This window comes from Bacteroidales bacterium, from assembly GCA_035342335.1.
Classification (GTDB): Bacteria; Bacteroidota; Bacteroidia; order Bacteroidales; family JAGONC01; genus JAGONC01.
This window is the reverse complement of sequence record DAOQWY010000018.1, coordinates 1-57,671: the sequence shown is the minus strand read 5'-3', so window position 1 is coordinate 57,671 and position 57,671 is coordinate 1. Positions and strand designations below refer to the sequence as shown.

The 57,671-nt window shown below is 48.5% G+C and carries 48 protein-coding genes (1 of these 48 running past the window's edge); 31 read left to right on the top strand and 17 right to left on the bottom strand.

Going from position 1 to position 57,671, the window contains the following annotated elements; genetic code table 11:
- The 4 genes from PKI34_09795 to xseB form a co-directional block, all read left to right on the top strand.
- Positions 1-972: the 3' portion of a S8 family serine peptidase gene (locus PKI34_09795; GenBank protein ID HNS18099.1), read on the top strand. 729 nt of this gene lie to the left of the window's left edge; the window shows 972 of its 1,701 coding nt (coding positions 730-1,701); its start codon lies off the left edge, out of view; its stop codon occupies positions 970-972.
- A 139-nt stretch (positions 973-1,111) separates the two neighbouring features.
- A complete protein-coding gene (gene mscL, locus PKI34_09790; protein HNS18098.1) occupies positions 1,112-1,510 on the top strand; it encodes a large-conductance mechanosensitive channel protein MscL in 399 nt (132 codons plus the stop codon).
- Between the two features lie 121 nt (positions 1,511-1,631).
- On the top strand, positions 1,632-2,891 hold the full coding sequence (gene xseA / locus PKI34_09785; GenBank protein HNS18097.1) for an exodeoxyribonuclease VII large subunit: 1,260 nt from the start codon (positions 1,632-1,634) through the stop codon (positions 2,889-2,891).
- A 39-nt stretch (positions 2,892-2,930) separates the two neighbouring features.
- Positions 2,931-3,134 carry an exodeoxyribonuclease VII small subunit gene (gene xseB / locus PKI34_09780; protein HNS18096.1) on the top strand — a complete coding sequence of 68 codons (204 nt, stop codon included), beginning with the start codon at positions 2,931-2,933 and terminating at the stop codon, positions 3,132-3,134.
- 9 nt (positions 3,135-3,143) lie between these two features.
- Here xseB and PKI34_09775 read toward each other — a convergent pair whose 3' ends face one another.
- Entirely contained in the window at positions 3,144-3,938 is a 795-nt protein-coding gene (locus tag PKI34_09775) for a hypothetical protein (GenBank protein ID HNS18095.1), read from the bottom strand.
- Positions 3,939-4,161: 223 nt separating this feature from the next.
- Here PKI34_09775 and PKI34_09770 point away from each other — a divergent pair, with 223 nt between their 5' ends.
- The 5 genes from PKI34_09770 to PKI34_09750 all read left to right on the top strand — a co-directional run bounded on the left by PKI34_09770 (position 4,162) and on the right by PKI34_09750 (position 9,226).
- Complete coding sequence (locus PKI34_09770) at positions 4,162-5,379, top strand: serpin family protein (protein HNS18094.1); 1,218 nt, start codon at positions 4,162-4,164, stop codon at positions 5,377-5,379.
- Between the two features lie 219 nt (positions 5,380-5,598).
- Positions 5,599-7,251: a glycosyltransferase family 39 protein gene (locus PKI34_09765; protein ID HNS18093.1), complete on the top strand. Its 1,653-nt coding sequence runs from the start codon at positions 5,599-5,601 to the stop codon at positions 7,249-7,251.
- A 17-nt stretch (positions 7,252-7,268) separates the two neighbouring features.
- Positions 7,269-7,685: a secondary thiamine-phosphate synthase enzyme YjbQ gene (locus tag PKI34_09760; protein ID HNS18092.1), complete on the top strand. Its 417-nt coding sequence runs from the start codon at positions 7,269-7,271 to the stop codon at positions 7,683-7,685.
- 163 nt (positions 7,686-7,848) lie between these two features.
- A complete protein-coding gene (locus PKI34_09755) occupies positions 7,849-8,442 on the top strand; it encodes a sigma-70 family RNA polymerase sigma factor (GenBank protein HNS18091.1) in 594 nt (197 codons plus the stop codon).
- The gene (locus tag PKI34_09750) at positions 8,426-9,226 is read left to right on the top strand and encodes a hypothetical protein (GenBank protein HNS18090.1); all 801 of its coding nucleotides are present in this window, start codon (positions 8,426-8,428) and stop codon (positions 9,224-9,226) included. The genes PKI34_09755 and PKI34_09750 overlap by 17 nt, the downstream gene beginning before the upstream one ends.
- A 30-nt stretch (positions 9,227-9,256) precedes the next feature.
- On the opposite strand, the gene PKI34_09745 is transcribed toward PKI34_09750, so the two are convergent.
- On the bottom strand, positions 9,257-10,036 hold the full coding sequence (locus PKI34_09745) for a PhzF family phenazine biosynthesis protein (protein ID HNS18089.1): 780 nt from the start codon (positions 10,034-10,036) through the stop codon (positions 9,257-9,259).
- Positions 10,037-10,070: 34 nt separating this feature from the next.
- Positions 10,071-11,060 carry a methyltransferase gene (locus PKI34_09740; protein HNS18088.1) on the bottom strand — a complete coding sequence of 330 codons (990 nt, stop codon included), beginning with the start codon at positions 11,058-11,060 and terminating at the stop codon, positions 10,071-10,073.
- Between the two features lie 177 nt (positions 11,061-11,237).
- On the opposite strand from PKI34_09740, the gene PKI34_09735 reads away from it, so the two are divergent.
- The 5 genes from PKI34_09735 (at position 11,238) to PKI34_09715 (ending at position 17,824) form a co-directional block, all read left to right on the top strand.
- On the top strand, positions 11,238-11,774 hold the full coding sequence (locus PKI34_09735) for a sigma-70 family RNA polymerase sigma factor (GenBank protein HNS18087.1): 537 nt from the start codon (positions 11,238-11,240) through the stop codon (positions 11,772-11,774).
- A gap of 5 nt (positions 11,775-11,779) precedes the next feature.
- A complete protein-coding gene (locus PKI34_09730) occupies positions 11,780-12,574 on the top strand; it encodes a hypothetical protein (protein HNS18086.1) in 795 nt (264 codons plus the stop codon).
- 34 nt (positions 12,575-12,608) lie between these two features.
- Entirely contained in the window at positions 12,609-13,718 is a 1,110-nt protein-coding gene (locus PKI34_09725) for a hypothetical protein (protein ID HNS18085.1), read from the top strand.
- A 224-nt stretch (positions 13,719-13,942) separates the two neighbouring features.
- Positions 13,943-16,771, top strand: coding sequence for a hypothetical protein (locus PKI34_09720; GenBank protein HNS18084.1), 2,829 nt, complete (start codon positions 13,943-13,945; stop codon positions 16,769-16,771).
- A gap of 63 nt (positions 16,772-16,834) precedes the next feature.
- A complete protein-coding gene (locus tag PKI34_09715; GenBank protein HNS18083.1) occupies positions 16,835-17,824 on the top strand; it encodes a PrsW family glutamic-type intramembrane protease in 990 nt (329 codons plus the stop codon).
- Between the two features lie 17 nt (positions 17,825-17,841).
- On the opposite strand, the gene PKI34_09710 is transcribed toward PKI34_09715, so the two are convergent.
- The 3 genes from PKI34_09710 to PKI34_09700 form a co-directional block, all read right to left on the bottom strand.
- The gene (locus PKI34_09710; protein HNS18082.1) at positions 17,842-18,198 is read right to left on the bottom strand and encodes a DoxX family membrane protein; all 357 of its coding nucleotides are present in this window, start codon (positions 18,196-18,198) and stop codon (positions 17,842-17,844) included.
- Between the two features lie 51 nt (positions 18,199-18,249).
- Positions 18,250-18,849: a hypothetical protein gene (locus PKI34_09705; protein ID HNS18081.1), complete on the bottom strand. Its 600-nt coding sequence runs from the start codon at positions 18,847-18,849 to the stop codon at positions 18,250-18,252.
- A gap of 96 nt (positions 18,850-18,945) precedes the next feature.
- Positions 18,946-19,665, bottom strand: a complete 720-nt coding sequence (locus tag PKI34_09700; GenBank protein ID HNS18080.1) for a ubiquinone/menaquinone biosynthesis methyltransferase — start codon at positions 19,663-19,665, stop codon at positions 18,946-18,948.
- A 45-nt stretch (positions 19,666-19,710) separates the two neighbouring features.
- Between PKI34_09700 and PKI34_09695 the strand changes: the two genes are divergently transcribed.
- A complete protein-coding gene (locus PKI34_09695; protein HNS18079.1) occupies positions 19,711-21,351 on the top strand; it encodes a glycosyltransferase family 39 protein in 1,641 nt (546 codons plus the stop codon).
- On the opposite strand, the gene PKI34_09690 is transcribed toward PKI34_09695, so the two are convergent.
- Positions 21,348-23,483 (bottom strand): M3 family metallopeptidase, encoded by a 2,136-nt coding sequence (locus PKI34_09690; GenBank protein HNS18078.1) that lies wholly within the window; start codon positions 23,481-23,483, stop codon positions 21,348-21,350. The two genes, PKI34_09695 and PKI34_09690, sit on opposite strands and share 4 nt — an antisense overlap.
- Before the next feature lie 218 nt (positions 23,484-23,701).
- On the opposite strand from PKI34_09690, the gene PKI34_09685 reads away from it, so the two are divergent.
- The 3 genes from PKI34_09685 to PKI34_09675 are packed head-to-tail and all read left to right on the top strand — an operon-like array spanning position 23,702 to position 29,176.
- Positions 23,702-24,757, top strand: coding sequence for an efflux RND transporter periplasmic adaptor subunit (locus tag PKI34_09685; GenBank protein ID HNS18077.1), 1,056 nt, complete (start codon positions 23,702-23,704; stop codon positions 24,755-24,757).
- 1 nt (position 24,758) lies between these two features.
- Entirely contained in the window at positions 24,759-27,818 is a 3,060-nt protein-coding gene (locus PKI34_09680) for an efflux RND transporter permease subunit (protein ID HNS18076.1), read from the top strand.
- The gene (locus PKI34_09675) at positions 27,818-29,176 is read left to right on the top strand and encodes a TolC family protein (protein HNS18075.1); all 1,359 of its coding nucleotides are present in this window, start codon (positions 27,818-27,820) and stop codon (positions 29,174-29,176) included. Before PKI34_09680 ends, PKI34_09675 begins: the two co-directional genes overlap by 1 nt.
- A 91-nt stretch (positions 29,177-29,267) precedes the next feature.
- Here PKI34_09675 and PKI34_09670 read toward each other — a convergent pair whose 3' ends face one another.
- Complete coding sequence (locus PKI34_09670) at positions 29,268-29,558, bottom strand: hypothetical protein (GenBank protein HNS18074.1); 291 nt, start codon at positions 29,556-29,558, stop codon at positions 29,268-29,270.
- Between the two features lie 180 nt (positions 29,559-29,738).
- On the opposite strand from PKI34_09670, the gene PKI34_09665 reads away from it, so the two are divergent.
- The 4 genes from PKI34_09665 (at position 29,739) to PKI34_09650 (ending at position 34,252) form a co-directional block, all read left to right on the top strand.
- A complete protein-coding gene (locus tag PKI34_09665; protein ID HNS18073.1) occupies positions 29,739-30,131 on the top strand; it encodes a DUF3127 domain-containing protein in 393 nt (130 codons plus the stop codon).
- A 250-nt stretch (positions 30,132-30,381) separates the two neighbouring features.
- The gene (locus PKI34_09660; protein HNS18072.1) at positions 30,382-31,707 is read left to right on the top strand and encodes a T9SS type A sorting domain-containing protein; all 1,326 of its coding nucleotides are present in this window, start codon (positions 30,382-30,384) and stop codon (positions 31,705-31,707) included.
- A complete protein-coding gene (locus tag PKI34_09655) occupies positions 31,704-33,272 on the top strand; it encodes a hypothetical protein (protein ID HNS18071.1) in 1,569 nt (522 codons plus the stop codon). Before PKI34_09660 ends, PKI34_09655 begins: the two co-directional genes overlap by 4 nt.
- A gap of 14 nt (positions 33,273-33,286) precedes the next feature.
- Positions 33,287-34,252, top strand: a complete 966-nt coding sequence (locus PKI34_09650) for an AEC family transporter (protein HNS18070.1) — start codon at positions 33,287-33,289, stop codon at positions 34,250-34,252.
- Between the two features lie 44 nt (positions 34,253-34,296).
- Here the strand turns inward: PKI34_09650 and PKI34_09645 are convergent, their stop codons facing one another.
- Complete coding sequence (locus PKI34_09645; protein HNS18069.1) at positions 34,297-35,130, bottom strand: phytoene/squalene synthase family protein; 834 nt, start codon at positions 35,128-35,130, stop codon at positions 34,297-34,299.
- On the bottom strand, positions 35,114-36,592 hold the full coding sequence (gene crtI, locus PKI34_09640) for a phytoene desaturase family protein (protein ID HNS18068.1): 1,479 nt from the start codon (positions 36,590-36,592) through the stop codon (positions 35,114-35,116). The genes PKI34_09645 and crtI (PKI34_09640) overlap by 17 nt, the downstream gene beginning before the upstream one ends.
- 75 nt (positions 36,593-36,667) lie before the next feature.
- Here crtI (PKI34_09640) and crtI (PKI34_09635) point away from each other — a divergent pair, with 75 nt between their 5' ends.
- From crtI (PKI34_09635) to PKI34_09615, 5 genes are read left to right on the top strand one after another with little or no spacing between them, the layout of a single operon-like run.
- Positions 36,668-38,149: a phytoene desaturase family protein gene (crtI, locus tag PKI34_09635; protein ID HNS18067.1), complete on the top strand. Its 1,482-nt coding sequence runs from the start codon at positions 36,668-36,670 to the stop codon at positions 38,147-38,149.
- 5 nt (positions 38,150-38,154) lie between these two features.
- A complete protein-coding gene (locus PKI34_09630) occupies positions 38,155-38,796 on the top strand; it encodes a carotenoid biosynthesis protein (GenBank protein HNS18066.1) in 642 nt (213 codons plus the stop codon).
- A 9-nt stretch (positions 38,797-38,805) separates the two neighbouring features.
- The gene (locus tag PKI34_09625; GenBank protein HNS18065.1) at positions 38,806-39,429 is read left to right on the top strand and encodes a lysophospholipid acyltransferase family protein; all 624 of its coding nucleotides are present in this window, start codon (positions 38,806-38,808) and stop codon (positions 39,427-39,429) included.
- The gene (locus PKI34_09620) at positions 39,426-40,520 is read left to right on the top strand and encodes a glycosyltransferase (GenBank protein HNS18064.1); all 1,095 of its coding nucleotides are present in this window, start codon (positions 39,426-39,428) and stop codon (positions 40,518-40,520) included. Before PKI34_09625 ends, PKI34_09620 begins: the two co-directional genes overlap by 4 nt.
- Before the next feature lie 15 nt (positions 40,521-40,535).
- Positions 40,536-40,751: a hypothetical protein gene (locus PKI34_09615; GenBank protein HNS18063.1), complete on the top strand. Its 216-nt coding sequence runs from the start codon at positions 40,536-40,538 to the stop codon at positions 40,749-40,751.
- Here the strand turns inward: PKI34_09615 and PKI34_09610 are convergent.
- Both PKI34_09610 and PKI34_09605 read right to left on the bottom strand, forming a co-directional pair.
- Positions 40,739-41,665, bottom strand: a complete 927-nt coding sequence (locus PKI34_09610; protein HNS18062.1) for a lysylphosphatidylglycerol synthase transmembrane domain-containing protein — start codon at positions 41,663-41,665, stop codon at positions 40,739-40,741. The two genes, PKI34_09615 and PKI34_09610, sit on opposite strands and share 13 nt — an antisense overlap.
- Positions 41,601-42,545, bottom strand: coding sequence for a glycosyltransferase family 2 protein (locus tag PKI34_09605; GenBank protein ID HNS18061.1), 945 nt, complete (start codon positions 42,543-42,545; stop codon positions 41,601-41,603). Before PKI34_09605 ends, PKI34_09610 begins: the two co-directional genes overlap by 65 nt.
- Positions 42,546-42,740: 195 nt before the next feature.
- Between PKI34_09605 and PKI34_09600 the strand changes: the two genes are divergently transcribed.
- Together PKI34_09600 and PKI34_09595 are read left to right on the top strand one after the other, a co-directional pair.
- A complete protein-coding gene (locus PKI34_09600; GenBank protein ID HNS18060.1) occupies positions 42,741-43,760 on the top strand; it encodes an NAD-dependent epimerase/dehydratase family protein in 1,020 nt (339 codons plus the stop codon).
- Positions 43,744-45,399, top strand: coding sequence for a glycosyltransferase family 39 protein (locus PKI34_09595; GenBank protein HNS18059.1), 1,656 nt, complete (start codon positions 43,744-43,746; stop codon positions 45,397-45,399). The genes PKI34_09600 and PKI34_09595 overlap by 17 nt, the downstream gene beginning before the upstream one ends.
- Positions 45,400-45,412: 13 nt before the next feature.
- On the opposite strand, the gene PKI34_09590 is transcribed toward PKI34_09595, so the two are convergent.
- Positions 45,413-46,714, bottom strand: a complete 1,302-nt coding sequence (locus PKI34_09590) for a deoxyribodipyrimidine photo-lyase (GenBank protein HNS18058.1) — start codon at positions 46,712-46,714, stop codon at positions 45,413-45,415.
- A gap of 24 nt (positions 46,715-46,738) precedes the next feature.
- The gene (locus tag PKI34_09585) at positions 46,739-46,981 is read right to left on the bottom strand and encodes a DUF2007 domain-containing protein (GenBank protein HNS18057.1); all 243 of its coding nucleotides are present in this window, start codon (positions 46,979-46,981) and stop codon (positions 46,739-46,741) included.
- A 120-nt stretch (positions 46,982-47,101) separates the two neighbouring features.
- Between PKI34_09585 and PKI34_09580 the strand changes: the two genes are divergently transcribed.
- Positions 47,102-48,532: a T9SS type A sorting domain-containing protein gene (locus PKI34_09580; protein HNS18056.1), complete on the top strand. Its 1,431-nt coding sequence runs from the start codon at positions 47,102-47,104 to the stop codon at positions 48,530-48,532.
- Positions 48,533-48,545: 13 nt separating this feature from the next.
- Positions 48,546-49,202, top strand: coding sequence for a dockerin type I repeat-containing protein (locus tag PKI34_09575; GenBank protein ID HNS18055.1), 657 nt, complete (start codon positions 48,546-48,548; stop codon positions 49,200-49,202).
- Between the two features lie 411 nt (positions 49,203-49,613).
- On the opposite strand, the gene PKI34_09570 is transcribed toward PKI34_09575, so the two are convergent.
- From PKI34_09570 to PKI34_09560, 3 genes are all read right to left on the bottom strand, one after another.
- Positions 49,614-52,124: a peptide-N-glycosidase F-related protein gene (locus PKI34_09570; GenBank protein ID HNS18054.1), complete on the bottom strand. Its 2,511-nt coding sequence runs from the start codon at positions 52,122-52,124 to the stop codon at positions 49,614-49,616.
- 65 nt (positions 52,125-52,189) lie between these two features.
- Positions 52,190-53,806 (bottom strand): SusD/RagB family nutrient-binding outer membrane lipoprotein, encoded by a 1,617-nt coding sequence (locus PKI34_09565; GenBank protein HNS18053.1) that lies wholly within the window; start codon positions 53,804-53,806, stop codon positions 52,190-52,192.
- Between the two features lie 52 nt (positions 53,807-53,858).
- Positions 53,859-57,179, bottom strand: coding sequence for a SusC/RagA family TonB-linked outer membrane protein (locus PKI34_09560; protein HNS18052.1), 3,321 nt, complete (start codon positions 57,177-57,179; stop codon positions 53,859-53,861).
- Positions 57,180-57,671: the final 492 nt, after the last annotated feature.

Below are 57,671 nucleotides of genomic sequence, written 5' to 3'. Positions count from 1 at the left end.
ATGGTGTTATCTATCATGGGCGGTAATTTACCCGGGCAGCTGGTAGGCACCGCCCCTCATTCGGGATATTATCTTTTACGGACCGAAGATGGCAGATCTGAATACCTTATGGAGGAATATTACTGGATCATGGGTGCTGAATATGCTGACAGCGTCGGAGCTGACATCATCAATTCTTCGCTTGGTTATACCGTGTTTGATGACCCGGCCGATAACCATACCTACCAGGATATGGATGGGAACACCACTCCGGTTACCGTTGGCGCCGACATAGCCGCGGGCAAGGGTATGCTGGTGTGCAACAGTGCAGGCAACAGCGGAAGTTCCCAATGGAAGTACATCGGAGCACCGGCTGACGGCGACAGCGTTTTCACCGTTGGCGCGGTCGATTCCGAACGGAACTGGGCAAACTTCAGCTCGCTGGGACCGGCTTACGACGGACGTATCAAGCCAAATATCGCTGCCCAGGGGCAACAGACGATCCTTGCCTCTCCCTGGGGTGGCATCAGCGGGGGCAATGGAACATCGTTCTCGTCACCCGTGATCGCAGGTATGACGGCCTGCCTCTGGCAGGCCAAACGCGATTTCAGTAACCTGCAACTTATAGAAGCCATCCAGAAAAGCGCTCACCAGGCCGCGAATCCTGATGACACCCTTGGATTTGGAATACCGGATTACCTCCTGGCAAAAAACATCCTTGACAGTATCAACGTTAAAATTGATGAAATAAAGATCTTCCCGAATCCCTTTGATCAAATCCTTCAGTTCTGGATCAATCTCCCTTCCGCTCAAAGAGCCGAAGTGCGGATGTATGATGTTTCCGGAAAAATGGTCCTTGTTAGATCAATGGAGCTTTTTAAAGGCATTTCTAAGATTTCCATCCAGACTGAACTCGACAAAACAGGTATCTATGTCGTCCAGTTGGTGACCAGGGAAAAGGTCTACGCCGCCAAAGCCCTTCGAAGTCCCTGACGTCAAATGGGCTTCTTTGACATCATTTCCTGGAAATATTTTTTGTTTTATGTTAATTCCTGTATTTTTGAACAAAATTATCCTATTTAGAGAGCTGTGTATTTTTTGTCTAACCTAAACTATTAAAGGAGAACAACTTATGGGAATGATGAAAGAATTCAAGGAATTTGCCATGAAAGGAAACGTAATGGACATGGCAATCGGTATCATTATCGGCGCTGCATTTGGCAAGATCGTATCTTCTTTTGTAGGGGACATCCTCATGCCCCCCATCGGCCTGCTTTTTGGGAACATGGACTTCGCCGATATCGCCGTCACCTTAAAACAGGCTGTTGGCGATACTCCTGCCGTTACAATGAAGATAGGCCAATTTATTAACTATCTTATTGATTTTCTGATTGTCGCTCTTGCTATCTTCATGGTTGTGAAGGGTTTGAATTCAATGAAAAAGAAACAGGAAGCCGCACCGGCTCCACCACCAGAACCAACGAAAGAAGAAACGCTTTTGAAGGAGATCAGGGACCTTCTGAAAAAATAGGAATTTTACACCAAAACCAGGTTTATCAGGCCCTCTCCTGTACTGCACATAAACGCGGGGAGGGCCTGTATTTTTATGCATCTGAAGGCTGCCTTGCGAGTAAAATGGCTAAATTTGTCCTATGATGAACGATCAATACAGCCTTTTCCAGGACCGGCAAATTTATTCGCTGCATGAGGTGGCCGAACATATCAGGGAAGCCCTTGAAGCTGCTTTTCCTGACTTTTACTGGATCAGAGCTGAAATTGCCAAACTGAATTTCTATCCCAAAAGCGGCCATTGTTATGTTGATCTGGTCGAAAAACGGGATAAAGCGACCAGGGCTGAAATGCGGGCAACCATCTGGGCTTCAAATTACCAGATGATCACCACCAAGTTCAGGCAACAAACCCGTGAGAATCTAAGGGATGGCATGATGATCCTGTTTCTTGCCTCCGTCAGTTTTCATGAAGTTTACGGACTGTCATTGAATATCATTGATGTTGAACCTTCCTTTACCGTAGGAGAAATGGCCAGGGAAAAGCGGATGGCCATTGAGATACTGAAAAAGGAAGGAATTTTTGATCATAACCGTAAATTAACCCTGCCGCTCTTGCCGGGAAGAATTGCTCTGATCTCTGTGGAAACCAGCAAGGGCTATCATGATTTTGTCACTTCGATTGAAAATAATCCTTACGGTTATGGGTTCCATTATCAGCTTTTCCCTTCACTCTTGCAGGGTGAGAAAGCCATAGTGACGATGACCGAACAGTTGAAGAACATCTCCCGCCGCCTGGCAGATTTTGATGCTGTGGCCATTATTCGGGGCGGGGGAGGTGAGGTGGGATTGAGCGCCTACGACAATTACGAACTGGCCAGGCAGGTTGCCGCATTTCCCCTGCCGGTGATCACAGGCATAGGCCATTCCACCAATGAAACCGTCGTGGAAATGGTAGCGCACACCAATATGATCACACCGACGGCAGTTGCCGGTTTTTTTATACAGCAGTTCTTCGATTTTGAAGGCCGGTTGAATGCACTCGAATTTCGCCTGTCAACAGAGATAAAGAATGTGCTTGAGTCCTCGGCTTTGTACCTTGCGCAGTGCATCCAGCGTTTCCGGGCGTCCACCGGGCGGTTGCTTGAGCGTCACAGGAGCACGCTGGCCAGCAACAAGGAACGGATCAGGATTTTTTCGAGGCATTATCTTGCCGAACAAAACCACCTTATGGAGGTCTATGAACAAAAATTAGCACTGCTCGACCCCGGGAACATTTTAAAAAGAGGCTACAGCATCACGTATCTTGATGATGTGCCCATTAAGGATGCTTCGATGGTGACCAAAGGACAACGGATAAAAACGCAGCTCTATGAAGGCAGTATTGATAGTGTAGTAGATTGATCCTTAATTTGTTAAATTGAATTTAACCCGTAAGGAACTATGAAAAGCTATACGAATGCACTGAAGGAAATTGAAAAGATCGTGGATGAACTGGAAAGGGGCGATGTTCCCGTGGACGTGCTTGTGGCCAAAGTGAAAAGAGCTTCTGAATTGATCAGGATCTGCAAGGCCATGCTCAGAGACACCGGCAAAGATGTTGAGGGAGTCCTTGGTGAAATGAACGAAGAATCGCTGAAGGAATGAAATGAACATTTATCTGTAAACCTTTCTGCGGAAGATCTGGATCACTACAGAAATGGTGACGATCGCCAGGGCGGCCATGGCAGCAATCACCGTGATCCTGTCCTGCACGGATCCTCCCGGCGACCTTTTGATGATGATACCCGCCAGGGCCCAGACGATGGCAAGAGCGTAGAAAATGTCTTTTTTCAAGAAGACCACGATAAGCGCCAGTGCGGTTACAACAGCCAGCACAACGACCAGCCAGGCAACTTCGCTGACGCCCCATCGCCCCCAATTTACCGAAACAAGCAACGCAGCCGCGTTGGCTACGGTTGCAACACTGATCCATCCAAGATAAAGACTGAACGGAACGAAAACGAAGATTTTCTCGTTGAGTCCGGAGCAGCAACTACCGATATCCAGCCGCCGGTAAATGATGATCATCGTACCCAGCAACATCAGCATGATGAGCATGGAAAGCCAGATGACTTCATAATGCCATGCAAAGATCCATAGGACGTTGAGAAGACAGGAAATGACAAACCACCAGCCGATCTTTATGATGTAAAGCCCAGAGGCAACCTCATGCCGGAACAGGGTATACAATTGATAGAACATCAGAATGGCCAGTAACAGATAGATCAATCCCCAGATTGAAAATGTAATGCCTGCTGGCACAAATAAATTGGGGTATGCATCGGATAATTCACCTGTTGTTTTGCCGTTTATGGGCAGGAGGTTCGCCAATCCGTTAATGATCAGCATAACAAGGTATCCACCAATATTCGAAAAAACTAAAAGCTGCTTTTTAAAATAAGTGGACATGAGGAGGAGGTTTCGAAGGCTAAAATAAATATTATTTTTAATTAGAGGTAAATTTTTCTAAATGTATTTAAAATATGACAATGATCATCTGAACAAGCCAGGATCAATGCATGATCGAATCATCTGCGTTCCGACATTAAATTATTTCGCTGAACAGGCAACCTGAGATCAATTTGACCGTCTGCATTTTGAGTAACTTTGAACTTGTTAAATCTTAATTATAATGCGATCAATCATCTTTCTGCTGGCTTTTCTGGTTATCGGCCAGGGATGCGGGAAGGAACCAGAAGGTCCCAAAAATCCCAGACAGTTGCAACTGCCTTTAAAATCTTCCGAGGTCATTTACCGGAACAACCGCTTTGGCATTGATCTTTTCACTGTCACGGCTGAAACTGAAAATAAAAACCTGATGCTGTCGCCCCTGAGCGCCAGCACTGCGCTCTCGATGCTTCTGAATGGATGCAGCGACGATACGTATGACCAGATCCGTGACATGCTCGGCTACGAAGGGCTGACCCCCGGAGAGATCAACGCCACCTATAAAAGTCTTCTTGGCCAGCTTCTGGATCTGGACCCTGAAATTGATCTTGCACTGGCCAATGCAGTCTGGTACAGGAATACATTTGATGTTCATCAATCGTTCCTGGATACGATGAACAAGGCTTTTGATGCTCGCATCGAAGCCCTGGATTTTAACAGCCCTTCTGCCATCACCACGATCAACGGATGGGCAAGTGATAACACCAAGGGGAAGATTCAGAAGGTCATACAGGAAATCTCTGCTGAAACCGTGATGTTTTTAATGAATGCTCTCTATTTCAAGGGAACGTGGACGTACCAGTTCGACAAGCAGCTTACCGCACCTGCTTCCTTTTATCTTCCGGATGGTACGACAATTGAGGTGGAGACCATGAAAAGCGAAATTCCCCTTCGTCTTTGTTCCACTCCGGATTATACAGCTGCTGAACTTACTTATGGACAGCAGAATTTTTCAATGGTACTCATTGAACCTACCGAGACGCTTGATGAATTCCTGTCAGAGTTCGATCCAGAGGATTGGGAAGAGCTGACCTTAAAACTCGATGATATCGTTGAACCTTCGGATTGCGAATTATCGCTCCCCAAATTCAGGTTTGACTATGAAAGGATCCTGAACGACCAGCTTGCCAGTCTTGGGATGATCGATGCTTTTATGCCTTTTGTCGCTGATCTGAGTGGAATTTCAGATGAGAGCCTTTTCGTAAGTTTTGTCAAACAGAATACCTTTATCGATGTCAATGAAGAGGGGACCGAAGCTGCTGCCGTAACGACCATCGGTATTGATTACACCAGTGCAGGCCCCGATCCATTCATCGTCGACAAGCCTTTTGTTTTTGCTATCCGGGAGCGGACTACAGGAATCTTGCTTTTCATCGGCAAAGTCATCATGCCAGGGTACTGAGATCAATCCGGGGTAGTATCACTCTTTTTCCGGCAACCCGGCAGGGGCTTGATGCTGCAGTTTTCAGGAATGATCCGGCGGGCAGATTCAACAGCCTCAGACCGGTCTCAACGGTCGTTTCAGTGGACAGCATTGTGAGCTTTGTTTGATTTTTGCCGTAGTGCGATGATCTGTTCCCGGGATTTTCATACCTTCACAGGCCAAATAATCTCGATTGAAATGGCAGATTCCCCCCGCTCCCGGATTGTCTGGCTCATTACTGTCCTGGCAGGGTCCATCTTATTTTTTCCTTTTCTGGGTTCAGTGTCGCTTTTCGACTGGGATGAGATCAACTTTGCGGAAGTGGCCCGGGAAATGATCGTAACAGGGGATTACCTGAATGTACAGATCAATTTCCAGCCTTTCTGGGAAAAGCCTCCCCTGTTTTTCTGGCTTCAGGTGATCTCGATGAAGCTTTTCGGGATCAATGAATTCGCTGCCCGTTTTCCCAACGCACTCTGTGGCATTTGCACCCTGATCATCCTGTACCACATCGGAAAGAGAATGTATGATCACAGGATGGGGGTCATCTGGATGCTTGTTTATGCAGGTTCCATTCTGCCTTTTTTTTATTTTAAATCCGGTATCATCGATCCCTGGTTTAACCTGCTCATTACGCTGGGCATCTATTTCGGAGCCGGTTACCTGCTCCTGGATGCGAACCGGTCGTTGAATGCATTGCTTTCAGGCGCATTCATTGGACTGGCTGTGTTGACAAAAGGGCCTGTTGCTTTGCTTTTATTCGGGCTGACCGGGCTTGTCTACCTGATCATCACCAGGTTCAGAATGCGACTCCGGCTTCAGCACATCGCCCTTTTCTTTGCCGGGTTGATGATTACAGGCGGATGCTGGTTCATCATCCAGCTTTTAACCGGTCACGCAGACGTGGTCGGTGATTTCATCCGTTACCAGGTTCGGCTGTTCAATACCAGGGATGCAGGGCACGGAGGATTCCCGCTGTATCATGTGGTGGTTCTCTTCGCTGGCGTTTTTCCGGCCTCCGTTTTTGTTTTGAGCAGTATCAGGAAAATAAATCAGGGGTCTTCTTTCAGGAAGGCCTGGAGCCAGATCTGCCTGATCCTGCTGCTGGTCGTACTTGTTGTGTTTTCGATCGTCAGGACCAAGATCGTCCATTACTCATCGCTGGCCTATTTCCCGTTGACCTGGATGGCATCGGAGTATATTTATCACGTGGTCACTCAAAAGGCGGAAGTGAACCGCCTGACACGGATCTCCCTTGGGATCCTGGGATCCATCTGGATTGTCGTGCTTATTTTGCTTGTGATAGCACTGATGAATAAAGACAGTCTGTTATCCTCAGGAATGATCAGGGATGCATTTGCCGCTGCGAATCTGCAGGCGAATGTCACTTGGACCGGATGGGAGGCTTTGGTCGTTCTTCCGTTGATCCTATCCATGATCTTGTTCTACGTTCTGAAGGAAAATCGCACACGGGTAATTGTGATCTTTGCCGGGACCCTGTTGTTTTCTTTCATTTCAATGAGCGTGATCCTGCCGAAGGCTGAAGGATACACGCAACGGGCGGCCATCGAATTTTACAGGGAGAAGGGACCGGAAGACTGTTACATCCATACCCTTGGATTTAAAAGCTATGCGCATTTTTTCTATGGCCAAAAGAAACCACCGGAAAATCCATTATCCTATGATCAGGAATGGCTGTTGAAGGGCAGGATTGATAAACCAGTCTACTTTGTTTATAAAATCACACGCAAACAACGCTATCAGGATGAATACCCCCAGTTGAAGATCCTTTACGAGCGGAATGGTTTTGTCTTTGCCAGACGGGAAATGCCTGATCTTTCAAATCATTAAAAGCATAAATAAAATTCATGAAATCGTATCGCAAGGAATTGTGGTTTCATACAGCCACGCGGCGTCAATTGATCAACATCACCCCGCAGGTGGAGCAGTGCCTGCGCGAAAGCGGCATTCGGGAGGGTCTGTGCCTTGTCAATGCCATGCACATAACCTCCAGTGTCTTCATCAACGATGACGAAGGCGGCCTTCATAACGATTTTGAGTCCTGGCTGGAAAGACTGGCTCCGGAGAAACCCTATTCACAGTACCAGCACAACGGATATGAAGACAATGCGGATGCTCATCTGAAACGAACCATCATGGGGCGTGAAACCGTGGTGGCCATCACTGACGGGAGTCTTGACTTCGGCCCCTGGGAACAGATATTTTACGGAGAATTCGATGGCAAACGCAACAAGCGGGTACTGGTCAAGATCATCGGAGAATAGTGGCCATCAGCTACTTAATTGAATGCATTCTGATAAAAAGAACTGACCAGCCGGGGAATCCAGTATTTTGATTTTTTGCATCTCCGCTCATCTTACTAACAAATTGTTAATAACTTTTTCCTAATAGCAGGGTCACATTTTCGGTCTTACCGGATTAACCTGTATGAACGACAACTTTTCCGAAGCCAGAATTGTTGAAGGATTTCAGAGCTCCGAAAACGACGTGCTGGAGTATATTTACCGTGAGTATTTGCCCTCGGTCTTGCACATGGTCAAAGCCAACAACGGGGCAGTCATTGATGCGGAAGATCTTTTCCAGGATGCACTGGTCGTTGCATTTGAAAAGATACAATCACCTGACTTCGCATTATCGTGCACTTTTAAAACCTATCTCTATTCCATTTGCCGGAATTTATGGATGCACCGGCTGGAAAAAATGAACAAGGAATTCATTCCTTACGAAATGATGGAAAATACCCTGACAGGGTACAATGATCAGGATAAATCCTTCCTTGAAGCGGAAAAGGAAAAGCTGTTCCACGATCATTTTTTACGCCTCGGTGAAAATTGCCAGAAAATCCTTTTTCTGGTATTTCAACGGTTCTCTTCCCGGGAAATAGCCAAAAAACTTGGTTTGAAGAGCGAGCTCTATGTACGAAAACGTAAGTCACAATGCAGGAAAATATTGTCCAGGAATATTAAACGAGATCCAATGTATAGTAAAATTAAGAACATACGGTATGAAGAGCGACCTTGACCTGATTTGGGGTTACTTTGACGGGGAGTTGGAGGAGCAAGAGATGAAGGTGATGGAGCAGCGTTTGGACAGTGATCCTGAATTTCAAGATTTATTTAATGAACAAAAGGAGATTCATCAATCCTTACTTAAAACCGATATTATTGCTTTTAGGAAGAAAGTCAGGAAGATAGGCGATAAATTAAGGAAAAGTAAACCTACCGGGGGCATGATCATCCTGAGTTATCCCTGGCTCATTGCAGCAGCCACTGGCCTTCTGTGTCTGACAACCGGCTATTTCCTGCTTCGCTTAACAGCAGGAGAAACGGTTTCCCCTCCGGTCATCAGCTCGTCTCAACCATTCAGGGACAGTGCAAATACCCTTATGGAGGATACGCTGTATTCCAACCAGGATGCCATGACCGAAGGTGGATTGCAGGAAACGATCACTGACACAGAGCCTGATCGTGAATCGTCCAATAATCTGTTGGCGGAATCTTTTCGAATACATTCCACTCTGGAGAAATTGACCGGCATTCATTACCGAAACGGAATTTTGAAAAGTGCCTGGCCTGAGAATGGGCAAACCTTCACTTCCGGTTCAGTGATCGTATTCACCTGCCTGACAGAACCATCCGACAGTGTTTTCCTTACGATCCTGAACAACAAAGCTCAGGTCATTCTCGGGAAGCCTATGCCCTCCGGTACCTTTGTCTGGGAACCTGACCGTCCGGTTGGATTGTACTATTTTCAAATGAGCAGCGGGAAGGAACTGTTATGCACCAGAAAGATCTATGTCAGGTAGTACAGGGATGACAGGCACGGTGGTTTACGCTTAAATCTTTATTTCTCCTTCGAGGAAAGTGACCGACCTGCCCGAGATCAGCACCCTGTCTCCGTTCAATTCACAGAATAACTCACCACCGCGTTTGGACAGCTGAAGTGCGTGCATGGTGTTCTTGCCCAAACGGTTTGCCCAGTAGGGGATAAGGTCGGTGTGGACCGAGCCGGTAACGGGATCTTCGTTAACTCCTACCGCCGGGGCAAAGAACCTTGATACGAAATCCGATTTACGGCCGGGAGCCGTGACGCACACGCCCATTTTGTCGAGTTTGCTGAAAAGATTGAAATTGGGTTTAATGGCAAGGATCTCTTCCTGTGTTTCAAAAACAGCCAGATAATCCCTGGTGGCATAGAGCTCCGATGGTAACCGCCCCAGTGCCAGGATCAGCTGATCAGGGACAGGGACCTTTTGAGGTTTACCCGCCGGAAAATCAAGTGAAATAAGATCGTTGGCCTTGCGCGCGTAAAGCGGGCCATGGCTTTTGGTGTCGAACATGATCACATCATACGGATAATCAAGGTGGTTGAAGATGACATGTGCTGAAGCCAGTGTGGCGTGACCGCACAGATCGACCTCTGCCGCAGGAGTGAACCAGGTGATCTCAAACCACTCACCCCTGTCGACGAAGAACGCAGTTTCAGAAAGGTTGTTCTCGGTGGCTATGCGTTGCATCAGGGCATCATCTATCCACTCCACCAGCGGACAAACACCTGCGGGATTGCCGCCAAATAATTTTCTGGTAAAGGCATCCACCTGATAAAAAGGGATCATACGTTCGATATTTAAATGCTTGATTGATAAATTGTCAACTGTCAACTGTCTTCCTGCCCGCCAGCTGTATCGTCCGGTTTGAAACAGCTATCCGCTCAATATCCCCAAATCCAGCTTCCTCAAGCCAACCGGTCACTTCTGACCCGGTATAGGTGGAGCCGGAAACGGTATTGACCAGCATGTTGATGGCAAACAGAGCCCCCTCCACGGGATGAATCCTGTCCTCATCCATAATAAAGTCCTGTATGACGATCATGCCGTTCCTGTTCAATGCATCCGCGCACTTTTTGAGGAGGAACCTGTTCTCGTCGGGCGAGTAGGAATGGATGATCGCCGACAGGAAGATCAAGTCATAATCCTTACCGATGTCATCCTGCATGAAATCTCCCGCAATGGTACGGACACTTCCCGTGAGCCCGGCATTCGCTATGTAATTTTCCGTAAGTGCAACGACTTCAGGGAGATCACAGACAAAGGCATTGATCTCCGGATTTTGCCTGACCATCTCCATGGCATAGGTGCCGGGCCCTCCTCCCAGATCAAGTACCTTATGCATTCCTTCCAGCCGGAGATGGGCAACAACTGAGGGGGCATTCATACGGGCCCTGTCGTGCATGGCCGCGATGAATGGCCCCAGCCATTTCTGGTTGTCTTTTTCCCCATCCTTCCAAACCACCGTCTTGCCTTCCTTCACTGATTCAGTGAGAGATGTCCAAGAATGCCAAAGTGATGTGTTGTGATGCAGTCCTGATAAATAATCCGGTGAATTCCTGTCAAGCCACTGATGAGAAGCGGCTGTGTTATGGAACACGTTTTCTTTTTTTTCGAGAAACGTCAGTGCACACAAGGCATGCAGCAACATTTCCGTTGACCGCAGCGCCGTCCCGCAAGAGTTGGCAACCTGCACGCTGGTCTTTCCATTTGATCCAATGGCCGTGAAGATGTCAAGCTCCAGGGCGGACAAAAGGATGCGGCTGGTCCGGTAACCGCTGATCATTTCACGGATGGTCTCAGGGGTCAGCATTCCGGCAGTGTTATTTAAATCATTATGGATAATGATTGGCTTTTTGACCGATGCAATTCCATTGAAATAATTAAGTCCCGAAAATTATAAAAAAGTATGGTGGAAATAAATTTTGAATCATTATTTTTGATAATTATTTACCGAATCATACAACTTTAAGCATTTCACATTGTATTTATGGTTGAAACTGACGATCATTCAATCATAAGAAAGATCCGCCAGGGAGATGTTGAATCATTTTCTGTGTTGGTCGACAGATACCAGGAAGCCATTTACCGGTTGTGCTACTATATGACTGGAAACAAGAACGACGCCAGGGATCTAACGCAGGAAGTCTTTCTCAAAGCCTACACGAATCTGGATAAGGTTGATTTTCAGTATAAGTTCTTTAGCTGGTTGTATCGAATTGCTTTCAACGAGTCGGTAACCTTCGCAAGACGCAAAAGATATTTTTCTTCCGTGGAAGAGTTGAGCGTGAATGATCTTGAAAGTATTGACGAAGAAACCCTACAGACGGCAGTCAGGCGAAATGTCAGAAGTGCGGTCCTGCAGCTGCAACCCAAGCATCGTATTCTGGTCGTTTTAAAATATTACAACGAATTGTCCTATCAGCAGATGAGCATAATTACAGGGATTACGGAGAAAAAGGTCAAGTCAAGATTATTCGAGGCACGTCAGGTTTTGCGGAATATTCTGACAGAACAAATTGGTTGAAAGTTATGATCAGCCGTCAATATAAACGTTTAATCCGAAAGCAATTCAAGGGAGATCTCTCGAAGAAGGAGCTGGAAGCTTTGGAAAAAGGAAGGGAAGAAATTGCTGAAGTGAAAGCATACATAGGATCACTGTCACGCGTGGATGAACTTCTGACCGACACTGCCAGGGAAAATCACGCAATCGACGTAAAAGATGCCGTTATGCAATCCATCAGGCAACTCGATAAAGAGATTCAGGCAGACCACTACCTTAAGAAATCATCGCAAGAAATGAATCCCTGGACAAAAACCATACGGCAGTTCTTCCCAAATCCCCAATGGAATCTTGCATTTTCTTTTATTGCAGGCATCCTCATCACCTCACTCCTTTTCGGCTTGTTCTACGACAGGGAATCTTCCGGCTCGATTTCAGAGCAGGACATTACAGGGACAATGGGCAACAAACTCTCAGCTGCTTCGCTTACGCTTCCGGTTGAATTGCCGGATGTTAAATTGAACCTGCAGGCATATGCAATGCCACAGGATTTCACTCAGATGACCATTGAGGTTGAGTCGGAAAATCCGTGCATGATCAATATTTCCTACAACAACACAGCTTTTCAGGTATGGAGCCTTCGTGCCATGCAGGATAAGCCCGGCTGCGAGATCATGGCAGCATACAAAGCCATCAGGATAGGAAATTCAGGCAAAAATACCTACTCCCTGCTTCTGAAAAAACTGACCTATGTCAGCGAAGAACTGATCCTGGACCTGTATGTCGCTGGAAACCTGGAGTACAGTACTCATTTTGAGCTATGAAAAAGAAATAGAATAATCTTAAAAAACTAAAAAGATGAAAAAAAATATTTTGATTTTGTCTGGATTTTTTGTCACAGTCATAAGCATAGTATTCTTTTCCTGCCAGGGAAAGGTCGGAAAAGAAGAAGCTGCCGGCACCATCGGGAAAGTCGAAAAATACAGAAAAGAACAGATGACGGAGAAAGACATTCTTCTCCGGAGCGATATCGTGAAGGACACGGCAAAATTGTCGGAGATCATCCAGGGGCTGGTCGTATTCAATGCCTATGCCAATACGCTGGCCACCAGCATTGAAAACCGGTTGCTGGATATGGAATCCATCAAGGCCTTTGATGATGAATATGATCAATACATTGCGCAAATGAAGGATTTCAGGGATTTTCTTAAGAACAACAACGAGGTACTGACCACAACAGTCTATATGCTGGGGGACTTTTACAAGGATACCATCAGCGAGAGTTCGGCCGATGTGGAAAACAACCTCCGGCTCTTTGCCAACTATGTCCAGAAGATGGAGGAAAAGGATTCCATATTGACCGTTATGGTCAACAACCTGGAACGTTCTGTGGAAAAGGGCAGCGGAGGTGGACTGGTGAATGAGCAGGAGATCGAAAAATTGAAGAGCATACGGGATGAACTGTTGATCCGCGTGGTACAGCAGGCTTATGTGTTCAATGATCCCATTGCGCTTAAAGCGATTGGTGACAAACCGTTTTACAGTGCCGAAAACCTGCAGTCGGTTATTAACAGCAACAGCCTCAACATTTATTGTGGTTCTGACATCATTGGAGCCGTTGTCCTCAATACCCCGATCAACGGACTTTTTGTCGGTTCGGAGGGTAATCTTCAGGGAACCCTTTCATCTGAATCAGCGCTTGGTACTGAAGGCAGCCTTGGATTGGTGGTGGGATTTCTGCTATCGGACCAGGGATTCATCGGAAACATTGAATCATTGAGCAGCAACGCTGCCATAGGCAATTATGTGCAGAATGTCCTGAGTTCAGGACAGGTTGCTGCCGGCAATGTTGCCGCTCAAAGCCAGCTTTCGGGCGCATTTATAAATGTGGCAAGCATTGGTAGTGCCCTGTCCGCCGCCCAGGGTTTTGTAAACAGCAATGCCAGCCTGGGAGTAGTGGTGGATTGATCGTTTAAACGTAATCTAAACCTGTCAGCTAAAGTTGATATTTCCCTATGGAGCCTGGTACAAGTGAATGTGAGCAACCAGGAGTGAGACGTCTATTCCTGGTTTTGATTTTTTTCTTTTCCTATACATTTTTGTCTTCGGGACAGGTTCAACTATACCAGTATAACACTGCGGACCTCCGTACGATTTACATTTCAAAGGGATATTCGTACATGGTGCCGCATATGGCCAGGTGTTACGAGAACGCCATGGGCTTTCACCGTGATTTCTGGAATTATAAACCTTCTGAGGAGGTTTCTGTGTTATTGAATGACTTTACAGATGTGGGCAACGGAGGTACACTGGTGATCCCGTGGAATATGCTTTCCGTCGGGGTCGCTCCTTTCAATTACACCTATAACATCATTCCATCCAATGAGCGCTTCCAGTGGCTGATGAACCACGAGCTGGCCCACGTGGTCATGTGCGACCAGGCCGCACGGAATGATGTTTTATACAGGAAAATTTTCGGCGGAAAAGTTTCGCTCGACAATACCAATCCATTGACCATGGCTTACAGCTACATGACCACGCCCCGATGGTATTCGCCCCGCTGGTACCACGAAGGGATCGCTGTTTTTATGGAAACGTGGATGTCGGGCGGACTGGGTAGGGTTCTCGGGGGATATGACGAGATGGTCTTCAGGACCATGGTGCACGATTCCAGCTATTTCTACGGCGTGGTCGGGCTTGAAACCGAAGGAACTGCCATCGATTTCCAGGTGGGGGTCAATTCGTACCTCTATGGGACCCGGTTTGTCAGTTACCTTGCCAGCCAGTATGGTGTTGAAAAATTGCGCGCCTTCTTTTGCAGGAGTGATTCCAGCAAACGGTTCTATGCCAGCCAGTTCAGAAATGTGTACGGGGTTGATGTAAAAACCGAATGGGACCGGTGGATCCGTTGGGAGCAACAGTTTCAGACAGAGAACCTGCAGCGGATAAGGGAATACCCTGTTACACCCCGAAGGTACATTACGGAGGAGCCTTTGGGAAACGTCTCCAATTCATTCATCAACATTCAGGACCAGAAGATCTATGCCGCGGTGAATTATCCGGGAAAACTGGCACATATCGCTTCTGTAGATCTGAAGGACGGGTCAATGAAGAAAATTGCGGGTATCCACAGCCCGGTCCTGTATTATGTAACCTCCCTGGCATACGATGATTCCCTGCAGACCCTGTTTGCGGTCACGCACACGTCAGACTGGAGAGGCCTCGAATCGGTCAATGTTGAAACCGGTGAAAGAAAGCGGTTGATGAAAGTGACCCGCGCAGGTGATCTGGTCGTCCATCCGACCGACAAGTCCCTCTGGGCATTGCAGCATATGAACGGCCGGGTGACCATCATCCGCATACCACCTCCGTATCAAAATTGGGAAGAGGTATCTGCCATTGCTTTTGGCAGGAGCCTTTTCGACCTGGACATTTCCCACGATGGACAATTCCTTTCGGGAATCCTTTCCGATGTATCAGGACACCAGAAACTGGTCATTTACCGGATCCGGGACCTTCTGCTGGGCAGTGAGGATTATGAAGTGATCTATGAGTTTGAGGAGAATGCCCTGTCCAATTTTGTTTTCTCATCGGACGACCGTTATTTATATGGAACATCCTGGTATACAGGTGTTTCCAATGTCTTCCGGATCAACATCGAATCCCGGCAGGCTGAATTGATGACCAATGCGGAAACGGGGTTTTTCCGTCCGAAACAGGTCAGCGAAGATTCGCTGCTGGTCTATGAATATCATCAGAATGGACTTCAGCCCTGTATCATCCCCATCCGTCCCATCGAAGACGCCAATGCCGTTGAACTGCTGGGCCAGCTTGTTTATGAAACAAATCCTGTTGTAGAGGACTGGATGTTGCCTCCGCCTTCAAAGATCAATATTGATTCGCTGAAAACGTTTGAAGGACGTTACAGGCCGTTCAGCGAGATGCGTTTCGCGTCGGCATATCCGATCATTGAGGGATATAAGGATTTTGCTGCGTTCGGCTACCGGTTCAATTTTCAGGACCCGTCAGCCTTGCATTCGCTGAAATTAACCGTCTCCTATTCACCGGAGCTGACCTTCGCCGATTTGAACCCTGAAGAGATCGATTCCGTGCTTCCATCTAAGCAACGAATCCATGCGAACCTGGAATATCGCCTCTGGGGCTGGAGATTCAATGCCAGTTACAATAAATCGGATTTTTATGACCTGTTTGGCCCCACAAAGGTCAGCAGGGCAGGGTATGCTTTCACCTTACGATATCAGAAGGTGTTGCGCCATTTTCGTCCGACCACCATGGACTTTTTCATCCAGGCGGGTGCCTACGGAGATCTGGAGAAATTACCGTCCTATCAGAATGTGGAGGCGCCTTACAAGAACATGTACACGGCAACAGCCAGCTTTCATTATAGCCACCTCAGAAAATCCATCGGAGCCATCGAACCGGAACAGGGATTCGAATGGACCATTTACACCTATAATTACCTTGCGAATCAGACAGTTTATCCCCATATCGTTTCCAACCAGGATGTGGGGTGCCTGCTGCCACACCGAAACACGACGTTCTGGCTGCGCACCTCGCTGGGACAGTCCTTCGGGAAACGTAAGGATGCCCTGTCCAACTTCTATTTCGGCGGATTCAGGAATAACTGGGTTGACTACCAACCAATGTCCAGATACCGTGAAGACCTCAGCTTTCCAGGTATGGAAATCGACGCGGTCTCTGCCATGAACTACGGCAAGGTACTGACCGAAATAAATTTTAAACCATTGCGGTTCAAAAGGTTAGGATTTCTGGGCTTCTATGCGACCTATGCCCGGTTATCGCTGTTCGCTATGGGACTGTTTGCAGATCCCTCAGAAGCGGAGTACAGGCAATACTACTACAATACAGGAGCCCAGGTGGATGTTGAAATTGCATTGTTTACGCTGCTGAAATCCTATCTCTCGTTTGGTTACGCCAGAGGTTACAGTCCGTCGATGTTTCCAACGGATCAATGGATGTTATCGCTGAAGCTGATGTAAACAGTACAGGGAGTCATAAACCAGGCAGGAAGTTGAAAATTGAAAAGAAACTAAGCCTCCTCCATGAAAATAGCGATCGCACTCTTGCCTGTTCTGGTCTTTCTCCTGTTGTTGATCTTAATGGATTGTTTCAAACTGGTTAAAATTCCACACCTGGTTCTTTGCCTGGTCTGGGGCATGCTTTGTGCCATCGGGGCCTATTTCATCAATACGTTCATCCTGAATGAGCTGAATCTTGAAAGACAGGAAATGACCCGGTATGTCGGGCCATTGGTGGAGGAAACGCTCAAGATGATCATGGTCATACTGTTGATCTGGAAAAACCGGATTGGTTTTATGATTGACGGAGCTATTTATGGTTTTGGTGTCGGAGCCGGTTTTGCCCTTGTTGAAAACATCTGGTACCTTCTGGAGCTGAACTCACAGAATCTGTTGCTCTGGATGGTCCGTGGTTTAGGCACTGCAATCATGCACGGGGGGACCACCTCAGTCTTTGCCATCCTTGTGATGCAGTCTTTCGGAAGGAAACAACGGTCCATTTTTCCTTACCTGTACAGCTGGCTGATCGCCATTTTAATGCATTCGTTTTTTAACCATTTTGTCATGCCTCCCGCTGCCATGATGGTTTTTACACTGGTTATCATCGCTTTGACGGAATACTTCATTTTCAGATCCGGTGAACGAAACCTGAGAAGGTGGCTGGAGCTGGAGTTCGACAGTGAGGTAAAGCTTATGCTGATGATTCGAAAGGGTCAGTTTGCCAGGACGCATGCCGGAGAATACATGATGTTCATCAAGGATCGCTTTGCCCCGATGGCTGTTGTGGATATGCTTGCCTATATTTCGCTTTACCTCGAACTGTCGATCAAGGCCAAAAGCAAGCTGATGCTGCAGGAAGCAGGCATACACGTTCGAAAGGAGGAATCCATTGATGAAAAACTGACTGAGTTGAAAGCCCTGGAAAAGAATATCGGGGTGACAGGCCTGCTGGCCATTGCTCCTGTTTTACGTGTGTCGCGCCGCGACCTGTGGAAATGGTCCTCCCTGAAATAATGGAATCTGAGTTCGGGTTATTTCTTCATCGTTGCTGCATAGGAGAGGGCTGCCCCAAGAAGTGCAGCGTCCTTCAGGAGACTTGACAGGGCCATTTGGTTACCGGCCTGAACCCCAGGCAGATGAATGGCCAGGATGAAGATCAGCAACAAAACGGCCAGCAGGATTCCTGCAAGGCGACCGAAGAATTTAAACAGGATGGCAATACCTCCCAGGATCAGTGCCGCTCCCGAAATGTATAAAAGTACCTCCGCATAAGGCCATCCGCTGAGCATTGTCGATGCCATCGAGGAGGCATTCATGAAATGAAACACACCAAAAAGGATGATAATAACTGAGTAGATGATTCTCCCGATGGTAGACAATATTTTCATGACTCAAAGGATTTGTTTGTGAAAGAGGCGAATATGGTTTTTTGAAACTGGCTATTTCTTCTCGTGTAATTTTTTAATCGTCATGAGCGACTCGTATGGACCCTCGGAAAGAAACATATTGATCACCCACGCCGGCAAGGTGCCTCCCGGTTCAAAGTATCCTTCCATGATCATTTTGATCTGCCGGTCATTGATCTTGACCAGCGTAGTGACCTCCTCATAGGCCGCAATCGGGACGAGTCCCTTTTGCAGGGCCTGTTTTCCCTGTACCAGGCTGGTGCTAAAACGAATGGTGTCATTTCCCCGGATGACCTTCATCCTGGTTGTCATGTCCCGGTTATCGAAGGGCCAGGGCAAACTCATGATGGAATAGTACGTGTACTCATTGGCATCCATTTTTGATAGGAGCCGGCTTTCGGAGCAGGAATAGACCCATTGGTCATAATTGTCCAGATCGGTCAAAACACGGTACATCGCTTCCATCCCGATAGTTAAAATGGCCTCTCCCTTATAGGTTCTGAATTTGGAACCCTCGGTTGTCCTGGTGTAGATCTTTATACCGTCTTTGTCTTTGACAAGCTCCCATCCGTCTGCCAATGCTTCAAATCCCGTTAAGAACAGGGTTAAAAGCAGAATGGAGTATGTTTTCATGTCAGATGGTCTGATAAGTGTTCCCGAAAATACAGCAAGATTAAGGCAAATATAATAATAATATTCAGATTCGCAATTTTAAGGGTGATTGTTTTTTTACTTATACGCTATGGTCAGGGCAGCAGCTCCCAAAAATAATGGATTGTAAATGATTATCTTAAATCCCGTATCTTTAAGCAATACTTTAATCTCCTCCGGTGAATAAAAATGAATGGCCGAAGTTGCCAGATACTGATAGGCCTTTTTATTTCCGCTCAGCCGAGCACCGATGAAATTGACAAAGAGATATAAATAAAGGTGATAAAATTTCCTTATGATCCAATTTTCAGGCTGACCAGTTTCAACGATCACAAACTTTCCTCCCTGCTTCAGTACCCTGTGAATTTCGGATAAGTAACGTTCCCGTTTATGATTCTTCCAGGTCAGGTTCCTGAATCCGAATCCGATGCAAATCGCATCGATCGATTGATCCTGAAAGGGAAGTTCGCTGACATCGCCCGATACAACCTCGACACCTGAGAGTTTTTTCCTGGCGATCTTTCTGCGTGCTTCTTCGAGCATGGGTTCACTGAAGTCCAGGGCAGTGACTTTGGTTGCTGCTTCTTTGTTCCTGGCAAGGTGGCAGGCCAGATCGCCAGTACCGGTACATAGATCGACTACATGGGCGGGGTGGTCCCGGAGGCAGATGCGGGCGGCTTTTTTTCTCCAGTGCTCGTCGAGCCGGAACGTGAGAAGACGGTTCATAAGGTCGTAGCGCCGGGGAACCTCGTTGAACATCTTCTGAAGCGGACGGCTCGCGGGTTCTTGTTGGTTCATAAAGTCTGTAGTTTTTATACTTTTGCTGAAAGTCTTTGCAATATTATGCGAAATTCCATTGCCTTCGGACTGCTTTGCCTTTTATTGTTCATCAGCCTGTTTTTCTGGCAGGATGTGGTCGAATTGCTGGGTGAGGAGCCGAGGCGTGCAGTTGTTGCCCTTGAGATGCACCTTACGGGGGATTACCTGGTACCGAAACTGAATGGGATGGATTATTTCAACAAGCCCCCGCTGTTCAACTGGTTGCTGGCGTCTGTTTTTTCGTTCACCGGCAGTTATGAAGAATGGGCCGTTCGGTTGCCCGCACTTCTGGCATGGATCACCCTGGCGGTCGTCAATTACTTTTTTGTCCGCCGGTTTATGGGAAAAGATGTTGCCCTGCTTTCTTCTCTTTTCACCCTGACCGCTGTGGATGTTTATTTTTATGCGACTTTGTTTTCGGGTGAAATCGATCTGTTTTACAGCCTGATCATCTATTTGCAGATCATTACGATGTTCTGGTTCTTTTTGAAAGACAGACTTCTGTTGATGTTTGTCCTTTCGTACACCCTTGCCGGGATTGGATTTCTGACAAAGGGTCTTCCCTCCGTTGCGTTTCAGGCGCTGACTCTTTTAGGTATGGCCGTCTTTTACCGAAAATGGAAATGGCTCGTTACCTGGCAGCATCTGGCTGGCATTCTGTTCCTGCTTGTCCCTGTTGGCCTTTATTACGTTGCGTATTCCCATGAAGCTGATTATCAAAGTTATCTCATCAACCTTGTCAAGGAAGCATCCCAGCGCACGGGTCTTGAAAGCAAGCCAAGTGATTTCGTCGTAAGCGTCTTCAAATTTCCGGTGGACCTGATCAAATTACTGCTGCCCTGGTCGGTGCTGGCTGTGTTCATGTTCAGGAAAGGGTTTCGAAGGATCATCCTTTCCAATGAATTCCTGAAGTTCGTTGCTGTCTTTCTGGTTTTTAACATTCCCGTTTACTGGTTGACCGGGGAACTCCGGAACCGTTATGTCTATATGTTCGTTCCGTTCTTTATGATCATGATCGCCTATTTTTATGTACACTCCCGGGAGGTCATGCCGGTGATGGCACGCTGGACAGAGAGGATCTTCGGGGTGCCGATCATTCTGTGTCCCTTTATTTTTTTGATTCCCCTTTTTCTTCCTCAAACCAGAATCCTGCCTCTGTGCTGGTTAAAATGCACACTTCTTGCCCTGAGTGCAGCGGTGTGTGTTTACGGATATTACCTGTGGTGGAAGGATAAGAGGATCTATCTTGTTATTTTTATCCTTGTGTTGCTGCGGATCGGGATCAACTGGTTCTACTTACCTGCCTATCAAATGAATGACGCTTTTGTCTATTACGAAAAGGTGGCCGATGACATTATTTCCCTGACCGGACCTGAAGAGATCCATTTTGCGGGTGAGTCCCAGGTCGTGGAGCCGCAGCTTTGGATCGGACGACATCGTCTCGCTGCACTCCGCATCATTTATCCTGAATATATCCCTTACCAGCTCAGTTATTACCTGGAACGTCAGAACAGGCGGGTGCTGAAATTTACGGACCGCCCGCAGCCCGGGACCTACTGCCTTGGCAGGGAGGCTTTTTTTAAGGATGCGGCCTGTGAAGAGCTTTACAGATATGCCGATCAAAGAGTCAAAGCAGATATACTTCTGGTCAGGATCCTGCCTTAGAGCATCCCTTTCTTTTTTAGCAGGGGCTCAATGGATGGCTCAGTACCCCTGAACCGTTTGTAAAGCACCATTGGATCTTCTGTCCCTCCTTTTTCCAGGATGTTTTGCCGAAAAGCCAGAGCGGTGGCCGGATCAAACAGCGCGGTTTGCTTAAACGCCTCAAAGGCGTCAGAGTCGAGCACCTGGGCCCAGGTATAGCTGTAATAACCGGCAGAATAACCGCCGCTGAAGATATGCTGGAAGTAAGTACTGCGGTAGCGGCTGATAATTTCGGGTATGAGCCCGATTTGTTTCATGGAGTTGTCCTCAAACCTCAGTACGTCGGCCTGGGGGTTGGTTGTCAAAGAGTGCCAGTCCATATCAAGATAGGAGGCAGCAAGGTACTCCACCGTCGTAAATCCCTGGTTGAAATGCTGACTTTTCTTCAGGTTTCTCATCAGTCCTTCCGGGATTTTTTCGCCTGTCAGGTAGTGTTTTGCAAAAAGGTTCAGTACTTCAGGTTCCGCAGCCCAGTTTTCCATGATCTGGGATGGAAGCTCGACGAAATCACGCGGTGTAGACGTCCCTGAAATGCTGGGATAGGTGCAGTCGGACAACAATCCGTGGAGTGCGTGTCCGAACTCGTGGAACAGGGTGCTCATATCGTCGAAGCTGAGCAGGGAAGGCTGATCGGCGGTCGGTTTGGAGAAGTTGGTAACGACAGTGATGACAGGAGAGACATTTTTACCGTTGATCCGGTACTGGTCCCGGTAATTGTTCATCCAGGCCCCGGATCGCTTGCTTTCACGCGGAAAGAAATCCATGTACAGGACCCCGACATGATCACCGTTGGCTTCGGTCACCTCGAAGGCTCTGGCATCCGTGTGGTACGTCGGCAGGTCAGGCCTTTCAGTGAACTGCAATCCGTAGAGCTTATTGGCAACCATGAAGACACCGCTGACGACATCATCCAGCCTGAAGTAAGGCCTCAGAACTTCTTCGTCGAAGTTGTACCTGGCTTTTTTGACCTTTTCGGCGTAGTACCACCAATCCCACGGTTGCAGGTCAAAATCACCTTTTTCTTTTTGGATCATCTGCTGAAGTTCCTCTGCTTCTTTTTTGGCAACGGGAAGGGCAGCCAGCCAGAGTTTGTCGAGCAGCTCATAGACTTTCGCGGGCTCTTTCGCCATGTTTTTTTCCAGAATAAAGTGCGCGTGGGAGGGATAGCCGAGTATTTGTGCACGTTCAATGCGCAGGGCCACTATTTTGGAAACGATGACCTTGTTATCGGTGCTGTCGCCGTTATTTCCCTTGTTACTATATGCCAGGAAGAGTTCCTTCCGGAGTTCCCGGTCATCTGCGTATGAAAGGAAGGGCAGGCGGCTTGGATTGTCGAGGGTGAATACCCATTTGCCCTGCAGACCTTTGGCCTGAGCTTCATCCGCTGCTGCCTGGATCACCGAGGGGGGGAGGCCGGCAAGATCTTTCCGGTCTTCAATGACCAGCCTGTAACGATTGGTCTCATTCAGCAGGTTATCCCCGAATTGCAGCGTCAGGGTGGATAGCTCTTCATTGATCCTGCGGAATCGTTCCTGGTCTTCCGCCTTCAGGTTGGCACCGCCCCTGACGAAATCCCTGTACCTGTTTTCCAGCAGCTTGTACTGTTCAGCTGTCAGGCCAAGGCTGTCCCGTTGGTCATAGACTGCCTTTATCCGGCTGAACAGCTGCGGGTTCAGGTTGATATCGTCGGTGTGCTTCGCCCGGAGCGGAGCGATCTGTTTTGCTATCTCCTGCAATTCCTCACTGGTATTGGAAGATGTAAGGTTGTAGAATACGTCGCTGACCTTACGGAGCAATGAACCACTGTATTCCAGCGCCTCAAGTGTATTTTTAAATGTCGGGGCTTCCAGGTTTTTGATGATGGCATCCACCTCATCCTTTTGTTGCTTCATTCCTTCCAGGAACGCAGGCATGAAATGTTCATTCTTTATCTGATCAAAAGGAGGTACCTGAAAAGGGGTGTCATACTCAGTGAAAAATGGATTGGGGGGTTCTTGCATTTTCGTTGTTTTTTCACGGCAGGAGATCAGCAGGATGGCAATGAACCCCGCCAGGAGGAACGTTTTGATGCGGATAAACTTGTATTTGTACATAGGTGTATCATTTGTTGTGCAAATATCTTTAAAATATTGATTTGTACTAGCAATTTCTTTCCGTTGATCCCACCCAGGAGGGTGGATCATGAGTCATTAATGAGATACCAGAGCTTGACTTCAGCTCATCCATCGTAAAATAAAATTTCATTTCTTATTTTTTTTGATTCTTTTTTCATACTTTTCGAAGATTCCGCAAAAACTCCAACTCTCTCAGGATGAAACGATCGATCATACTCTATGTCCTTGCCGCAGCTCTGATCGCCTTTGCGGCCTTTAAAATCGTCCGCAACAGACAAAAAAGTCAATCCACTGCTCCTGTGGCTGCGGCCCAAACCCTTGGTGCCGATGTTTACATAGCCCGTGATACGATGGTGACTTACCAGGTAAATTCGGTGGGAAGTTTACTGGCAAACGAACATGTACAGATCCAGAGTGAAGTGAGCCAGCGTCTTGTGGCCATTCATTTTCGGGAGGGCACATTTGTACCCAAAGGTTCCCTGCTGTTCAAACTGGATGATGCCACACTGAAAGCTGAAATGAACAAGCTGCGGATCCAGGAGGGTCTGGCGGTTCAGAATGAAAGCCGGGATCGCGTCCTGCTTGAGAAAGGAGGGATCAGTCAGCAGATCTATGATGAGACCCTGAATAAGCTGATGACCTTACAGGCAGAAATAGCCCGCATCCAGGTGGACATTGATAAAACGGAAATACGGGCTCCGTTTGCCGGAAGGATCGGACTGCGTAATGTAAGCGAAGGGGCCTATGTCAAACCTTCGGATATCCTGACCACCCTGGAGGATGTCAGTAAGATCAAACTTGATTTCACTGTGCCGGAGCGCTATGCCGGCAGTATCAGCACGAGGCAGTCAGTGACATTCACCATTTCGGGCAGCCCGGTGCTGTATTCGGCCGTCATCGATGCGATGGAACCCTCCGTGGATGCTTCCACCCGCAATCTGAAGATCAGGGCAGTGGCGGATAATAAAGAAGGCAAGCTTATTCCGGGCCTGTCTGCAAAAGTGTTCCTGGATTTCCGGGAAGCCACTCCCGGCATGTTCATTCCAAGCCAGTGCCTTATCCCTGTACTGAAAGGTTATCAGGTCTATGCCATCAGTCAGGGTCTTGTGAAGACAATACCCGTGAAGGCAGGGATCAGGACCAAAGAAAGCGTTCAGGTCCTGGAAGGCCTGTCATCCGGTGATACGGTCGTAATGACCAACCTGATGCGTTTGAGGCCGGGAATGAAGGTACAGATTGTAAATAGCTACTGATATGAGCCTATCCTCCGTTAGCATCAACCGGCCTATTTTATCCATCGTATTTGCGATCATCCTGGTCATTTTCGGTACGGTGAGCTTCTTCCTGCTGGGTGACCGGGAATACCCGGACGTGGAGCCCCCCATTGTTAATGTTACCACGATCTATGTCGGTGCCAATGCCGACATCATTCAGACCCAGATCACGGATCCCCTTGAAGAAGCCATCAGCGGGATAGAAGGCGTTCGCGTGATCTCCTCACAGTCGACCGAGCAATCCAGCCTGATCACCATTGAATTCAACATCGGAGAGGATCTGGAGCGGGCAGCCAATGACGTCAGGGACAAGGTTGCGAAAACAATCCGTTTTCTGCCCAAGGACATCGATCCCCCCATTGTGGAAAAGCTGGATATCAACGCCAACCCGATCATTTTCCTGACAGTGAAAAGTGAATCCCGCGACCTTCTGCAAGTCTATGATCTTGTTGACCGGGTCATCAAAGACCGGCTCCAGACGATCCCAGAGATCGGGGGGATCAAGATCTTCGGTGAGAAGAAATACTGCATGCGATTGTGGCTTGACCCTGACAAGCTGGCGGCACATCATCTCACCCCGCTGGATGTTCAGCAGGCCGTCATCCGTGAAAATGTTGAACTTCCGAGCGGACGGATTGAAGGGTACAACAGCGAACTCAGTGTGCGCACCCTGGGACTGCTGACGACTCCGGAAGAATTCAACAATCTCACCATAATAGAAAACGACGGATCCATTCTGCGTTTCAGCGATCTTGGCCATGCTGAGCTTGGAGCGGAAAACGAGCGCACGATCTGCAAGAACGACCTTTTCCCCGGTGTGGCCATCGGGGTCATTCCCCAGCCGGGCGCCAATACGATTGATATCGCCGATGAGTTCTATGAGCGAATGGATGAGGTCAGGGAGGTTTTGCCACCCGACGTTGAGATGAAGCTGGGGTTTGACTTCACGGTGTTTGAACGTAACGCCATCAAGGAAGTGAAAGAAACCATGCTCCTTGCGTTCTTCCTGGTGGTACTGATCATTTATTTCTTCCTGCGTGACTGGCGTTCCGCTGTTATTCCCGTGATAGCCATCCCCATTTCGATCGTAGCCACTTTCTTCATCATGTACCTCACTGGCATCACCATCAACGTCCTTACCCTGGTGGGGCTGATCCTTGCCATTGGGCTGGTTTGCGACGATGCCATCATTGTGCTGGAGATCATCCATACCAAGGTCGATTCAGGCTTTACTGCCATGGAAGCCGCTCATAAGGGCATCCAGGAGATCTACTTTGCCATCATTTCCACCACGCTGACCCTGGCGGTGGTTTTCATTCCGATCATGTTCCTTCAGGGTCTGACCGGGAAGCTGTTCAGGGAATTTGCCATTGTGGTGGCGGGCTCGGTGATGATATCCGGTTTTGTGGCTCTTACGCTTTCTCCCATGATGGGATCGCGCATTTTAATCCAGCAGAGACATCTCAACCTGAACTGGTTTTTTAAGCTGACGGAACCTTTCTTCCTGAACCTGAACCGGCGTTACCGGTACTCCCTGGCCGCGTTCATCAAGTACCGCTGGGTGGTCTGGCCCATTTTTGCCGTTGTTGCCGTTCTGATCATTCTTCTCGGCAGGGGACTGCATTCTGAACTGGCGCCTCTTGAGGACAGGTCGAATGTACGGATCACCACTCTGGGACCGGAAGGTTCATCCTTTGAATACATGGAAAAGTACATGGATGAGCTGAGCCAGTATGTGGCTGATTCGATACCCGAAGCCATTCGTAATTTTTCTATCATCGCCCCGAGCCTCAGCACTATTGATGCACCCAACAAAGGCCAGGTGCTTATCTACCTGTGTGATCCGAAAGAGAGGGACCGGACGCAGTCGGATATTTTCCGGAAAGTCTCCCGCGACCTTCAGAACATAACAGGCATCAGCGCATTTCCTTTTGAACCCCCGACCATCGGCAGCCGGTTTGCAGGCCAGGCCCTGCAGTTTGTGATCCAGTCGTCCAGCTTTGATTCACTCAAGCGCGTGCTGCCTCTTTTCCTGGAGGAGGCACGCAAAAGCCCTATCCTGCGTTTCGTTGATGCCAATCTGAAGATCAACAAGCCCGAACTGCGCCTGACCATTGACCGTGACCGTGCTGCAATGATGGGCGTTACCGTAAGGGAAATTGCCACGACACTGCAGTTTGCCCTCAGCGGGCAACGGTTCGACTACTTTTACATGAACGGGAAACAGTACCAGGTGATCGGTCAGGTGATGCGTGAACATCGCGATGCCCCTGATGATCTTAAATTGTTATACGTCAGGAATGACAAGGGCGAACTGATTCCTCTGGAAAATCTGATCAGCTGGGAGGAAGGAATCAATCCCTCCACCATCTTCACTTACGACCGGTATATTTCTGCTACCATCTCTGCGGGTACTGCCCCGGGTATGACGCTTGGCGATGGCATCCATGAAATGGAGCGTATCGCTCAAAACGTGTTGCCAGCCAATTTCCGGACGGCCCTGGCAGGGCAGGCACGCGATTATGCGGAAAGTTCAGCCAGTTTACAGTATATCTTTATGCTGGCACTTGTTCTCATTTACCTTATTCTGGCCGCACAGTTCAACAGCTGGCTCGATCCGCTGGTCATCCTGATGACCGTACCGCTTGCTTTGTTCGGAGCATTGCTGTCACTCTGGTTTTTCGACCAGACCCTCAACATCTTCAGCCAGATCGGGATCATCATGCTGATCGGCCTGGTTACCAAAAATGGCATTTTGATCGTCGAATTTGCCAACCAGCGAAAATTGAAGGGCAGCGACAAATTCGAGGCGGTACGTCATGCGGCTGCCACCAGGCTCCGGCCCATCCTGATGACCGCTTCTGCAACGATCCTGGGCATTTTGCCCATCGCCCTGTCGATCGGTGCTTCGTCGGGCAGCCGGAGATCGATGGGGATTGCCGTGGTGGGAGGGATGCTTTTTGCCACTTTCTTCTCCCTTTACATCGTTCCGGCACTGTATACGTATTTATCCAGAGATAAAATCAAAATCCGTTCATAATGAGTCCACTCCATTGCAAAGGCGTACAGTCCCGGATGAACCGTATGCATCTTTCAGGGATCGCCAAGACGGTCCTGTGCGTTTTTATCGGCATCCACTGCAGCATCGGACAGACCTTCCTGAGCCTGGATGATGCCATAAAAACCGGTCTGGAGAATAATTTTGGAATTCGGATCATCCGTAACGAAGCCTCCATTGCGGTGAACAACCATACGCTTGGAAATGCTGGTTTTTTACCTGAGATCAGCATTGCCGGTGGTTATGAAACCAGCGTCAAGAAGGCCGATGTCAAGGTCGTTTCAGGCACCGAACTGAGTGAGAACGCAGCGAGCACGGACTGGATAGACGCAGGCATTTTCCTGGACTGGACACTTTTTGACGGAATGAACATGTTTGTCAACCGCAGCCGCTTGAAAACATTGCGGGAAATGGGTGAACTTGGGATCCGGCTGGAGATGGAGAAGACATTGGCAGGCATCGTTGTTCTCTATCACGATATCATCCGGCACCAGATGATGGAGAAGGTGCTTGGTGATCAGGTTGAGCTGTCCACCGAGAGATTGCGGATCGCTGAAACCAGAAGCCGTATCGGAGCTACCTCCGAACTTGAATACCTCAGGGCGCAGGTGGATCTGAATGCCGACGAACTGGCACTGATTCAGCAGCAAACCCTGATAAACAATGCCCGCATCGCACTGAATGAAATCCTGTCGCGGGATATCTCACTCACGTTCCAGGTGGAGGATACGATCCTTTTACAGGATCATTTGGATATCAATGATTTAAGAGAAGAATGTTTGTTGTCGAATACCGAGCTGCAAAGAGTAAGATTGAATACAGAACTGGACCAGCTGGAGCTCAAAAACCTGGAGGGTATCCGGTACCCGGTCCTGGCACTTCATTCAGGTTATAATTTTTTGGAGAACGAAACAGAAGCCTCTTTCATCGAATATAATCGCCAGCTTGGGCCCTTTGTGGGTCTATCGCTCCAATTTATGCTGTTTGACGGAATGAACCGCAACCGTGAGGTTCAAAATGCCCGCATCAGCATCGAAAATGCAGAGCTCAGTGAGCAGGAGCTTCAACTGGCCCTGCTGTCCAGGGTGGGTCAGCACTATAACCAATACGAGAGTGAGCTCAGGGTGATCGATCTGGAAAAGCACAACCTGGCCCTGGCTGAAAAGAATATGGACATTGCGGCAGAGAGCTACAGGATTGGAACGCTTTCATCCATCGAGCTAAGAGAGATACAGGAAAATCTGCTTGAAGCACAGGGCAGGATGATCAGGGCCTTGTTCCGTGTGAAAGTCCAGGAAACCGAACTTCTTCGCCTCAGCGGTGCACTCCTTCCCCGCTAAAACGATTGAATTCTTCCCTCCATCCATTGCTGCCATCCCTGAAAACACAGCTTTCCTGCGGTCTGAGCGGACAGGGACTCTCACAGGAGATTTATTTTTTCCGCATGCAGCTTGATTTTGTACCTCCACTGTAGAATATCATCGCACCCAGTATGAATCCAAGATTGTATAATTTCCCGACGTTGTTGATCTCGTAGATGGTCACCTTTTCATTGAACAGGCTGATGATAAAGGTGAACAGTGAAATGAAACCATGCCACAGCCCTGCCCAGAAATCGGCGGCCGCAGCATCAAATTTTTCATTCCCCGGTGCACAGGAAGTCAGGATCAGAAACAGGCAGAGAAACAAGATCCAGAAAGAGGGGATAGGGAGGTTCTTCATTGTTGAATTGTTAAACTGTTAATATGAACGAAAGTATCATCACAACGAGGAGAGGGATTTTGAGTAAGGAAACGAACATATAAAGGTAAGCAAAATATTCTTAATTATTCGTTAAAAGTTAAAAACATATCAAAAATTTTTAGGTTTGTGTGTATCTTTGGAATCTGTAAACAGAATTTTATGCAACTCAGCGGAAAACTCATATCCATTTTACCTGAAATCCATGGCGAAGGAAGAAACGGACCGTGGAAGAAACAGGAATTCATTATCGAAACAGAGGAAAGTTACCCCAAAAAGATTTGTATCTCAAATTGGAATGACCGTGTGGCGCTAAGCCAGGATCTTTTATATAAATCGGTGAAGGTGGATGTTACGGTGGAAAGCCGGGAATTCAACGGCCGGTGGTATACGGATCTTCGGGCGGTGACCATGCAGTTCGAAAAACCTCCCGCAACGGCTGGAGAGGAAGGTGAACTACCCGACCGGATCGCTGATGATCCGGATGAGATCAATGAAGGCCAACCAGACAGGGAAGGCTCCCGTGCGGAACCAGAAGACGACCTTCCCTTCTGACAAGTGAACATTAATGACGGAGATTTGTTTCTCTTTCACCCTTTTTTATTCTTAGAACCATGAAATTTTATGTTCTGCCATTACTCGTATTGAATACATGTTTTCTGCCCTGGACATTGAAACGGTGATGTTTATGCTGAAAACCGGAAGCATGCCGACGGTAAAAAAAGTGACAAGTGAAGACACCAGGCAGAAGGATTAAGAAGATAATTGACTGGAATTTCTATGTTAAACCTAAAAAACCAAGACTATGAAAAAGTTGTTTACCTTTATCTTAATGATGGGCATCAGTTTCGTTCTTACGTTTACTGTCAGTGCCCAAAATCCCCTTGGATTCCACAAGGACGCATTCAGCGGTCCTCAGTTCGACAGGCTTGTCAAACACCTGAATCCTGAAGATCTTCTGGCTGCAGGCCTCCCGCAGAATACTCTTGGTTATTACTGGGACAACTCCTGGATGTTAGAATCGCATACCGAAACTTCCTATTTCCCCAACGGTAATGTCCACGTTGAGACGGAATATGACATTAACACCAACGAACCTACTTACCGGTACACCTATACCTATGACGGAACAGGCCGGATTACGCAAATGCTGGGCGAAACCAACGAAACAGGTTCCTGGGAAGCTGAAATGAAATACTCCATTTCCTATGACGCGAACGGAAACGCAAGCGAAATAACCATTTCCATGTGGACGGGTGCCTCGTGGATGATTTTGTTCGGATCCCAGATGACCTATACATACACTCCACAGAACTGGGTGTCTTCCATAACGACCAAAGGCTATGACTTTAAAAATGGCTGGCAATGGGATGAAAAAGATATCTATACCCTTGACGGGAATGGCTATCCGACCCAGATCCTCTACCAGGATTACAATGGAGGATGGGTGGATTCTTCCCGTTATATCAACATCAACTGGTATGAGTATTTTCCCGAAATAGGTTACGGTTCTACGGAATACTTTGTCGAAGAGCTCTGGAGCGGCAGCTCCTGGGATCCAAACCTAAGGGAAACGGCCGTATATGACCTGACGGGCGGCTGGGTGATGACGCGTGAGATCTATGATGGAACCTGGGTTAACTCCTATCGTGAGACCATGACCATGGAGAATGACTACCCAAAGCTATTCAAGTATGAGGATTGGATCGACGGAGCCTGGTTCCAGTCCTCCGGCGAAAAGTACCTCTATACGTTTACAGGTGATAATTTGACTGAGGAGATCATTCAGGATTATGACCCGGGCATCTCTGACTATGTTAACTGGGCAAGATTTGTTTACAGTGACTTCTTCTACACGACCGGGCAGAATGAATTATTGACCGAAGCAAATGTCATCGTCTATCCCAATCCTGTGACCAGTGAAATCACGCTGCAACTATTGGATGATGGATCTTCTGCATGTTATGTTGAAATAATGAATCTGACCGGTCAGATCGTTTTTGCAGAACTGTTTGACCTGAGCGCATCAAAACCGGTAAGCATCCAGGTGAGTTCCTTGCCAGACGGAATGTATGTTTTGCAGGTCAGAACAAATGATCAGCTGCTGACCAAGAAGTTCCTTAAGAAATGATCAGGCAGTTGCGACACTGTTTTTTCATTGCCATTGCCGTCCTCACGTCTGTGAAATCTGTGGGACAGCATCAGAACATTCTGATCAGTTCAGCAGCGTACCCTGAAGAGCCGACCATTTTCATTGATCCCGGGAATACAAACCGGATCGTGGCAGGGGCCAACATCGATAATGTTTATTTTTCGAATGATGGCGGGTATTCCTGGGATCAATCCACCCTTCATTCCGGATCACTTGGCGTATGGGGGGATCCCTGCGTTGTTACCGACACGTCGGGTTATCTGTACTTCTTTCACCTTTCCAATCCACCCGCAGGTGAATGGATCGACCGGATCGTTTGTCAGCGCTCAACCGACAACGCGCAATCCTGGAACGACGGGACCGGCATCGGTCTGATTGATGGGAAAGTCCAGGATAAGGAATGGGCAGTCGTCGACAGGACCAACAATAACATCTACGTTACCTGGACACAGTTCGATGATTATGGAAGCTCCTACTTTGGTGACAGTAGCATCATCCGTTTCTCAAAGTCAACCGATCAGGGAATGACCTGGTCCGAACCCAAAAGATTGTCCAACATCGCAGGTAACTGCGTGGACGATGATCTTACGGTTGAAGGTGCTGTTCCAGCCATCGGGCCCAACGGGGAGATCTATGTTGCCTGGTCAGGACCGGCCGGAATTGTCTTCGACCGGTCGCTGGATGAAGGGGAGACATGGCTTGAAGAGGATATCTTCATCGCAGAACACCCAGGCGGATGGGCATACGATATTCCGGGCATTTCCAGATGCAACGGAATGCCCGTAACGGCTTGCGACATCAGTGGCGGACCTTATCACGGAACCATTTATGTCAACTGGTCCGATCAACGCAACGGAGTGGACGACACCGATGTTTGGCTGTCCAGGTCAACCGACGGTGGAAATACCTGGTCTGAGCCTTCACGGGTGAACGATGATCCCCCCGGCAGGCAGCAATTCTTTACCTGGATGACCATCGACCAGACAACCGGGGTCCTTTATTTTGTTTTCTATGACCGGAGGAACTACACCAGCAACCTGACCGATGTGTATATGGCCCTGTCGGAAGACGGGGGAGAAACCTTCCTGAATTTCAAGGTCAGTGAATCTCCTTTTATGCCTTCATCTTCCATATTTTTTGGCGATTATACGAACATTTCAGCGCACAACGGTGTTGTAAGACCTATCTGGACACGACTGCACGAGGGGAACCTCAGCGTGTGGACTGCCATGGTTGATCCGGACTGGGTAGGGACGGCGGAACCTGAAACAATGCCTTTCGCACTGGATCAGAACTATCCAAATCCGTATGAAGGCACTACCTGGATCTCCTTCAAACTGTTTCAGCCTTCCCGGATCGCACTGCGTGTTTTCGATTCAATGGGGAAACTGGTGGCCACCCTGGTTGATGACGAATCCTATTCACCGGGGAAATACATTGAGCATTTTGACCCTGCCACCACCGGTCTTACGCCTGGGATCTATTATTTCTCACTGGTCAGCAACAGCGTGATGATGAACCGGAAAATGATCTACATCCGATAGACTGACAGGCCAAGATGTCGCTTCAGATCATTTTATACCAGATAGGCATTCTTGTCATCATCACGTTAATTGGGGCAGGGATCTTCAGGTTGAAGATTGTCAATGATCAGGCAAGGAACTTCCTTGAAAAACTGGTATTCAATGTCACCACCCCGCTGCTGATCCTTACGAAGATTTCTTCCCTGACCCTGCATCCAGGGATACTCCGCAACGGGCTTTTCGTCATTTTGTTTGCTTACCTGGTCATCCTGATCCAGATGGCAGCGGGAAAATTTTCAGCGCGCATCCTGAAGCTTCAGCCAGCACAGGCGGTCATCCATCAGCTTCATACGTATATGGGCAATATCGTCTTTCTGGGATTTCCGCTCATCGATGCACTTTTTCCCGGTGGGGAAGCCCTGCTGTACGGTGCGCTTTACCAGCTGGTTTCCAATTCGGTACAGTGGACGCATGGTGTAATCAAGCTGGCGCCCGGCAATGGTTCCAGGGGACTGGCCCAGTTCAGGAACCTGATCAATCCCAATACGGTCTCCCTGATCGCCGCACTGGTGCTGCTCCTTTTAAACATCAAACTGCCGCGTTTTCTGATGGACTCATTGGGTGGCCTTGGCTCAACGACGATCTATCTTGCCATGTTGTACATAGGGATACAGCTCGCCCAATCCAATTTTCTCCATGTCATCCGCCGCGTTGACGCCCTGGTGCTCGCAATGAACAAATTGCTGCTCATACCCATCCTTTTGATGTTCCTTGCTGGCTGGCTGATCAGCCTTTTATCCTCCCCTATCAGTTTTCTGGCTTTTTCAGTGGTGATTCTTCAATCAGCCATGCCCTGCATGACGTTACTGGTGATCATGGCAAAGCGTTACGGTGGCGACGACACCAGGGCCATGGAATATTTTGTGGTATCCACCCTGCTGAGCGTTATCACCCTGCCGGTAGTGATCTGCCTCCTCGGACTGGTTGAAAAAAGCTTCTGAATTCATCAAAGCTTTAACAGGCTTCCTGAAAAGTCAGATAAGGCTTAATAATGCCGGATCAGGTGCCTGAGCCACGCGAAGACCGTTAGGAAGAATTTTGAAACATTGGATATCCTGTACCTTTGTCTGACCAGGTTCTCAGCCTTCGTCTTTTTGATCTTACTGAAAAGGCGTGTATAATAATAATAGGAGACATAGACACCAAAACGGGAATCCGTTCTTAATTTTTTAATCCCGTTCAGCGCTTCATCAAAGTCCTTTTGGATTTCGTCCTCCAGTTCTTTCTTTATTTTATCGTCGAACCGTTCCATGTCGAGGTCGGGGAAATAGGTCCTTCCCCGGTCGAGGTAATCCTCCCGGATGTCGCGCAGGAAATTGACCTTCTGAAAGGCTTCTCCCAATTTACGGGCAGGGTGTTTCAGATCATCATAGGTCCCGTACTCGCAGGTCAGGATCTTCAGGCACATCAGTCCGACGGCTTCCGCTGATCCGTAGAGGTACCTGTGAAAGCTACCCCGGTCGTGGCCGCGCCTGTGAAGATCCATCTCCATGCTTTGCAGGAAGCTGTCGATCAGCTCCCTGTCAATCCCGTATTCATTGACCACCCACTGAAAACTATGCAAGATGGGATTTGTGCTGAATCCTCTTTCAATGGCTTCATAGGCATCATTCCTGAACTTGTCGAGCAGGTATTCCTGATCCTGTTGAAAAAACGAGTCTACGATCTCATCGGCAAAGCGCACAAATCCATAAACGGCATAGATGGCCATCCGGAATTTAGGGTGAAGCAGACGCACACTGACGGAGAAGGAAGTGCTGAAATTCCTGGTGGTCAGTTTGCTGCAAGCAAGTGCATTCTGATTATAAACCTCTGTCATGCCGGAGGATTCTTTCGGTTACCAGGCGGGAACTGATGACGACCATAGGCAGGCCCGTACCAGGGATTGTCGACGCACCCACATAAAAGACATTGTCGTATTTCTCATCTTGATTCGCAGGACGGAAGGCCCCCATCTGGCCCAGGTTGTGAGCAAGTCCCAGTCCGCTTCCCCGGTACAGGTTGAACATTTTCTCCCATTGAACCGGATCATAGATGGTCTGCGTGATGATGTTCGATGAAAGATCATATCCAATTCGTTCAGAGAGATCATGGATGATGTTGCCGGCCAGCTCTTCACGGTCAGACCAGTCAGGTTTGTACCGCAGATCGGGTACAGGACAAAGGATAAAGATATTTTCGCATCCCTGCGGTGCCGACCCGGGATTGAATTTGGAATTCACATTGACATAGTAGTAGGGCTTTTTCAGGCTGATTTCGTTTTTGAAAACCTTGCCGGCGTACTCCTTAAAGTTGTTCCCAAGAAAGTAGTTATGGTGATCCAACGTACCGATCTTGCCTTTCACGCCCAGGTAGATGGTGAAAGGGGCCAGTGTCCATTTCATCAGGTCAAGGCGCCGGGGACTGTATTCCGGCCTTTTGAATATTTTGCCTCTGAACCAGGGTGCTTCAGCATTTATAACATAATGATCCGCCGAATAGCGATTGCCTTTCTGATCCGTAAAAGCGCATAGCCTGCCTTTCTCTTCAATGTAATCCGTTATTTCCGTATTGTAATGAATGCCTACGCCCTCCTTTTCCAGCTCATTGAGCAGGCTCTCCACAATTTTATACATTCCGCCCCTGACACTGTGGTAGCCATCGTGCACCAGTTCCGTGTAGCTGAGGATCGTATAGACAGCCGGCGTGTCAAAGGGGGTAGCGCCAAGAAAAAAGGCTACCAGTGAAAAGATCTCTTTTACCTCGCGTGAGTCAAAGTACCGATCAAGTTCCGACCAGACCGTACGCAGCATTTTCGGACCATGGCCCCAGGGAACTTTTGACATCTGCATGATGTAATCAAGCTTACTATCAAAGTTTCTGCGAATGATCCGGTCTTCGACATCGTGGAAAAGTTTTCCCGACGACTGCAAGAAGCTCCTCATCTTCCTGGCAAAATCAGGCTCGATCCCATCAAACTCTCCTGCCAGTCGGCCGATATCCTTATAAATCTGAAAACGCCTTGTACTGCCAGCAAAATTGACGGTATACAATGGGTCCAGTTCCACAAACTCAAAGGGCGTTATCATTTTACAGGTCTCCATCAACTCCCTGAATTCATAGGTCATACTGAAGAACGTCGGTGCCAGGTCAAAGGTGAAGCCCTCCTTACGAAGCTGGTTCAACCTGCCACCTGCCTGTTGGAACTTCTCGACCATCACCACCCTGTATCCCTGTTTGGCCAAACGCAGCGCTGCGCATAATCCTCCGAGACCCGTACCAACAATCAGGACCGTTTTCATTTGATTTTTTAAGATGGAGTAACAAACATATCATTAAATTTGTTTACTGGAACAGAACAAAAAAGATAAATTTTAGTGAAGGACAAGCGCATAGCGATCATTGGTGCCGGAATTTCCGGCCTGGCTTCCGCCATCCGGTGTGCAAGGATGGGGAACGTGGTCGACCTCTATGAGAAAAATGACAAGCCGGGGGGAAAGCTTTCCGAGTTACGGTTGGGCGATTATCGGTTTGATACAGGTCCTTCCCTGTTCACCTTACCTCATCTGCTCGAAAACCTTTTCTCATTCTGTGAAGAACCAGCAGAACGCTATTTCACTTGTCAAAAACTGGAAACTACGTGCCGTTATTTTTGGCAGGACGGTACAGTCATCACTGCCTATAATGATCCCGTGCGCTTTGCGCAGGAAGTTGAACTGAACACCGGTGAACCGAAGCATAACATCACCCGTTTTCTGAACCATTCCCGCGATCTTTATGACCTGACCAACCAGGTTTTCATTTTCAACGCATTCCCTGATCTCAACGTCATTCTGTCACAGAATATTTTCAAATTTCTGAGCAAAGGCAGGAAAATGGAACCCTTCACTTCCATGCACCAATCGAATCTAAAAAGGTTTCAGGAGGATCGGATCATTCAATTGTTTGACCGTTATGCGACCTATAATGGTTCAAACCCCTATACAGCCCCTGCAACACTGAATGTGATCGCTCACCTGGAACATAATCTGGGAGCCTATTTTCCGGAGAAGGGCATGTTTCAGATCGGCATTGCGCTCAAGTCACTTGCCGACAGGGTGGGCGTCAGATTCTTTTTCAATGCACCGGTGCAATCCATCGTATTGGATGGTAAAAAGGTGAAAGGCATTGTCTGTTCTGATCAGGAAGTCGGCTATGATGTGGTTGTCAGTGCAATCGATGTTCATACGCTGTATTCCAAATTATTGCCCAGGAAAATGGCTCCTGAACGGCTTTGGGAATCAGAGCGGTCCTCTTCGGCGGTCATCTTTTACTGGGGAATCAGGGGATCCTTTCCCGGACTGGATTTGCACAACATCCTGTTCTCTGGAGATTATAAAGAGGAGTTTGAACATATTTTCAATAAAAAGACCGTGTACGGGGATCCGACGGTATATATTTTCATAAGTTCCAAAAAAGTTCAGGATGATGCTCCTCCGGGGTGCGAAAACTGGTTCGTAATGGTCAATGCTCCGGCGAATTACGGGCAGGACTGGGACGCACACCTGCAACAAATACGTACTGCGGTTCTTCAGAAAATCAGAAAGATGCTGAACCGGGATGTGGAGCCACTGATCGAAGCTGAGCAGATTGCCGATCCAAGGACCATTGAAGGCAAAACGGCGTCAGCCTTTGGATCCATCTACGGGATCAGCTCCAATGATCCGTTTGCGGCTTTTTACAGGCATCCGAACAAAAGGAAACAGATCAGGGGACTGTATTTTGCGGGCGGAAGCGTGCATCCGGGCGGAGGAATTCCACTTTGTCTGGCATCTGCAGAGATCGTTGCCGGGATGATCTCTAAAAGCAAAACATATTAAGAATCATGGCCGCAAAGTCACTGAAACCAGCATATTTTGTCTTTTTCTTGATTCTGTATTACGGAGTGGGCATTGCCGGGTTGGTGACACCCTCCCAGCATGACCTGTTTATCAGGTTCACTCCCTACAGTCTGCTCCTGAACCTTCTCATCTTACTGGCATTTCATGCCGGATGGGATCGTAAGACGATTCTTTTTGGGCTGTTCGTTCTGGTGGCGGGATTTCTGATTGAAGCTGTGGGCGTGGCCACCGGTAATGTTTTTGGGACCTATGTTTATGGAAAGATCTTGGGACCCGGAATAGGGCAAACGCCTCTGCTCATTGGCGTGAACTGGTTTTTTTTGGTCTACACGACCTGGGACCTGTCGAGCCGGATCAGCAGGAATCCCTGGCTGCGCATCCTCCTTGCTTCAGTCCTGATGGTTGTCTTTGACCTGTTCCTCGAACCGGCCGCTGTTAAATTGGAAATGTGGACGTGGGAGGGGGGAGTCATCCCTGTGCGGAATTACCTGGCATGGTTTGTTACTTCCCTGCTGTTTTTTATTTTAGCCTTTTTGACGAAAATGAAATTCCGAAACAGGATGTCCGTTCCGCTCTGGTTGATCCTTCTGGCTTTTTTCATCCTCCTGAACCTGTTAATGGAATAACTTACCTGCATGATAACGTCGCGGCATATCCCGTTCTATGTCTGGTTTTTCCGGATCTTCACTCATCTCATGATAAAAAGGCATTTCTCAAAAGTTGTCGTTCACGGAGCATTTAAGGATCGTGGCTTGCCTGTTTTACTGATCGGCAATCATTTCAGCTGGTGGGATGGATTCATTGCCTATTACCTGAACGATAGGCTTTTCAGGAGGATCTACCATGTCATGATGCTGGAGGAGCAGTTACGAGACAGAATGTTTCTCAATAAGGCGGGTGCTTTTTCGATCGATAAAGGAAAACGGTCGATGGTTGAATCCTTGTCGTATGCCGCTGATCTCTTGCAAACTAAGGACAATTTGCTTGTGCTGTATCCGCAGGGTAAATTTCAGTCGATCCATCACCGGCCGGTGCAGTTTGAAAAGGGATTTGTCGTGATCCTTGAAAAAGCTGCTGAGAGCGGATTCCAGATGATCTTTTATGTCGCTCTGACCGATTATTATGAATACCGCAAACCCATGCTGCACATTTATTTAAAGGAGGTTTCCTATTTTGCTGGAATGACAGCCGACGACCTGGAGGCAGCCTACAATGCATTCTATCTCGGCAGTGAAAACCTTCAGAGGGGATGCCAATGACCATTCTAGCGGTTATCTCCTGGGTATTTCTGGCCATCAGGTTCTGTGTGGCGCTTGCGAACCTGTTGCAGCGCCAGTGGTTAAGAAGTGCTTCTCCTGGCGTCACGCCATTGGTTTCCATTCTCATTCCCGCACGCAACGAAGAAAAGAACATCCGATACCTTCTGGAAAGCATCCGCCATCAGGATTATCCATCCTTCGAAGTGATCGTTTACGATGATGAGTCGGTTGATTCCACTGCAGGGATCGTCAGGCAGTATACAGATCAGGACCCGCGTTTTTCGTTAATCAAGGGGATTCGTAAACCAGCCGGATGGCTTGGGAAGAACCATGCCTGCCATCAGCTGGCAACAAAGGCCAGGGGTGAGTACCTGCTGTTCCTGGATGCAGATGTGGAAATCGGGAAAAACCTGATCAGCAACGCACTGGCGCACCTTTTACAAAAACGGCTCAAACTGTTCAGCCTGTTTCCACAGCAGACGATGGTCTCCTGGGGTGAGAGGATCACAGTGCCCATCATGAATTATATTCTGGTGAGCCTTTTACCGCTTTCGATGATCAAAAACAGCCACAGACCTTCTTTTGCCGCAGCCAATGGGCAGTTCATGCTGTTCGACGCAGAAGTCTACCGGAAGCACTGGTTCCATCATGCCGTCAGACAGAAAATGGTCGAAGATATTTTGATCATGAAGCTTATGAAAAAAATGCGGTACAGGGTACATACCCTCCTGAGCAATGGCCAGATCAGGTGCAGGATGTACAGCGACTTTCGGGAGGCCGTCCAGGGTTTTTCGCGGAATGTGCTCGAATACTTCGGAGGTCATATCCTGACCATGCTCCTTTTTGCACTTTTAACGGTATGTGGATTTATTTTTGTTTTCTTTGGTCTCCCACCGGAATGGTTCATTGCGTATCTGGGGCTGAACCTGTTTCTTTCCGTGATTGTTTCACTGGTCAGCAGGCAGCCGGTGTTTAAAAATCTTGTGTTGTTACCCGTTCAGAAAGTCGTTTTTTTATGGATTGGATTTCTGGCGGTAAAAAATAGATGGAGTGGCGTTTGGTACTGGAAGGACCGTAAAATAGAGGAATGAGAGATCATAGGCCGGATGGCGGGCTGGGAGAGTGTAATGCTCCGAATGGAAGCGCAGGCTGCCCAATCGGTGGATACGAAGCTGCATTTTGACCTTTTACGGGCCGAGTATGGTTACATCGGTTACTGCCTGAGCCAGGATTTGACAGATAAAGCTCCCGTATGGCAAAGACCGGAAATCACATCTGAACCCATGGACTTCGAGCATGGTAACGCTGATCAAAAAGCCTGACTGTCTTTCTTTTCAAAGGTGATCGGCCTGACGACAAAGTAGATTCCGCAGAACGATACGATCACCGTGATGAAATAGAACATCAGGCTTAGAGCCACCGACAGGTGGGTGTCCACGCTCAGGAACTGGGCCCCGTACAGGAATGTGATCTCCCTGGCACCGGCCCCCCCAACGGTGATGGGAATGATGGCCACAATGCTGGAAATAAGGAAAAGGAACAGGTACGGAAAATCAGGTCCCGAATGATGAAACGCAGCCAGAATGCATGAAGCGCACAGGACCTGCAGGAGCTGCACCCCGATGGAGTAAAGGGTGAGCGGTACGTATGCTGAGACATAATCCCTGAACAGCCACCTCATCCCCAGGTAAAGACCTGCGAGCAACAGGGGTATTGCGGCAAAGACCCACGAACGGTAGGGCAGGGGAGGGGTGACAAAATAAAGAAAACAGAGAGCCACCACCCAAAGCATGACAATGCCCGCCACCCTGTCCATGAAAACGGCTCCCAGGATCTTTTTGGCCCTTACATCGTAATTTTTGTTCAAAAGGTAGATCTTGTAGCCATCCCCGCCAATTCCTCCCGGGAGAAACAGGTTGTAGAACATCCCGATCAGATAAAGCTTCATGTTGGTAAGGGAGGCGAGGGGAATGTCGATGCGGCGGAAGAGAATGTTCAACCGGATGGAGGAAAGAACCTTGGAACCGGCAAATAAAAGCAGGGCTGCAACCAGAAACCAGACGTTCGCTTTCCTGTAAAGCGCAAAAACTTCTGAAAAATTGATCTTGCTGAAGACAAAATAGAGGGCTGCCGCAGTGATAACGAATTTCAGAGCAGTCGTTGCATATTTCCTATAGTTGCTGCCCACCCCTGAAAATGCCTCTGATCCGGTACGGTTTCTTGTTTTGCGATTCATAATAGGTTCTCATCTGAAGTTCGGCAATGATGCCGGTGGTGATCAGCTGAAAGCCGGCTATTACCAGAAGGATGCCCAGCAGAAGCAGCGGTTTTCCCCAGATATCCTGTCCCTGGAGCTTCAGGATCAGCATGTAAATGTTGATGATGATCCCTGCCAAGAGGATAAGGAATCCCCATTTCCCGAAAAAGTGCATGGGGCGCTGCAGGTAATTCTTGTTGAAGGTCAGCAGCAGCAGGTCGCTGACCACTTTCAAGGTCCGCGACAGACCATACTTTGATTTTCCGTGGATCCTGGGATGATGGCTGACGTCCACCTGCGTAATCCGGGCACCTTCCAGGGCTGCCAGCACGGCGATGAACCTGTGCATCTCGCCGTAAAGTCCCAGGCTCTTTGCCAGGTCACTCCGGAAAACCTTCAGTGCGCATCCGTTATCCCTGATCTTTACACCCGTTGCCTTCATGATGATCCTGTTCGCGATGAAGGAAGGGATCTTACGTACAAAAAAGTCATCCCTGCGGTTGACCCTGACCCCGGTAACCATGTCAAAGTCGCCTCCCTCAGCTATCCTGATCATGCCGGGGATATCCGCCGGATCATTTTGCAGGTCTCCGTCCATGGTAACGATGAAATCTCCGGTAGCATAATCAATGCCGGCGGCGAGCGCTGAGCTTTGGCCGTAATTCTTCTTAAAGACGATCAGGTTCAGATGAGGATCCGGAATGGATCTGATCGTTTCAACCGTCCGGTCTGTTGAACCGTCGTCCACATAGATGATCTCGTAATCCATATCCTTCAGCGCGGATGTGATCCGGCCGACCAGGGGCTTGATGTTCTCTTCTTCGTTGAAAACCGTAACGACAACGGAAATCTTGCTCATTCCTGATGCTTTATGTGCCTTCCTGCTCTCTCTGCACCGCCGTGTTTACCTATGAGCGCACGGAGGAAGAACAAAAGTAACAAGATTACCGTAATTCTGATGCGATATTTGACAGGGGATTTTCATTGCACCAGTTCAGGCCGGGTATTTTGAATAATTACCCTATCTTTGACGCACGAACAGAAATTTTGTGACATGCCAAGAGTCCTTTTGACAGGGATCGCCGGATTCATCGGATTTCACCTGGCCAGGCGCCTGGCTGCTGAAGGTTACAGCATTCTTGGGATCGACAATATCAACGACTATTATGATCCGTCGCTGAAGCTCGCAAGGCTGAAAGAGCTTGGATTTTCCCCGGCATCCATCCGTGACTATGAAGAGATCCCCTCGCGAATCCATCCGGGCATTGGATTCCTTAAACTTGACCTAACTGAACGTGAACGTGTTGAATCTCTTTTTAAAAAGGAATCCTTTCCGCGGGTGGTTCACCTGGCAGCACAGCCGGGCGCCCGTGCAAGCCTGACCCAGCCCTATGCCTACATTGAAAGTAACATCCTCGGATTTGTCCATATTCTGGAAGGCTGCAGAAGCACGCACGTTGAACATTTCGTTTATGCCAGCAGCTCGAGCGTTTATGGCGGGAATAAAAAACAACCCTACCACGAGGACGACCGCGTGGATACCCCTGTAAGCCTTTACGCCGCCACAAAACGGTCGGATGAACTGATGGCCTATACCTATAGCCATCTTTTCGGAATACCCACCACCGGACTGCGCTTCTTCACAGTCTATGGTCCCTGGGGCAGGCCGGATATGGCTTATTACAAATTTGTAAAGGCAATCTTTGAAAATCAGCCGATCGATGTTTATAACGAAGGGAACCTGGAAAGGGATTTCACGTATGTGGATGATATCATACAAGGGGTCCACGCTGTTTTACAAAAACCCCCCAGTGGCTCCCCTCCGTATCAACTCTTTAACATAGGTCATTCCCAGCCTGTGAATCTGCTGACCTTTATTGAAGTGATTGAGAACTCATTGGGAAAAAAAGCCATAAAACGCCTGCTTCCCATGCAGCAGGGTGATGTTTTGTCGACCTACGCTGACACGGGGCGCCTGGAGGAATATTCGGGATTCAAGCCATTGACGACAATTGAACAGGGCATTCGCAGGTTCACTGAATGGTATTTGAGCTACCATGCCAAAAATAAATGACCGGATGCTCGGACAAAAACAGCAGTCGCCCTACTTTTATTTTGTTCTGGCACTGGTTCTTGCCCTGCCGGCGTTTCTGACCTATCTTGGATTGATGCCCTTCATACCGGACGAAGCCATCCGGTCGCTGGTCTCCCTTGAAATGACGCAGACGGGAAATTATCTCACACCCACCCTCGGAGGGGAACTTTATCTTAAAAAACCACCACTCTACAACTGGATCATCGTCTTGTTTTTTCAGATTTCCGGGCACAAGAATGAATTCGTCATGCGGTTGCCGGTCATCATTTTTCTCCTGTGTTATGCCTTCACCATTTATCATTTTGTCCGGAAAGAACTGGGACCCCGTATGGGAACCCTGGTTGCCCTGATGTTCCTGACCAACGGAAGGGTATTGTTCTATGAATCGGAGCACGGATTGATCGACATCACGTTCTCGTGGCTGATGTATCTGTTTTTCATGCTGAGCTATCATTATATGAAACGGGAGAAATACCTGACCCTGTTCCTCACTGCTTACGGGATCGCGGCAATCTCCTATTTGATGAAAGGATTGCCCAGTCTTGTTTTTCTGGCAATCTCACTGCTGGTGCTTTTTATTTCCGAAAAGAAATTCCGGATCTTGTTCAACTGGAGGCACTTTGCAGGGATCGGACTGCTGATCCTGATCGTAGGCCTGTATTACCTGGCTTATTTTAAAAGGAACGCGCTTGACCCCGGATCTTTATTCTCTTCTCTGTTGGGGGAAACAACGCGCAGAACCGTGATCCGGTTCGGCTGGGAACGTACACTCACGCATCTTTTTACTTTTCCGCTCGAAATGTTCTATCATTTCCTTCCCTGGACCATCTTATCTTTCGTGCTGTTTGTAAAAGGCAGCTTCAGGAAAATACGCCACCACCGGTTTTTGTGGTACAACGCCCTGCTTATACTTTTTAACATCATCGTATACTGGACATCCCCCGAAGTGCATCCCAGGTACATACTGATGCTGATCCCTCCTTTCTTCACCCTCCTGCTTTATCTGTACGTTGATCTTAAAGAGCAAAATAATAAATTATGTTTATGGATTGAATATGTTTTGGGCGCCGTATTAATCGTTCTTACGCTGGGTATGGTCATTCCAATGTTCATTGACCCGGCAAAACAGCTTCCCATGATCGTCTTGATCAGTATCAGCCTGCTGATGACCCTGGCAGTGATCACGTTCAGTTACTGGAAGCAGGCTTCAGAGAGGCTGTTCCTGGTTGTCATCGCACTGCTGGTCCTCCGGATCGGCTTCGACCTGATCGTCCTTCCTTCCAGGTATTATGAAGCCAAAGAAGTCAGAAGCAGGGAGATCGCCAGGCAGCTGGGACGTGAAACCAGGGGGACGCCTTTGTACATCTGGTGGAATCCTGGCAAAACGCCGGATCCGTATTATGGCAAACGCCGGACAGAGTATGCATTCATGTTCTACATCAGCGCTGAACGTCAAGAGCAGCTGAGATTCTCATCGGAAATTGATCCGGAAGCCTTCTACATCGCCAGGGAAGAAGACCTTGAAGGGTATGCGGTTGACACCCTCCGTCAAATTGCTCCCCCGGATCACCAGGGCTTGCTCTATCTGGTGGCTTTCAGGGAAAAAAAGGATCGGTAAAGGGCTTTTTCTTTTACAACAGGGCTTTCCTGTAAGTGGCAATGACTCTTTTCCTTGCCATCTCTTGATCGACGATCGGAGCCGGGTAACGCTCGGGATCCCTGTATTCGGGGACCCAGTCCTGAACGTATTTTTCCTGCGGATCGTATTTTTTAGTCTGGAGATAGGGATTGAAAACGCGAAAGTACGGAGCGGCGTCGCATCCGGTTCCTGCCGCCCATTGCCAGCCACCGTTGTTCGAAGCGAGTTCAAAGTCCAGCAGTTTTCGGGCAAACCAGGCTTCTCCCCATCGCCAGTCGACCAGCAGGTGTTTGACAAGGAAACTCGCTGTGACCATACGGAGCCTGTTATGCATGAAACCTGTCGTATTCAGCTCCCTCATTCCTGCATCCACCAGTGGAAAACCGGTACGTCCGGTGCACCAGGCTTCAAAATCCTTTTCGTTGTTCAACCAGTGGATCGAGTCGTAGGCCGGTTTGAAAGCTGAATTTGTCACCCGGGGGAAATGCCAGAGGATGTTCCCCATATAAAACTCCCTCCAGATCAGCTCATTAAGCCATTTCTCATTCAGTTCCCAGGCCAGCCGTACCAGATGCCTGACCGAAACCGTACCGAACCGGAGGTGGACGCTCATCCGGCTGGTGCCATTGACAGAGGGAAGATCGCGGGTGAGATGGTAATTGCGGATGATGTCTTTATCCGGTTCCGGAGGGGGCATTGTTATCTCAGACGGGATGAAACCCAGTTCGTCAATCGAAAGTAATGGCCGGGGTGAAAGTTGATCGAAAGAGGTTGAATACGCTTTTACATCATAGGTTTGAAAGGGAGTATCGTAAAAATGGGCTTTCCAGCGGTTCATGTAAGGCGTAAAAACGGTGTAGGGTGTTCCGTCGGCCTTAGTGACTTCATTTTTTTCAAAGATGACCTGATCCTTGAACGATCTGAACTCAATTCCCCTGTCGTTCAGCAGGTCTGCAATCTTCTTGTCGCGGTCTCTTGCATAAGGCTCATAGTCGTGATTGCAGTAAACGGCGCTGACCTCCTTTTCTGAGGTCAATTTTTTAAAGATCTCCACAGGATCACCCTGTAATACCAGCAATGAACTTCCGTAGCGGAGCAATTCGGATTGAATGCGTTCAAGAGCCCTGTGAATGAACGTGATCCGGGCATCATTCCTGTCTTCAAGCTTATCGAGGATGTTTCTGTCGAAAATGAAAACGGGCCTGACATTCCCTTTCTCTTTCAAGGCGTAGTGAAGACCGGTGTTATCCTCCAGCCGGAGATCCCTCCGAAACCAGAACAGGGTGATGGCCATACGGGACGAAGGATTGATGAATGTTTATTCTTTGGATTCTTTCAGGTACTCACTGATGATCTCCGACGCTCTGACAAGGTGGTTTTCTGTCACGTAGATCAGCGCTGCGTCCTCAGGGGAACCCGAGGCCCAGCCCGCAATGACGCTTTCTTCCAGCGTGTTGCGCAGCATCGCTTCAATACCGTTTTTACGGAGTATTTCTATCAGGTACTCAGCTTCTACGATCGAACCCGTGTAAACACGTTTAATGCCTTCTTGTTCTTCCATTGTTTGAATTTTTAAGGCAAGATACGAAATTTCTCTATTTTTGTAGCTTCATAGCGATAATTTTGTATCTTTCTGCTGGTATTTGCTGGAGTGAAAAGTGGACATTCATTTTGATACATCATGAAAAAATCGGTATTGACACTCGTGAGCCTGCTGTTTCTATTGAGCCTGATCCATTGGGCACAGGGCCAGCAGGTCATATCCTCCGGCGGAAATTATAGTGAGGCAGGGGGAATTTCCGTAAGCTGGACCCTGGGAGAGCCAGTAATAGCAACATTTTCAAATGACGGCCTGATCCTTACCCAGGGATTCCAGCAACCAACGATGATCATCGGCGGGCATTTACTAACCATTCCTGCCGGATGGAGCGGGATTTCCAGCTGGGTGAGTCCAACGGTTCCTCTGGCGGAGGATATTTTCGATCCCGTGGAGAACGATCTGATTGTCCTTTTGAATCCATACGGCCAGGTTTACTGGCCGGCCGAGGGAGTGAACCAGATCGATCCACCTCCTGCTGATGAGCAGGGGTGGGTATCGCATCAGGGATACATTGTTAAGATGGAAGAGGAAGTACTGGTTCTCATCGGCGGACTGGCTGAGAACGACCTGATGGTGGATCTGCCATCCGGATGGTTCATCCTTCCGGTCCTGGCCCAGACGGTGGTTCCCTCCAATAACCTCTTTGGTCAGCTTGATCCTAATCTGGTCATCGCCAAGGAAATTGCCGGCAACCGTATCTGGTGGCCTGCCATGGGCATTCATACCCTGACAAATGCAGAACCCGGCAAATCGTATCAGATACTGCTTTTAGCCTCTGATGTGCTTGATTTCGCACCCTTCAATGCACCTGTACCGATCGGGCCCACGCACATTGAACTGAATCAGCTTACCAATGTTACTCCCTGGAACGATGTCGAATTTACGGGTACATCGCACACGATCGCCATCAGCGGGGATGCGTGGGGTACGATTGAAGGTCTTTCTTATGGGGATTATATGGGTGCATTCACACCTAACGGTTTATGCAGCGGAATGATGGTCTATACAGGGAAGGGAGAAGCACTTTCCATCACTGCCTTTGGTGATGACCCTACAACACCATCATCCATCGAAGGTTTTTTAAGCGATGAACCTATGCATTTCCGCCTGTACCGTCCTTCAGCCAATGAAGAGTTTCAACTGTCGGCTTCCTTCGATCCATCTCTCCCTCATACGGATATCTATCAGGTTAACGGGCTTTCGGGGATCGTTGGTCTGACGTTGATGGCGACTTCCATTACCGAAACCGGATTCAGTGATGTGGAGATCTATCCGAATCCTGCCGGCGACCTGGTGATGATCAAATGCATTGGGAACATTTCCCGCGATGCACGTTTATCTGTTTATGCTATCGGAAGCGGGCAATTGGTCATGGAAACCCGTATCGAAGACAATTTAACTGAACTTGACATCCAGGAATTAGCTCAGGGTATTTATTTCGTCAGGATCACCGATGGGCATGAAATCATCATAAAAAAGCTGGTCAAGCAGTCCAACCGGTTTAACTATTAAAAGAGACAGAACCATGGCAGGGAACCTCTTCAATTTTCGTGTGTTTTGTGCAACGATCCTTTTCTTCGTTCCGGTTCTTCTAAAGGCCCAGTTGCCTCCGGGTTGGGATTACATTCCTTCCTATTCCTCACATATCGTAGCCATTCCACTGGGCATTGGTCCGACCTTCAATGGCGTACCAATGACGGCGGGGGATCACATCGGCGTGTTTTATGATGATGATGGCGAACTAAAATGTGCAGGAGCTGTGGTTTGGAATGCAACCGCCAGTGTGTCGGTCAGCGCATATGGCGATGATCCCTATGAAACCGGTAAACAGGGTTTCAATGAGAACGATTCCATTTACTGGAAGCTGTATCACTGGCCTGAAGCCCAGGAGGCTGACGGAGAAGCCACGTGGCAGGATGGCTGCCCGGGATGCACGCACTGGGATGGTCGCTGGCACGATTACGGCTTATCGGCACTGGAAACCCTGCAGGCTGTTACTTTTCTTCCGGGCGACGCAAATGGAGACGGAATCGTGAACGTGCTCGATGTGATCACGGTCGTGAACTACATCATGGAGCTGAATCCTCCTGTCTTCTTCTTCAATGCCGCGGATGTCACGGTTGATGGTGTTGTTAACGTACTGGACATTATTGGGATCGTGAATATTATTATGGAAACATAGGCATCACGATTACTTTGCCGTTTGTCGTTCGCTGTTAACCTGTAAAAGCAGGTTCCCGCATGCAATCCATTCACATTCCATTCAGTCGGTATTTTCCCCCTGATTGATAATGTTCTGATAAAAGGGCTACGGGTTGACCGAGGTCATTGAAGACCAGCAAGGAGTGATAAGCTCCAGAACGCAACTCAAACTGAAAAGTGGCGATTTTTACTTTATTCATTTGAACGAACTTCCGAGCTGGTCACGCAGGGAATCTTCGGAGACAAATACCTGGAATACAGTAAGAAGAGTAAAAGGTTTATTCCCTTTATATTTTAAAAATCAAAAAGCAAAGATCAAAAAGCAAATTTCAAATTTCAAAAGTACATTTGCTTTTTGCTATTTGATCTTTGATCTTCTAAGCTGATCGTCTCATTGCAGCACCAGCTTCTTCATCACGGTTTTGTCTCTCGTATGAATCCATAGGATGTACATTCCCTTTGGATACTCCGAAAGGTCTACCTGTACAGCATTTCCATCCCATGTGAACTCGCCGGCCAGTGTTCCGGTTATAGTATAGAGCTGGATAAGAGATGCGTGATCAGGATCAACAGCCGATCCCTCAGCCGTGATCTTGATCAGGCCTGCGGCGGGATTTGGATAGATCTGGATGAGCACATCACCATCAGGAATTCCGGTAATGACAGGTGAAACCGTATAAACCACCAGGTTGCAGGCGACATCCAGGGTGGGATTGAATCCGTCATCGCAATCTAAACAGGTTTCGTCGGTTACACAATCGGGATAGTTGGGATGGCAGAGATCGATATAATCTTCATAAAAAACATATTGCAGCTCGACATCCTCTTCTGCAATGAAGGATGTCATATCGTAATCGAACCACTGGGCTATGGCACCCGGGCACCATCCGGCCCTGTTATGAAACCAGGTGCCGTTCTGGGGCTGGCACCCATCCGGGTTTGGATTGCAGTCGTACCAGTTGTATTGTTCGAAGGTCTGTTCTCCATTTACCCATATGTGGTGTGTGGCTTCATAGAATTCAGCAGCATTGCCGGTATTATAATCTTCATCCCATCCATGACCTGTTGAAATCAGTTTCAGCTTTGCTGCAGTTGCCCCTTCCGGGAATTCGAGTGTACGGTTCTCAACAGGCTGGAGGTTGGCATAATCCCCAAACGGATAGATCTCATTCCATACCTCATAAACGGTGCTGTAAAAATACTCAGGCGTTCCCTGCCGGTAGTACAGGGTCAGTCCCCACAGGTAGCCGTTGTCAAGTGTGCTGCAATTGAACCGGAATTCCACTTTGCCCAGTAGAAGTGACATGTAGTCAGACAGATCGATGACACTGGAGCATTCTACGCCATATGGGGTAATATACCGGATGATCTCGTACCATTTCCCGTCGTGGCCTTTTACTTCAACGCCGCCGACCCTGTCCCATTCTCCGCAGCCGCCTGTTGGCGGACAGGTAAGCGACAAGATGGCTGTCACTTTGTCGAAGGCTCCAAAATAGGAGGGCAACTCAGCGGCCACGATCTGCGAAACGTTATTCGGATTCAGCCAGATGTTTTCTGCCGCCAGCACATCCATGTCAGATGCTCCCGGGACCAGGTTGATGCTGATGGTCTCTGCGGTTGAAGCTCCGTAATTAGTCGTGGAGGTCACAGTGATGCTGTACGTACCCCAGTCAGGAGGCATCCACCAGGCGGTGTAATGACCGTTGAAATGGTTCTGGGCATGGATCGTCTGGCCATTGATCTCAAACTTAACGTCCCTGACATAGAACAGCTCAGGATAGTCGATGGTGGAAACTGTTGAAAGCAGTATTTCCAGTAGAGAAGGTACGAACACCTCTCCTTCCAGCGGGTGCCTGACGTCAATTTCGGGGACAAAGGTCATTGGATCCAGCACCATGAAGGTATTGACGATCGGTTCTGCAGGGTCGAACACTTCATTGCCGGGTTGAGAGGCTTCAATGGCTACTTCGCCGGACACGCCACTGAGGGTGACAACATTGCCATCAATAGTGGCCGGTCCTGAAAGTATCTGGAAAATCACTCCAAGGCCTGACGTAGCCGTGGCTTCAATGTCGAATGACGGGTCATTCGTCAGATGGTTTGGGATTTGCGGAAACGAGATGGCCTGGTAGCCGGGATCCAGCTCACCATTGAAATTGGACGTTTCACCCGTTAACGCGAAATTCATCAGATCGGCATCCCTTTCGCCATTGCCGGTCTCCGAGATAAGTTTAGTGATTGCCGTGTTATCGCCCCCTGGATCTCCCTGGTTAAATTTATAATATAACTGAAGTCCTGGTTCGGTACCCGTCAGCTCATCATCCATGATGTCCTGGATTTCAGTTTGCGTCAGGGCTTTATTCCAGGCGGAAATTTCGTCAATTCTCCCGCCATAGACAAAATTATAAGTGCCTAAAATGCTTTTCCCGATGCCAAACGTAACAGTTTCACCCGTAAAATTTCCCGAGGCAGCTTTGCTGCCCACGAAATTCCCGTTGACATATAAAGTTATTGCACTTCCATCGTAGATCCAGGCAATGTGCTGCCAGACCTGAGGAATGATGGTGTTCGCCGGTGCGACGTATTCGTGGAATCCGTCGGTGGTCACCAGGCGGCATTCCATCACGCCATTACTCAGCTGGATCAGATAGAATTCGGCCGTTCCGGAGCCGGCACGAAATCCCATATAGCCCTGCCCGTAAGCCAACTCGTCACAATAGAACCATCCGGTCAGGGAGACCTGGCTGCTTCCGGAAAAATACTGGGACGCGTTTGGAAGCTGAACGAAATCGTCAACACGATCGAAATGAAGGTACTGATTGGTCTGGGATGTGAGCAGGAGAGGTAGCAGCACAATGATCATCAGTGCCGGCAAGCTGATTTTGAAGTTGAAAATTTTCATTGTTTTATGATTTTTGGATTTGCACTGGTACTCATATCAGTGATTAGTTATTAGTTATTATTTTGTCATGGGATCCACCAGATTTTGATTTCCGGCGAATTCCCGCCCTGTCTGGAAATCGCTTTTTCACAATTGATTGAATTGAATTCAACTTCAGAGGGAGGGTAGGGGAGCCTGTAATGGTTGACAGGGGGTCCCTCCCGTGGAGTTTTACCTGTTCTGCGGGCAAGCGCATAAGCTTCCCAGGGCTGGCGGAACGCATCCATCCACCATTGCGTGTAAATGAACTGCAGCTTTTCTTCATCGGTGGTGGCAATCCAGCTGCCAAACTTCATCAGGACGGAAGAGGCATCAACATCATCAGGAATGTTGACCATGTCGGAAAAAGCCAGGCGTGATGTGGGCAGCTGTGAGTTTCCAGCGACCATCATCCACCATTCGACCGATGCATTGATGCCGTTCATATACTCGATGTCGGCCTGGTCCTGATCCATCCCTACACCGATCCCCCTGAAATAAGCTTCGGCCTTGATAAAATGGACCTCCGCCCCTGTGATGAATATTATGGGCATGTAATCCATATCTGCCACAATGAAGTAATTGAACGGGGAATACAGGCAGGATTCTCCCTTGATATAGAAGGCACCGGCCTGGTCCCTGTGCGTGCCATACGGAATTCCCCCCTCCGAGGGTGTGCCTGCTTCCGGTAGCTGGGGGAATGGATCCCACTGATTGTCATTGTTGGTTTCAAAAAAGATATAGGCACGCGGATCAACTATCCCGGTGCCGTCCGTGTTGTCGTTCTCTGAAAGCTGATGCCAGACATTGGATCCCATCCTGAGGTTGTTGTGCTCCCTGAACGACCAGTTAAGGCTTTCATTCCGGAATCCGATGGCTGCGGGCCATAAACAGGCACTTTCAAACACGGGGGTGATGAAATCATACCCTAAAAACACCGGCCTGTCGTTTTCGATGATCTCCCGGATGATCTCACCTGCCAGTTCCGGCTCTTTCTCCGCCATTCTCATGGCATGGCGAAGCCTCAGCGAATTGGCCAGTTTCTTCCATTTCTGCATATCCCCGTTGAACAGCTTGTCGAACTGGATAAAGGTAATAAAAGGTTCTGCGGTTTCGGCGCTTTCATCAATATGTTCATCAGCCCATTTCAATGCATCCAGCAATGTGAGGTAAATATCCCTCTGGCTGTCATACTCCGGGCGCAGCAGATCAAGGTCCTGAAATCCGTAGCCCGCTTTGCTGAACGGGATGTCTCCGAACAGATCTGTAACTTTAAACGTTTTCAAAGCCAGGGTGATCTCCAGCATGGCTCTCATGTTGACGACACCCGGTGAATCATCGTACGTGCTGAAGCGTTTCTGAAGTTCCCTGATCTCGGGTAAGGCCCCGTAATAGTTGCTCCAAATGTCTTCAGTTCCCAGCGTGAAATTTCCCCAGGCTTCTTCGGTCAGTGCAGCCTGCTGGGTTTGTTTGTACAAAATCTCATTGTTGATGTAAAACTGCTCATTCCATCCAAGTTGCAGCGAGGCGATCACACTGTTGAACAGTGCGCCGTCACTGGCCGTGGTGAACGTGTTCGGATTGGTGTTGATCTCCTCGAAATCCCTGGTGCAGGAGACCAGTACCAGGAGCAGTATGAAATATAAACCGGATGATCGATGCATTCTGTTCATGACCTTAATCCTTCCTCACATCTTTGATTTTCATTCATAATCTTCAGAAAGCTGCGGCTACGCCAAAAGTAACCGACATCGTTCCGGGCAGTGATCCCCATTCAAAGCCCTGTGCGTTTCCTGATCCCATGATCCCTTCAGGATTGATCTTGTCGGGCAGGGTGGTATAGAGGTAAAACAGATCCCTCCCGGCAATGGACAACGTCAGGTTCTGGAATATCTTTGTCTTTTCAACGATCTTTCCGGGTAAGGAATACGACAGGGATATCTCCCTCATTTTTACCCAGGAGTTTTCAAGGATCCCGGGGGTGGACAGGAATTTACCCCATCCGCCCGCGTTGGGCAGGTATTTGTAATAATAATGAACAACGTGATCATTGGGAGTCCCGTCTGCATAGACCCCATCGAGTACGATCCCGATATTGGAGGTATTGCCATCCGGATCCGTGTAGGGCAGCCCTCCGCCTTCCCTTTCCAGCAACGTTTCATTGCTCTGCCCTGTCTGCAGGGCAATGACGTAGGATCCGCAATAGATCTCGCCTCCCCATTTCGTATCGATTAACGCGACCAGCCTGAGCCCTTTGTAGACCAACTCGGTCTGCCATCCGGCAATAAAATCCGGAGAAGCATTCCCGATCGGGACGCGCGTGTCGGTGATCAGGTATTTCGTCCCTTCCTCATTCACGATTGGGCTGCCATTTTCGTGGTACACATAATCGTAGCCATAGATCGTTCCATACTCATCTCCTTCCCGCAGTGCCATGGCAGGACCGTTCAAACCCCAGATATCCGCCAGCGGATAAACTTCTGCATTGTCTCCCAGGCTTTCCACATAGTTCCTGTTGCGGGAGAAATTGATCCCTGATTTGATCAGGAAATTCTTTTTCTGCAAGGGAACCGTGTTCAGGATGAACTCAAACCCGTAGTTCGTAATGACGCCCTCGTTGATGGTGATTTTTTGTGCGCCGCTTGAAGTGGGAATCGGAAGGCCCTCCAGGATCTGTGAATAACAATACTTGTTATAATAAGTGAAATCCAGGTCAATGCGGTTTTCGAACAGGCCAAGGTTCAGCCCGGCTTCCCACGAATTCACCCGCTGCGGCAATAATTCAATGGGTGGTATGATGTCAGGGAAGCCTGCCGTCTGGTCACCTCCAAACATACCTGAATTATAGTTAAAGTCAAGCATATAGGGCTCGGTGTCAGTGGCCGTATGCGACCATCCCCCTCTTATCTTCATGAAGTTGAGCCAGCCGAGCTTTTCCTGTATATTGAATGCTTCCGTGGCAACAAAGCTTAAGGATACCGAAGGGTAGAAATACGAATTGCTCTCGGGCGGAAGGGTGGATGACCAGTCGTTCCGGCCGGTGGCTTCCAGAAAAATGAAGTTGCCGTAGGAAAGGTTCAAAAACGCATAAACTGAGTTGTTTCTTTCCTGCTTGATGCCTTCTCCCGGTACCATCCCGCCCGGGGAATCACCGGGATCTTCAAGGATCACCTCGCCATCTTCATTGGTGATGTAGGTTGGTGATGTGTAATTATCGAACGTATAGCGGTTGGGAAAGTACCACCGGCCCGAATGACCCCTGATCTCATACAGACGGTAATCCCAGCGGCTGGCTCCAAGCGTGAATTTCACATTTATCCCCGGGTGAAGGATGTCATCCTTACAGGCTGTGATCATTCCTTCGAAGATGTCGGAATAGGTTCTGTTCAGGCTGTTGGCATAATAGCCCTCTTTAATGCCCAGCACGTCAATGGGCTTATTCCTGGAAGTGTATTGATCCAGGTTGAAATCCCTGCCTGCGCGTCCGGTGAGGTTCAGCCAGGAAGTAACATCGTAGGTCAGGCTGAGCGCCCCCAGGTACTTATCCCTTTTCAGCGTGGTGTTATTGTTGAAATAATCCCACCAGAGTGTTGGATTGATGTACAGAAAAGGGTATCCTTCCTGTGGATTTTGAGAGCCATCGGGATACGCATAGAATTCCCGGTCAATTCCCTGATAACTCCTCGGCCAGGAATAGAGAAATCCTTTGCTGAATGAGTCGGCTGATTCCCCCAGCATTGGGCTGTTCAACCGGTTATAGTTGATATAGGATAAGCTGAGATCAACTGCGACCCTGGAAGATATTTTCAGGCTCGAGCCCAGGTTGATCGTGGTCCGGTCAAAATTGCTGTTATCCACGATGGCCCTGTTATCCTGACGTGTGATGGACACGCGGATGCTGCCTTTGTCATTGCCTCCCGATGCGGCAATGTTATGCGTCTGGGTATGACCATCCCGGAACACAGATTCATAGTTGTTTTGCTGTGGTAAATAAGCCCGCATCTTTCCGTCCCACCACCTGACCATTTGTCCTTCCATCCTGGGTCCCCAGGAAACAGCCGATCCATAATAGCCGAACTCTTCCGTTGTGGACCGTGTATCCCCATCCTGATTGATGATCAGGTTGTCGGTACCATAAATACCCGGGTAAAGCAATGTATCCCCGTCCATTGGAAAGGCGGGAGGTGTAAAGGAGATGGGGCCGCCGGCACCGTAAGTGTTCTGCATTTCCCTGAAACGGTAAGGGTGCACCCATTTGTAGCTGTAACTGTATGAAACGCCGATGCCTTCCTGTTTCTTTCCTTTTTTTGTGGTGATCAGTATCACGCCATTGGCTCCTTTGGAACCATACAGGGCGGAAGCTGCACCGCCCTTCAAAACCGTATAGGTCTCAATGTCCAGCGAGTTGATATCCGAAATGGAATTACCCCAGTCAACACCTCTGCCGATATTCTCCAGCCCGGGAATGTTTTCCATGGGAACATTGTCAACGACGATCAGAGGCTGGTTTCTGCCACTCAGGGTATTGTTTCCCCTGATGACGATGCGGGTAGACCCACCCTCAACGCCATCCCCCTGCGATACCTGGACTCCTGCCACCCGTCCAACGATGGCATTCAGGATATTGGGGGAATTGGACCTGGCTACCACCTCTGGCTCAATGCGCTCGGTGGAGTACCCGATTTCCCGCTCCTGGCGCTTCACACCCAGGGCCGTGACCACGACTTCTTCCAGCTCCCTTGCTGCAACCGTTAGAACAACGTTGATCACGGATTGTTCCCATACAGCAATTTCAAGAGTCTTATATCCGATATAGCTGAACTGCAGCGTGTCGTCCGAGGAAACACCGGATAAGGAATAGTTCCCCTCCAGATCTGTCGCTGTTCCTTTAACGGTCCCTTTGATCATTACCGTTACGCCAGGAATACCCCGGTCGTCATCTTCTGAAGTGACTTTTCCTTTTATGGTCCTGGATTGCGAAAAGACAAAACTGGTGATGATCGTTAGCCCAAGGGTGAATAGTATTTTCACGCTCATGTTCCTGATAGATTAAGTCCTGCCCGTTGGCCAGTAAAAAATGAAAATGCTCTATAATGTGATATATATCTGTTTCATGGCTTGAATTTTATAAGGATAACCTTCGGGCGATGAAGTTAAGAATAAATCTTCTCTTTTTAATGGATTCCTTGATTTCGTTTTCAACATCACACGCCAATAATTAATCCTGCGGGCAGGGCGTCGTTGGAAAGCAAGCAAGAAAAGAGAATACGCTATGAAGTCAACAAGCTGAACAGAGCCTGGCAGTAAAAGCTTCGTAGATTGCCTTTCCCCTGTGGGGTGGTGTATCCTGAAAACATTGGATGCACCACCCCGGGAAGGCAGGAAAGGTTAATAAAGGGTCAGAAGGATGACCTTCTTGTGATAATTCACCTGGTCGCCGCTGATGGTCAGCATATAGGCTCCCGGTGGCAGTGTCGTCAGGTCAATTACCCGCGTTACCGTGCCGCTCACGGTCCAGGGCTGGTTCAT

What these genes read in the sequence shown, in the direction of transcription:
- mscL (HNS18098.1), top strand. Translation starts at nt 1,112, where the DNA reads ATGGGAATGATGAAAGAATTCAAGGAATTTGCCATGAAAGGAAACGTA.
- xseA (HNS18097.1), top strand. Translation starts at nt 1,632, where the DNA reads ATGATGAACGATCAATACAGCCTTTTCCAGGACCGGCAAATTTATTCG.
- xseB (HNS18096.1), top strand. Translation starts at nt 2,931, where the DNA reads ATGAAAAGCTATACGAATGCACTGAAGGAAATTGAAAAGATCGTGGAT.
- PKI34_09775 (HNS18095.1), bottom strand. Translation starts at nt 3,938, where the DNA reads ATGTCCACTTATTTTAAAAAGCAGCTTTTAGTTTTTTCGAATATTGGT.
- PKI34_09770 (HNS18094.1), top strand. Translation starts at nt 4,162, where the DNA reads ATGCGATCAATCATCTTTCTGCTGGCTTTTCTGGTTATCGGCCAGGGA.
- PKI34_09765 (HNS18093.1), top strand. Translation starts at nt 5,599, where the DNA reads ATGGCAGATTCCCCCCGCTCCCGGATTGTCTGGCTCATTACTGTCCTG.
- PKI34_09760 (HNS18092.1), top strand. Translation starts at nt 7,269, where the DNA reads ATGAAATCGTATCGCAAGGAATTGTGGTTTCATACAGCCACGCGGCGT.
- PKI34_09755 (HNS18091.1), top strand. Translation starts at nt 7,849, where the DNA reads ATGAACGACAACTTTTCCGAAGCCAGAATTGTTGAAGGATTTCAGAGC.
- PKI34_09750 (HNS18090.1), top strand. Translation starts at nt 8,426, where the DNA reads ATGAAGAGCGACCTTGACCTGATTTGGGGTTACTTTGACGGGGAGTTG.
- PKI34_09745 (HNS18089.1), bottom strand. Translation starts at nt 10,036, where the DNA reads ATGATCCCTTTTTATCAGGTGGATGCCTTTACCAGAAAATTATTTGGC.
- PKI34_09740 (HNS18088.1), bottom strand. Translation starts at nt 11,060, where the DNA reads ATGCTGACCCCTGAGACCATCCGTGAAATGATCAGCGGTTACCGGACC.
- PKI34_09735 (HNS18087.1), top strand. Translation starts at nt 11,238, where the DNA reads ATGGTTGAAACTGACGATCATTCAATCATAAGAAAGATCCGCCAGGGA.
- PKI34_09730 (HNS18086.1), top strand. Translation starts at nt 11,780, where the DNA reads ATGATCAGCCGTCAATATAAACGTTTAATCCGAAAGCAATTCAAGGGA.
- PKI34_09725 (HNS18085.1), top strand. Translation starts at nt 12,609, where the DNA reads ATGAAAAAAAATATTTTGATTTTGTCTGGATTTTTTGTCACAGTCATA.
- PKI34_09720 (HNS18084.1), top strand. Translation starts at nt 13,943, where the DNA reads ATGGCCAGGTGTTACGAGAACGCCATGGGCTTTCACCGTGATTTCTGG.
- PKI34_09715 (HNS18083.1), top strand. Translation starts at nt 16,835, where the DNA reads ATGAAAATAGCGATCGCACTCTTGCCTGTTCTGGTCTTTCTCCTGTTG.
- PKI34_09710 (HNS18082.1), bottom strand. Translation starts at nt 18,198, where the DNA reads ATGAAAATATTGTCTACCATCGGGAGAATCATCTACTCAGTTATTATC.
- PKI34_09705 (HNS18081.1), bottom strand. Translation starts at nt 18,849, where the DNA reads ATGAAAACATACTCCATTCTGCTTTTAACCCTGTTCTTAACGGGATTT.
- PKI34_09700 (HNS18080.1), bottom strand. Translation starts at nt 19,665, where the DNA reads ATGAACCAACAAGAACCCGCGAGCCGTCCGCTTCAGAAGATGTTCAAC.
- PKI34_09695 (HNS18079.1), top strand. Translation starts at nt 19,711, where the DNA reads ATGCGAAATTCCATTGCCTTCGGACTGCTTTGCCTTTTATTGTTCATC.
- PKI34_09690 (HNS18078.1), bottom strand. Translation starts at nt 23,483, where the DNA reads ATGTACAAATACAAGTTTATCCGCATCAAAACGTTCCTCCTGGCGGGG.
- PKI34_09685 (HNS18077.1), top strand. Translation starts at nt 23,702, where the DNA reads ATGAAACGATCGATCATACTCTATGTCCTTGCCGCAGCTCTGATCGCC.
- PKI34_09680 (HNS18076.1), top strand. Translation starts at nt 24,759, where the DNA reads ATGAGCCTATCCTCCGTTAGCATCAACCGGCCTATTTTATCCATCGTA.
- PKI34_09675 (HNS18075.1), top strand. Translation starts at nt 27,818, where the DNA reads ATGAGTCCACTCCATTGCAAAGGCGTACAGTCCCGGATGAACCGTATG.
- PKI34_09670 (HNS18074.1), bottom strand. Translation starts at nt 29,558, where the DNA reads ATGAAGAACCTCCCTATCCCCTCTTTCTGGATCTTGTTTCTCTGCCTG.
- PKI34_09665 (HNS18073.1), top strand. Translation starts at nt 29,739, where the DNA reads ATGCAACTCAGCGGAAAACTCATATCCATTTTACCTGAAATCCATGGC.
- PKI34_09660 (HNS18072.1), top strand. Translation starts at nt 30,382, where the DNA reads ATGAAAAAGTTGTTTACCTTTATCTTAATGATGGGCATCAGTTTCGTT.
- PKI34_09655 (HNS18071.1), top strand. Translation starts at nt 31,704, where the DNA reads ATGATCAGGCAGTTGCGACACTGTTTTTTCATTGCCATTGCCGTCCTC.
- PKI34_09650 (HNS18070.1), top strand. Translation starts at nt 33,287, where the DNA reads ATGTCGCTTCAGATCATTTTATACCAGATAGGCATTCTTGTCATCATC.
- PKI34_09645 (HNS18069.1), bottom strand. Translation starts at nt 35,130, where the DNA reads ATGACAGAGGTTTATAATCAGAATGCACTTGCTTGCAGCAAACTGACC.
- crtI (HNS18068.1), bottom strand. Translation starts at nt 36,592, where the DNA reads ATGAAAACGGTCCTGATTGTTGGTACGGGTCTCGGAGGATTATGCGCA.
- PKI34_09630 (HNS18066.1), top strand. Translation starts at nt 38,155, where the DNA reads ATGGCCGCAAAGTCACTGAAACCAGCATATTTTGTCTTTTTCTTGATT.
- PKI34_09625 (HNS18065.1), top strand. Translation starts at nt 38,806, where the DNA reads ATGATAACGTCGCGGCATATCCCGTTCTATGTCTGGTTTTTCCGGATC.
- PKI34_09620 (HNS18064.1), top strand. Translation starts at nt 39,426, where the DNA reads ATGACCATTCTAGCGGTTATCTCCTGGGTATTTCTGGCCATCAGGTTC.
- PKI34_09615 (HNS18063.1), top strand. Translation starts at nt 40,536, where the DNA reads ATGGCGGGCTGGGAGAGTGTAATGCTCCGAATGGAAGCGCAGGCTGCC.
- PKI34_09610 (HNS18062.1), bottom strand. Translation starts at nt 41,665, where the DNA reads ATGAATCGCAAAACAAGAAACCGTACCGGATCAGAGGCATTTTCAGGG.
- PKI34_09605 (HNS18061.1), bottom strand. Translation starts at nt 42,545, where the DNA reads ATGAGCAAGATTTCCGTTGTCGTTACGGTTTTCAACGAAGAAGAGAAC.
- PKI34_09600 (HNS18060.1), top strand. Translation starts at nt 42,741, where the DNA reads ATGCCAAGAGTCCTTTTGACAGGGATCGCCGGATTCATCGGATTTCAC.
- PKI34_09595 (HNS18059.1), top strand. Translation starts at nt 43,744, where the DNA reads ATGCCAAAAATAAATGACCGGATGCTCGGACAAAAACAGCAGTCGCCC.
- PKI34_09590 (HNS18058.1), bottom strand. Translation starts at nt 46,714, where the DNA reads ATGGCCATCACCCTGTTCTGGTTTCGGAGGGATCTCCGGCTGGAGGAT.
- PKI34_09585 (HNS18057.1), bottom strand. Translation starts at nt 46,981, where the DNA reads ATGGAAGAACAAGAAGGCATTAAACGTGTTTACACGGGTTCGATCGTA.
- PKI34_09580 (HNS18056.1), top strand. Translation starts at nt 47,102, where the DNA reads ATGAAAAAATCGGTATTGACACTCGTGAGCCTGCTGTTTCTATTGAGC.
- PKI34_09575 (HNS18055.1), top strand. Translation starts at nt 48,546, where the DNA reads ATGGCAGGGAACCTCTTCAATTTTCGTGTGTTTTGTGCAACGATCCTT.
- PKI34_09570 (HNS18054.1), bottom strand. Translation starts at nt 52,124, where the DNA reads ATGAAAATTTTCAACTTCAAAATCAGCTTGCCGGCACTGATGATCATT.
- PKI34_09565 (HNS18053.1), bottom strand. Translation starts at nt 53,806, where the DNA reads ATGCATCGATCATCCGGTTTATATTTCATACTGCTCCTGGTACTGGTC.
- PKI34_09560 (HNS18052.1), bottom strand. Translation starts at nt 57,179, where the DNA reads ATGAGCGTGAAAATACTATTCACCCTTGGGCTAACGATCATCACCAGT.